Here is a 45290-nt window from a genome sequence, read left to right as displayed (position 1 = left end):
GCCGGCTGGCAGCCGAAAGCCTCGACGACGGACAACTTAAACACGACCGACATCTACAAATCGGCGGAGGCCCCCGATGAGCCGACCGACGACTTCGAAGGCGGCAAAGTCATCGTTGTTTCTGTCGGCCCCAAAGATACCTTGGCCAAAATTCTCACCAAGGCCGGCGCGCCAGAATGGGACGTTCACAGCATGATCGAGGCCGGACACAGCATTTTCTCCGAAAACGCTTTGGTTCCCGGCCAAGAAGTCCGCATCACGCTGGTTCCTTCGCTCTCCGATCCCAACAAGATGGAGCCGGCGCGGTATTCGATCTTTTCCGACGGCCACGATCATCTCGTGACCGTCAGCCGCAGCGCTGCCGGCGAATTCGTCGGCTCGTCGAAGCCGCCCTTCGACGAAGAGCTTCAGCACGCCGCCAACGGCGACGACGATCCTCAGAGCGCGACGCTCTACGCCGCCGTCTACAATGCGGCGCGCAAGCAGAATATTCCGCAGGCGACCATTCAGAAGATCTTGAGCATCAACGCCTTCGACACCGACTTCCGCCGCCGCGTCCGTCCGGGTGACACCCTCGAGATGTTTTTCGACATGAAAGACGATCAATCCCCCGATGGGCCGCCAGGCGAGTTGCTCTATACGGCGCTGTCGAGCGGCGGGACGGTCTATAAATTCTACCGCTTTCGTTCGTCAGACGGCGTGGTCGATTACTACGACGACACCGGCAACGACTCGAAAAAATTCCTCATCCGCAAGCCCGTCCGCGGTGAAGACGTGCGCCTCACGTCCGGTTTCGGCATCCGCTTCCACCCGCTGCTGAACACACGGAAGATGCACACGGGCGTCGACTGGGCCTGCGCCATCGGCACCCCCATCATCGCCGCCGGCAACGGCACGATCGAAGAGGAAGGACGCAAAGGCTACTACGGCAATTACATCCGCATCCGTCACGCCAACGGCTACCAGACGGCCTACGCACATATGAGCCGGTTCGGAAAATTCCATGTGGGCGACAAAGTCCGGCAAGGCCAAGTCATTGGCTTCGTCGGCTCGACGGGCCTGTCGACCGGCGCCCACGTGCACTTCGAGGTGCTCGTCAACAATCGCTTCGTCGATCCGATGTCGATCCAGGTGCCGCGCGAGCGCAAGCTCGAAGGCAAGGACCTCGCCGAATTCCAGAAAGAGCGCGCCCGCGTCGAAGAACTGATGCGCCTCGCCCCCGTTATGACGGCCAACAAATAGCGCCTTGCGAAACCACAGATCGCTCGCGCAGGCGAGCGAAGCTGGCTTGCCAGAGCCCGCCGCGCGTCCAATTAAACTCTATCAAAATTCTCGCCTATCGACGCGTCTAACGAACGCGAGCGCCCGCCGGGAAAATGAAAGCGGCATGCCATCGTGCGGCAGAGCGCTCGGCTAAAGACACGATGACATGGATCGCACGATAGAAATTCGCATTTCGGCATCGAATTCCCGGCGTATTTTCTCATTCGCACTTTCATGTCGCTTCCGCCGCTTGCCGGGATGCCGAAATTCCTCCAGGTCTCAGCCCGCCCTTCCCTTTTCCCAGTGAGAGGATCACGCCATGTTAGAGACAGTCACCACCAAGGACGGTGTAACCATTTACTTCAAAGATTGGGGCCCGAAAGACGCTCAGCCCATCGTGTTCCATCATGGCTGGCCGCTATCCGCCGATGACTGGGACGCGCAGATGCTGTTCTTCTTATCGAAAGGCTATCGCGTCATTGCTCACGACCGCCGCGGCCACGGCCGCTCGTCGCAGGTCAGCGAAGGCCATGACATGGACCACTACGCCGCAGACGCTGCAGCCGTCACTCAACACCTCGACCTCAGAAACGCCGTCCATATCGGCCATTCGACCGGCGGCGGCGAGGTTGCTCGCTACGTCGCGAAATACGGTGAGCCGCAAGGCCGTGTCGCCAAAGCTGTTCTCGTCAGCGCCGTTCCGCCACTGATGGTCAAAACGGACGCCAACCCCGGCGGAACGCCGATCGAAGTCTTTGACGGATTCCGCTCCGCGCTCGCTGCCAACCGCGCACAATTTTTTCTCGATGTGGCGTCAGGTCCCTTCTACGGCTTTAACCGCAGCGGCGCGAAAATCTCGCAAGCCGTGATCGAGAACTGGTGGCGCCAGGGCATGATGGGCAGCGCCAAGGCTCACTATGAAGGCATCAAGGCGTTTTCTGAAACCGATCAGACTGAAGATCTGAAGGCGATCACCGTCCCCACACTCATCCTTCAGGGCGACGATGATCAGGTTGTCCCATACGCCGATGCGAGCCTCCTGCAGGCGAAGCTGCTGAAGAACAACACGCTCAAGATCTATCCGGGCTTTCCGCACGGCATGCTGACCACACACGCCGACGTCATCAATCCGGACCTGCTCGCGTTCGTGAAGAGCTGAGCACAAGCATTGTCAGCGATCGGCAACAGGGCGTTGTCGATCGCTGCATTCATGCGGAACCATTTGTGCACGTTCTGGATTCTCATTACGTAGCGCGCGATCAAAGCCCGAATCGCAAATGATGCTATAGATTGGGAATCAATACCGTCCGCGGGGGACGACAACGAGGGAGCAGATCATGAAGACGTTTGCAGGATGTCTTGTCCTTGCCGCCGGCATCATCGTCGCGCCGGTTGCCGCCAGCGCCCATGAACGCGTAACGGACGCCGCGCTTGGGGGTCTTGCCGGTGCAGTTGTTTTCGGACCGGTCGGCCTCGTGGCAGGCGGCGTCATCGGCTACACTGCAGGCCCAAAGATCGCCTGCAAGATCGGCGCGAAACGCTGCTATCGCCATCGCGCGCGCTACCGCCGGGACCGCGCGCGCAACTAGCCGAATAATCTTCTCGAACAGATCCGGGAAAAAAGATGGGAGACTTAATTGCCGCCCGTCTTTTTCTTTGTGTCGCTCGCCAAAAACTTAATGATCAGCGCACGTTGTTTCTTGTCGGACAGGCCGCTGAAGATTGCGCCCATATTGTTGCCGGGAACGACCGCATTCGGATTGGTAATCCACTGGTCGAGATTTTGCACGTTCCAAGTGATGCCCGAGTCTTTGAGAGATTCCGAATAGTCAAAACCTGGAACGGTGCCGGCCTTGCGGCCTACGACACCATAGAGTGTGGGACCGATACGATTGTCGCCCTTATCGAAGGCGTGACATTCGCGGCAATGTCCATTGAAAGCAAGTTCGGGATCGTCATCGTCGGCATGAGCGACGACCGACGCTGTTGTGCCGACCAGACCGATACCCAAGGCTAAAGCCGAAAGAAGGATGGCGGAGTGAAGCGAGCGGGGGAGAAGCGGAATTTTTTTCATGTCCGTAAAAACTCGTCCTTGAAAGTTTCGGTTCCGGCTTGTCGCCTTACAAATTGGACAGCCCACAGCGTAATGCGAAGACTACCGGCGTTCGACAACGCCCAAGCGACAGACGACATTCAAAATAGATATGAATGAAAATTCCGGTTCCCAATTCGCACGAGTTCCACAAATCATGAAATATCGTTTAGATCATCGCCGCACGGCATCGCCCCTAGGGACACAGCGCAATTCAGTTCCGACTTCGACATTGAGGAAATCGTATCCGATGGACATCCGGCGAAACGGCTCGCGACCGAACAATCGCGGTTCCTCAGAGTACTTCACCGGCGACGTCCACATCGAACCTCTTGTGCAGGCCACGGCGCCCGCTCGTGTTGCATGCGCCATCGTCACATTCTCGCCAGGCGCCCGAACAGCATGGCACACCCATCCGCTTGGACAGACCCTTATCGTCACCGCAGGTCGCGGCTGGGTGCAGCGCGACGGCGAACCACCCGCAGACATTCATCCCGGCGATGTCGTCTGGTTTCCGCCCGGTGAGAAGCACTGGCACGGCGCCGCGGCCACCAGCAGCATGGTGCACATCGCCATTCAAGAGTCAGTGGACGGTAAAACCGTCGATTGGCTTGAACAGGTCGGCGACGATCAATATCCCCCCGGTTGAATTGCCCTTTTTAAATATTTCCGCAGAAACGGCATTTACTTTCGACAATTGAATTGACGAACAAGGAAAATTGGCACCCAAAATTAACGCTGGGATGAGACCACCCATGGGGAGATCATCGCCGCATCCTAAAGTGACAGGCGACGGGGGAAATCAGACGCGCAACCTTGGAGACACGCAGATGTCGTTTCGATTTTTTGCCTACCCATTTCTGGCGTTGATGCTCGCCGCAACCGGCGTTGCAGAGGGACAAACGAGCGACGCTGCGCAGGCCGCGTTCAAAAAGCTTGACGATTACCTGCAAAACAATCCTATGGATTTCGAGACGAAATTCAACGCCACCTCCGACGGCAACGAGCTTTATCACGGCACTGGCCATTTTATCCTTCGTCAGCCGACCGCATTGCGCGCCGACATCTCGCTCAACGCCAACACCTACGTCGTCATTTCAGACGGCACCGTGCTGACGATCTACGATCCCCAACAGAAGAAATATTCGCAGAACGCCGCTCCGGGCTCGCTTTCAGCGGCGTTCGGGTTCTTCGCCGGCGAGCTCGGCATCGACTCTCAAGTCCTCAATTTCATGGGCGTCGTGCATGACGCCGTCAGCGGCAACGACGGCACGACGATCAAGGCTGCCGGCAACGAGTCCGTCGACGGCAAGTCTTGCGACAAGTTTACGGTCACCGGAGCATCCGGAGACGACACTTGGCAGGTCTGGATGGAGCAAGGCGACAAGCCGCTTTTCTGCAAGCTCGTCTATCACAGTGTCGACGGCCCGGCGCAAACGAACATGTTCCACTGGAACGCCGCTCCGAAGATTTCACCTGACACCTTCACATTCACGGCTCCGGCCGGCAGCACGAAGGTCGATGTCGGCGATCTCAACATGGTCTCGCCGTAACGACGGCAAATCAGCGGCCGGCGCTGCGCGCCGCCGGCCGCCCTGCAAATTCAATTCCCATTCCAGTACTCACATGGCGTTGCGCAATTCGACCCGCCGGTCGAGCTGCATCAGGTCATCGCGCGAAAACTTTGAGCGGTCGATGCCCATGAATGGCTGCGTCGCGCCCTCTGGGATCAGTTTCAGCTCTCCGTCGTAGCCGCCGTTGCGCAAGTACGCCGCAACCGTATCGAGCCGCTTGCGTGACAGATCCATGTTGTATTCGGCCGTCCCGCGCTCATCCGCGTGCCCAGTGAGCGAAATGGATTTGAACTTCTTCAGCTGCACATAATCGAGCAGAAGTTTTGCTGTCTTCTCGCCGTCGGACGTCAGCGTCGCTTCGTCGAAAACGAACGTCATTGGAACAGGTATCGTCGCCGACTGCGGGTGCTCGGAACTTGCGACCTCGGGCGGCGTCGACGCCAATGCTTGAACCTCCGGCACCGCGCCGCTGTTCTGCGATGCCGGAGGAGGCGCGGTCGCCGTCGCCGTCACCGAGCTTCCAGTCTGCGCTTGCGCAGCAGCCTCCTCGCGCGCCGATGCGACGACGTTCTCGAAATTCTTAAGCAGAGCGAGCGATGGTGACGTCCCGCGCTGAGCGGCATCGCTCACGGCTGTCTGAGAGGGCAGCGCCGCCGCCGGTTTGGCGTGAGAGCCGTTATCCTCGGCCGACGTTTCGCTTGCGATCTTGAATGTGCCACTCCGCAAGCTGAACTTCGGATCGGGGCCAGCAAACTTGTGATCCGTTGCAAGCGACCAGTCGCCGTTGTCATTAGCCTTGGCTGTCGCCACCGCGACATCGCCTTCAAACACCGTGACTGAGCTACCCGGAGCGGCACGTCCCGCAAAAACCGAAGTCGCACCCGACGTCGAGACCTCGGCAAGATCAAGCTTCACGCCATCGCCGGCTGATCCTTCGATGCTCTTCTCTTTTCTGTCCGGTTCGTTGCCAGCCTGCCCCGAAGCTGACGAGCCGGCATCGGCATCGGCCTTTGATCCAGCTGCCGGAGCATTGGCGACCGAAACAGGTGCCGCCGCCTCGGAAGCCGATTTGTGAGCCTCGAAAACCTCGTCACCAGGTAACCGGAAATGGAAGACTTGCGCCAGGGCGAAAGCTCCCGCGGACAAACACAGAAAAACGATCAATAAAACCCATCGGCGCATTGCAGGCCTCTCACAACGCGAAAGCGCGCATTTTCATACTCTATTAGGGCCTTTGCAAGGATCTGACGACATTACGCGGCAATCCTTCCCTCGCCGCTTTGGCCGAGCCCTAGTAACAAACGTCGCGCATTCACCGAAGTTGGCAGGACTTCCGACAGTCACGGTGCGTTTGCTCATCCAAGACTAGGAACTATGGCTCCAACGAGGAGAGATTGATGAAACCCAAAATACGTTCCGTAGCCCTCTCATCGTTCATCACCGTCACGGCTCTTTTGTCCTCTCATATCGCCATCGCCGACAACAGCAAGAACTTCGTCTGGACGGACGGGCCGACCACACGCCTTGAGGCTCTGGCGTTGCTCGAAACACTCAATTCCGAACTTCTGAGCCACGATAGCGCCACGCTCACTCTGGATCGTTGGTGCGAAGATCACAGGCTTGCATCACCCCCGGCGCGTATCATCGCCGAGTTCGTCCACGGTGCCGAAAAGCCCCTCTCCGCCGAACAACGCCAAATACTTGGTGTCAGTCCTACGGAGCCAATCCGATATCGCCAAGTCCGTCTGAGTTGCGGAGGCCATGTGCTTTCCGAAGCGGACAACTGGTACGTGCCAAGCCGCCTCACTCCGGAGATCAATCATATGCTCGAGACGAGCGACATCGCATTCGGTCGCGCTGCGCAGTCGCTCAAGTTTCGACGGCACACACTTTCCGCAAAGCTTCTCTGGTCGCCCTTGCCCCACAATTGGGAGATGGCCGGCACCCTAACGAAACCGCACGACGGAGTTCCACTCGTTGTTCCACACCATGTGCTTCAGCACGTGGCCGTGCTGACGCTTCCCGATGGCCGACCGATCAGCCAGGTTGTCGAAACCTACACCGAGGAAGTGCTCGACTTCCCGCAACCAATCGCAAAACCCTGATCAACCTGGAACAGCTCGGAGAGAGCAATGCGAGCAAAGCATCACATTTCCTCTCTTCTGTTCGACGTGAGACTTTGCCGCGTTTTATCAAAACTTGTTTCACATCGAAACGAATGCAGCGATCACATGCACCCCCGCACGCACGGGAGATGAATCGCCGCATTCGCATCGCTGTCTAATGCCTGTCTAATCCGAGTGCGATGCGCACGCCGCGCGAAACGCCGGCTCTTGAACACGCGATGGCTCATTAGACATCGAGCTGCAAATTTCGTGCGGCTGCTCTGCGAGCAATTTAACAGCGGGGGTTGTTTCGGATTTGAAAAAAGCCCTTCCCAACGAGCAATCTGATGCGAGAGGGGACGCACCCTCGACATCGCGTCCCATTCGCCACGCAAACAACTTTCAAGCGTTGCGCTGGCTCGCCGCAACATCTGTCATCTTGGCTCACTCATATGGGCTGCGTGATCTTCAGGGCGTCTACACGCACCTCACAGGCCTGGACCTCGGATGGTCTGCAGTCGTGATGTTCTTCACAATAAGCGGCTATCTAATCAGCGCGTCTGCGCAACGGCGGTCCGCTCTAGAATTCTGGCAAGCACGTTTTTTGCGGATCTTTCCGGGTCTGATTGTCTGCACGCTGGTAACGGCGCTCGTCATATCGGCGTTTTCGACGCTGAGTTTCAGCCAATTCATCACCGACCGGCAGACGCTTCGCTACATCTTCGGTTCAGGCACATTGCTCTCGACTGAATATTCGCTTCCCGGAGCATTCCAGAATCACGCCGTCACATATGCAAACGGTTCGCTGTGGACGCTGCGATATGAGGTTGCGAGCTACTTCCTCGTTTTCGTGCTCTTCGTTTTATCATATCGGACCGGCATAATTTTCGCGGGAGCGATCATATCCACCGGCTTCGCGTGTGCTCTTGGCTATGGAGTGCCTACCGCGCTCGGTCACACGATCCCGGTGCAGGCCACCAATTTCCTCACCCTGTTCGTCCCGTTTGCCATCGGCGGGTGGTTTCAGGCGAGCAAACGAAGCGGCCCCAAACTGCTTTGGGTGGTGATCGCGATCGCGCTTGCGGCAGCGTTGATGCGCACGCCGACAAACACGATCTTTGCAGCAGCCGCGATTTCGCTGCTCACGTTGTGGCTCGCTTTCCGCCCTGCACGCGTGCTGACAAGACTGGATGCGCTTCCCGACTACTCGTACGGAATTTACATTTACGCCTATCCTATTCAGCAAATGACCATCCAGCTCCTTCCTGGTTGGCATCCCTTGGCGCAAGCGCTCGTCGCGTTTCTTGCCACCCTCGTGCCGGCTTCACTGTCATGGCACTTCATCGAGAAGCCTGCCATGGCGCTGAAGTCCATCCGGCTTTTTCCAGTCGCGAGAGATACCGTCTCATGATGTTTCCGATTCAGAAAATCTGGCGCGCTGCGCTCGTAGCCATCGCCTGCCTTTCGGCTTCGCCTGCAATTGCAGACAGCAAAGCGGCGTGGATGACCGGCGTCAACCTGTCGGGTGCGGAACTCAACGCGAAGAAGAGCCGGATAAATTTCGACTACGTTTTCCCGACGATCAAAGAGATCGAATATTTCCGCGACAAGGGTTTTCGCTATTTCCGGCTCCCGGTGCTGATGCAGAGACTGTTCCAATTCGAAGGCGGCGTTCCGGACCCGACGCCGACGGCCGACTGGAAGCAGTTTGTCGCCTTGATCGACAAGGCCGCCAACATCGACGCGATTATCATCGTCGACTTTCATCAGTTCGGCCGAACGCAATCCGGCCTCATCGGACGCGACGCGGCGGCGACGCAAGAGTTCGTCGCGGCATGGTCGGAAACCGCGAAGCGGCTCAAAGATAAGCCCAACGTTATCTTCAATCTCATGAACGAGCCGCACGAGCAGACGGCGGAGGAGTGGCTGCCGGCCGCGAACGCCGCGATTGCCGCCATCCGCCAGGCCGGCGCCAAGCAACTGCTGCTGGTGCCGGGCTCCTACTGGACCGGCGCGCATTCGTGGACCACAACCCCGAACGCGCGCGTCATGACCGGCGTCGTCGATCCGGAGAACAACTTCGCCTATGACGTTCATCAATATCTCGACTCCAACAGTTCCGGCACATCGCCGGACGCCGTCCCGGGATCGGGAAGCGAACGGCTCAAGGCCTTCACCGAATGGGCCCGTCAAAATCACGCGCGCGGCTTTCTTGGCGAGTTCGGTTTTTCGTCCGCCGAGCCAGCCCTTCGCGAAGGCGCCGCGCTGATAAAGTATATGTCCGACAACCGGGACGTCTGGATCGGATGGACGTATTGGGCGGCTGGGCCCTGGTGGGGCGATTATATGTATTCGGTCGAACCCAAGAACGGGACCGACCGCCCTCAGCTTGATGTTCTCGTGCAGGGGAACAAATAATCCGTTTCTCTGGCTGCATCGTTGGCGGACATTCACGTCTCAACTCGCGTCAATTCGACTGAACGGCATTAATCCCGAGTTCAGGATAACAGCGGGAAACTGGCGATGACGTGCGCAAAATAATCAATATCGCACGTCCCAACGGAGACTTTGCCATGATGAAGCTTTTCGCGCCTCTACTCGGTCTTGCTGCACTTATCGCCATCGATCTGTCATATGCCGCCACACCCGCTGCCGCCCTTGGTGGCTGCGGCCCGAACCGCCATCGCAGCAGCGTCACCGGCCGCTGCATCTGGGGCGGGCAAAATCAGGGATGGTGCAAACGGCATACCGGCTTTAGGGCCGTCCGCACGCCCAGCGGCAGAATGGTCTGCGTAAGACGTTAATCTGCGACCAGTTCGGATTAAGAACGTCACCATCCGGACGTGATGCCTCGCGCATCGCGTCCGAAATTTTTGACCAACGCGATCGGCGGCCGGCGAAACAGCAAACGTCCACGGCGGCCGGCTCCGCGCAGCGGAGTCGCCGTGGACGATCAAACAACGCGCAACCGGCCGGCTCCACGAAGTGGAGTCGGTTGCGCCAATCAACAAAGAGGCGGGACGGCAGGGCCTCGCGCTTTGGATATTTTGATTGGGGATGCGGACCATTGCCGCCCCACGCATACCAACTCTCTGCCTCGTCCCCGGCCCATATGTCCGGAGCCTCTCGTATGAGTGCGGATCGCTTCTGAACGATCCCTGAGTCGTCGGACCCGCCATCCGCCCCGCATCCCTTTATGCAAGAAGCGTTTCACCGCGCCGAGCACCCGATCGTGCTTGTCGCGCGGCAGACAGAGAACCCGCGGCTTGACCGTTCTCCGCGCGACCCCGCATGCTCTTCCCACTCACGTCTCGCGGCACGAGCTCATGCCCTTTGTCCTTCGTGAGAAGATGCGAGGAAGTATGCGGGAGGTTTTGAGAGCGGGGATAAGTTTTTTGCAGCGATTTCTATCGCCGTTAAAACCACACTCTCTCTGATCCGTCATCCCGGCGCAGGCCGGGATCCAGCCTAGCCAAAAACATGCGAGATGCTGAAGGAATTTACCCGACACGACCACTACAGCTGCGGCAGGCTCTTTCTGGCGCACTAGAGGATAGGTTTGAAAGTCGCCGAACGAAAACTACATATCATGACAGTTTCCTGCACCTTATTGCTGGGCAGTTCGCGGCGCGCGACGCCACCGAAAGCGATCTCACGTCGGCCGATATGAAAGTTCCCTCTCCCTGCATCGATGTCTGCAAATTCAAGCACGCCGGACATTGCATCGGCTGCGGCATGACCAAAAAGCAGAAAAAGAAATTCAATCGTCTCGACGGTCGAAAGGCAAAGCTCGCGTTCGTAGAAGCTTTGCGCCTGAGACAGATCGAGATCGGTCTCAAGACCAATTGGGAACGCGCCTATCGTCGCCGCTGCACAAAGAAGGGCATCGCGTGTCCGCTCGACCGGGTCCCATCGCTGCCCTCCAATGATCTGGACGACGGAATGTCATCCTCGGGCTTGTCCCGAGGATCCATCGATCAGCGGTCGGAGCAGCAAGATAGATCCTCGGCATAAAGCCGACGATGACACCAGGCAAAGACCTAAGTTCCTCACCGAGTGTGGCGAAGCAGCCGTCTTGAACACACGTCGACTGCTTCTTCTTATTTCAGATTAAACGCTGAATCAGCCGCGCGTTGCGAGATCGGTCAACGCCTGCTGCACAGAGCTAGACGCACGACTAGCAGTAGTGGACGGCTTATAATCTCCGTCAGCGTCTTTGACACTTGAACGGTCTGGCCCCTTCGTCAGGTAGTCGCCGTCTGCGGCGCGTGTATTTTTAGACTGCGCCGGAGATGTTTTTTGTAGAGAGTTTGCGGCCGTCGAGTTGACTGAAGTGATGTTCACGATTTTTGCTTCCTCGAAAATATGTTGTCGCGAGATTGATCACCGCCCGGCAAAGCACGCTTCAAACATTCGCTTGGCAGGAACCGACTCAACATATTTCGCCGCCGTTAGTTTTCTCTTATGCGCGAAGTGAAAAGCGCAGCTCGATTTCACTCGGCCTGTTACAGCTTTGTATGATTCACGTTGCTCGGCTCAGCGGCCGCTTTCAATCATACAAATCTGTGAGTAACGGACCACGTGACGCGTTCGAAATTCCTATGAGAGCGCCATACAATTTTGTGACTAAGGCGAGCACGTCATATAAATCGCGACACCGCGCTGCTCAGGTTGCGCTTCAGCTTTTGGCGACTGCAGCGAAGCGTCGACAATCTCCACAAGTCTCATCATGCAACGAAGAATGTGCGCATCAACGCTCTTCCCACTCACGTCTCGCGGCACGAGCTCATGCCCTTTGTCTTTCGTGAGAAGATGCGAGGAAGTATGCGGGAGGTTTCGAGAGCGGGGATAAGTTTTTTAGCAGGGATGTAGAGTGAGGTTAAAGGCCGAGACCACCGAACAAGCTGGAGAGCAAGATGGGCGATCAAGAAACGCGAGCCGCGCTCGACCGGCACTGGGCTGCGTCCGACGCCGGAGACGACGATGCTGAGGATGAGATCTATCACGACGACGTCGTGCTGGAGTATCCGCAGTCCGGCGAGCGTATCAGAGGACGGCTCGCCATCCGCACGACACGTGGACTGCTACCCAACAAGCACTTCACCATCCGGCGCGTGATCGGAAGCGGTGATCTTTGGACGACCGAGTACATCATCAGTTATGACGGCAAACCATCCTACGTCGTCAGCATCATGGAATTTCATGACGGCAAGGTCTTCCGCGAAACGCAGTACTTCGGTGATCCCTTCGCACCCTGGCCCGGCCGCGCGCAGTGGGTGGAGATGATGGGAGGCAGGGAATAGCGGAATACGGATCTGTCGCGGATGGCCGCCTGCGCGGCCATGACATCAGCAGAGTTGGTTCTCATCTCTCCAACACCGTCATCCCGGCGCAGGCCGGGATCCAACCAAGCCTACACACGCGAGATGATGACGCTTGCCTGGGTGCCGACCTCCGTCGGCATGACGAGAAGTGCTTATCGTTGTTGCGAAAATGCGAGGGATTATGTGGGAGGTTTGCGAACGGGGATAAGTTTTTTTTAGCTGCGTTTGAAAAACAGTTCGTCCAGCCAAGCCGCGGCTCTACGAATTTCTGTCAGCCCATTATCATCAGACGAAAGTTCTTTAGCTTTTTGGCGGAGACTTGCAAGGATCGAAAGCAATTTCTGTAAAGAGAAATTTTTATCCGATCATCCTTGGATTGCGTTCGCATGTTTACGCACGTCGCCCAGTGTTTTTGGCTGCTCTAAGGAACCATCGAGAATACTGGCTATGATCGATCTAGATCCCATCGAAGGCGTAGTTTTTGCTGTCATTCTGCCCTTAATTCGATCCATGAGTCTTCCGCGGGCAGAAGGGGATGCCCCTTCCTCAACCTTAACTGCACTCACAATCTCGGCCTCGGACAGCCCCGCGGATGACAGGTAATAAAATATCGGGAGCCAATGCTTATTTGAATGGCATGAATGCAAAACGTATTCAGCCGGAAACTTGACCTCAGCCTGCTCGATAAAATTCCGAAGCACATCACTATCTTTTATCGCAGTTCGGACAATCCGTTCTCGAATAAGATTCTCCGACGAGCCTTGCGCAACTTCGACATCCCCAACCAGACGCAGGGTCGCCGCACCCTCCTTCTGAACGAACTTACCCTCGCGAACTAGATGTAATTTACTCAGCAGGTCGGGGCTCATGTAAATTGGTCCAGCGCGATTATCGATGCGGCCATTTTTAAGATCCAAAACGGCCGCATCGCCGCCAAGTTCGATTACTTTTTTCGCGAGATTCGCCGCTTCATGTCGGGCACGTTGGTCGCGCGCAGCAAGCATTCGGCGAAAGTCCGCCGGATGAATTGCGCGACTTTCACCTGGATATCTGTAGTAGACTACCCCAGCTTTAAAGCTGTCTTCGTCTCTCGTTGCAATAACAGGTCCATCAAGCTCCGCGTGAACGTACACGGCTCCCATAGTAACGCCATTTAGCGCCACCTCCCCGAGTTCAAATCTCGGGCAAGGCTCCATCGCAGATTTGAATGCCTGAGCGAACTTGCTAGGATCGTTGTTCGAAAACCTATCGTCTTTCAAACCCTTTAAAAGACCCGTGTGATCCTCGACACCGAACAGCACGTAGCCTCCGCGATTATTGGCCAGCGCCGCAACAGCCCTCAACAATCTGTCATTACCGGGCCTCTGAAACGTAAGTTTGCATTCGACCTCATCCGTTTCTACGCCTCGGAGGACGTGAGAACCGTTCTCAATTTCGAAAAGCGCCTCAAGGCGTTTCGGATGAACGGCAGAAAGAGAGGCAAAATCCAACAGCGTTTCGGCTAAGTTCTGTGGGACGAAGTCTTCCCTTGTGCGCCACTCACTCAAAAACTTGTCTAGCTCTTCGTCTCCCGCAGAAATAATGTCGGGTCCATAGTCTCCCTGTTCGATGTTGGTTATTCGCCCATAATTTACAGGCCGATCAGGGTGCGTGAAATATGCTTGAATGGTTGTCTTTTCCATTCCTCGCTTCAACATTGCTTTGATCAACGAAATTTCTTGGTCAGAAATGCTTCTTCGCGCTTTCTTTGCGTCGTTTCCGACCATTGCCCAGCCTGTTCATAGATCAAAAATGAAATCTGTCGGCAGGAGCACACGTCGTCCTACCAAGTATCGCAAAGATAGAAAAAGAGGCGCTGTGCTCTAGCACAACGCCTCGAAGTTTCTCAACTATGAAAGATGATTTGATGCCGTCCCCGGCGGCCGGCTGCGCTGAGCGCAGTCGCCGGGGACAATCAATCAAGCCGCAGCTTTGATCGGCCAGCCATTGATCGTCAGCGCGCCGTCGCGCACCGAGACCGTCACCGTGTCGCCGTCCTTTACGCCGCCCGCGAGGATCTGCTCGGCGAGCGGGTCCTGCACGTTGCGCTGGATGACGCGCTTCAAAGGCCGCGCGCCATACGCCGGATCGTAGCCGCGGTTCGCAAGCCACGCCTTCGCCTGGTCATCAAGCTCGATCGTGATCTTGCGATCCGCCAACAGCTTCTGCAGACGGGAGATCTGGATATCGACGATCTTCGTCATGTCCGCGCGCTGCAAGCGGTGGAACAGGATGATGTCGTCGAGACGGTTGAGGAACTCCGGCCGGAAGCGCGAACGCACTTCGGCCATGACTTCCTCGCGCACGGCTTCCGTCTCCTCGCCTTCCTTCTGCTCGACGAGGTACTGCGCGCCGATGTTCGACGTCAGCACAATCAACGTGTTCTTGAAGTCGACCGTGCGGCCCTGACCGTCGGTCAGGCGACCATCGTCCAAGACTTGCAGCAGGACGTTGAACACATCCGGATGCGCCTTTTCGATCTCATCGAACAGGATGATCTGATACGGACGCCGCCGCACCGCTTCCGTCAGCACGCCGCCTTCCTCGTAGCCGACATAGCCCGGAGGCGCGCCGATGAGACGGGCGACCGAGTGCTTCTCCATGAACTCCGACATGTCGATGCGCACGAGCGCCGTGTCGTCGTCGAACAGATAGCCGGCGAGCGCCTTCGTCAGCTCGGTCTTGCCGACGCCGGTCGGGCCTAGGAACATGAACGAGCCGATCGGACGGTTCGGATCCTGAAGGCCTGCGCGCGCACGGCGAACGGCCGTCGAAACCGCGATGACGGCTTCCTTCTGACCGATGACGCGCTTGCCCAGCGCATCTTCCATCTTCAGAAGCTTGTCGCGTTCGCCCTCGAGCATCTTGTCGACCGGCACGCCCGTCCAGCGCGACACGACGGCCGCGATCTGATCCGGCGTGACGGCTTCTTCGACGAGCGCACCCTTGCCTTCTTGGCTTTCGACGTCCGCAAGCTTCTTCTCAAGCTCGGGGATCTTGCCGTAGCGAAGCTCACCCGCACGCGCGAGGTCGCCCTTGCGCTGCGCCTGCTCGAGTTCGTTACGCAGACCGTCGAGTGTTTCCTTCAGCTTCTGGGCCGAGCCGAGCTTTTGCTTCTCGGCCTGCCAGCGCGCCGTCATCGCCTCGGATTTCTCCTGCAGATCTGCGATGGACTTCTCGAGCCGCGCGAGACGATCCTTCGACGCGGCGTCGGTTTCCTTTTTCAAGGCTTCGCGCTCGATCATCATCTGCATGAGATCGCGGTCGATGGCGTCGAGTTCTTCCGGCTTGGAATCGACCTGCATGCGCAGCCGCGATGCCGCCTCGTCGACAAGGTCGATGGCCTTGTCAGGCAGGAATCGGTCGGTGATGTAGCGGTTCGAAAGCGTCGCCGCCGAGACGAGCGCGCTATCGGTGATGCGCACGCCATGATGCAGCTCGTACTTCTCTTTCAAGCCGCGCAGGATCGAGATCGTGTCTTCGACCGTCGGCTCGGAGACGAAGATCGGCTGGAAGCGACGAGCGAGCGCCGCGTCCTTCTCGATGTGCTTGCGATACTCATCGAGCGTGGTCGCGCCGACGCAGTGCAGCTCACCGCGCGCCAGCGCCGGCTTCAGCAGGTTGCCAGCATCCATCGAGCCTTCGGTCTTGCCGGCGCCGACGATGGTGTGCAGCTCGTCGATGAAAAGGATGATGTCGCCCTCGGCCTCGACCTCGGACAGCACGGCTTTCAAACGCTCCTCGAACTCGCCGCGATACTTCGCGCCCGCGATGAGCGCGCCCATATCGAGCGACAGAAGCTTCTTGTGCTTCAGGCTTTCGGGCACGTCGCCCTTGACGATGCGCAGTGCAAGGCCTTCCGCAATCGCCGTCTTGCCGACGCCGGGTTCACCGATCAGCACGGGATTGTTCTTCGTGCGCCGCGACAGCACCTGAATGGTGCGGCGGATTTCTTCATCGCGGCCGATGACCGGATCGAGCTTGCCGCTGCCGGCGGCTTCCGTCAGATCGCGGGCATAGCGCTTCAGCGCGTCATACGCCTGCTCGGCGTTGGCGCTGTCGGCCGTGCGGCCTTTGCGAATGTCGTTGATGGCAGCGTTGATCTTGTCGGGCGTGACGCCCGCGTCGCGCAGGATCTTGCCTGCGTCGGTCGCCGTATCGAGCGCCAAGGCGACGAGCAGCCGTTCCGCGGTGACGAACTTATCGCTCGCCTTGTCGGCCAGCTTTTCGACGGCGTCGAACACGCGCGCGAGTTCCGACGAGACGTAAACCTGTCCCGAGCCGCCCGTGACTTTGGGCTTCTTCGCGAGGTTCGCCTCGACCGCGCGCAATGCTGCGCGTGAATCTCCGCCCGCCTTCTGGATCAGCCCGCTCGCCAGACCCTCAGGGTCATCGAGCAGAATTTTCAGAAGGTGTTCGGGAGTGACTTGTTGATTGTTTTCTCTCAGTGCCAGCGATTGGGCCGATTGGATAAAGCCCTTGGCGCGGTCCGTGTAGCGTTCGAAGTTCATGTCGCGTCCTCCAGCACATTCCTCACGTCCTTAAGGCCCGGAAAGAATGCCATGCGAATTGATTTTTATCATCCAAGCGCGGCCAAAGACCCGATGGCCGGCATCCCCGCGCACCCGTACGATGCTTCGGATATAGGATCGGGCGCCGCCCGAAAAAGAGGCATCGACCACAAAATCTGAGGGATATTCGCGACATGGCCACTTCCGGGACCGCTAAGATCGAAGCCCTTTATCGCTATCCGGTTAAAGGTTTGACGCCGGAACCGCTCGAAAGCGTCGAATTGCGCCCGATGCAGACCCTGCCCTTCGACCGGGCGTACGCCATCGAGAACGGCCCCGGCCCCTTCGACCCGGCAAACCCTCAGCACCTCCAGAAGATCCACTTCGTCATGCTGATGCGGAACGAAGAATTGGCGACCGTCCGCTCGCTATTCGACGACAGCACCGAGACCCTCGTCATCTCGAAAGGCGGTGCCGAGATCGCCCGCGGCGACCTCCGCACGGAAGCGGGCCGCGCCGCCATCGAAGACGCCATCACCCGCATCGTGACCTCGGGCCTGCGCGGACGCCCCAAGGTCGTCGTCAGCCCCGGCCACAGCTTTTCCGACGTCGCACCCAAATGCGTCCACCTCGTCAACCGCCAGAGCTTAACCGCACTCGAAGGCCTGCTCGGCGCGCCCGTCGATGCCCGGCGCTTCCGCCCGAACCTCGTTCTCGACGGCTTGGAACCCTGGCAGGAACTGGACCTCGTCGGCAAAAAGTTGCGGACCGGCGGCATCACGCTCGAAGTCTTCAAGCGCACCGAGCGCTGCGCTGCGACCAACGTCGACCCCGAGACGGGCAGCCGCGATCTCAAAATCCCATCGTTTCTTTCGAAGACGCTCGGCCATACCGACTTTGGCGTCTACGCCCGAATTGTCGACGGCGGCCGCATTCGCGTCGGCGATACGCTTGAAGTAACGGATTGATGGGGCGCGGTCGCCGTAATGTTTGACGGAAGGCTGGGCGAGCTGGGGACCGAACTGCCCCAGGGCGACCTATTTTACCCCCTCATACCGAATCGGGAGCTAGCCTATGCTGGGCATTGGCTAACAGTTTACGCGGTGGAGGCAGCGGCCGTGAAGCTTGTCGATCAATTTCCGATTTTCGAACTCGGCGGCGCTTTGAAACATCTCTCTGATGTTTCGGAGCGCGATGCCAGCGACCCCTTCGTACAGCTTTTCGCTCTTTGGGCTGCAGATGCCGCGCTCTCCAAGGTTTTAAACGGTGACCAGACGCTATCGTTTTGCAGAGGCGCAGCACTCGACCTGCTACACGAGATGCAGCGACTTCAGGCCAATTTTGCCCCCTCCGCCGATGGCAAGCCTATGACCCCCTTGCCGGCATGGGAGATGACCCGAACGAAATCGAAGATTGAGATCTTCGAGCATCAACTCAGCGCAGAGTTGAAAAGAACCGCAAGTTACGCAGTCCCACTGCGAGGTATATTCAACATCGAATTGCTCGCCGAGCACGCGGATCGACACATCCACGAGACCATTCGGCACCATCTCTCGGAGTTCGCCGTATCGGAGTATCGCGAAGCCGGAAGGTGTCTTGCGTTCGGCCTTTACTCGGCCTCGGGATTTCATTCGGCACGCGCGGTCGAAGACGTCCTGAGGGTTTACTACGAGCGCTTTATTGGGCCGCCGCCAGACAAGTCGATGGGCCTTCTAGCGAGCAACTTAAATGATCTTCTCAGCAAGGCGGACGCAAAGATCCGGCCACGAGAAAACACGGTACGTCACATCAGAGACGTAACCAATTTCGATCGTAATCCGCTCATGCATCGTAATGTTAAATTGGAAGAGATCGACGCTACGACGCTTTTCAACAGCGCGTTGGGAGTGATCGTCGAGATGGTGAAGGAACTGATTTCCTTAGACGATGAAGACTTGCAAGCGCCGCTACCCCTTCACGGTGCTGCGGCGATCGATTTGGGCCTCGCGTCACCTCCGCCCCGTCGGAGATTAGCTGCTGCCTCACCAAAGCAGATCCCGGACATTTCGAAGTCGTCTACTTCGCCAAAGACGTGACGCCCGCTCAGCTTCTTAGCCAGTTTTGTCTACCCAATGCACCCTTAGATTTACTGAAACCCGTTTGAACCGCATTTGGGATGCGGCCGTCGCTCGCGTCAAACAAAAAAGAGCCCCGAAATCGAGGCTCCTTTCTAATTCGCTTTATTCGCTGTCTTCGTTCGCGGCTGGCGGCACGGCCGGAGCTTCGGCCGGCTCTTCGCGACGCGGCCGGCGAACCGGACGGCGCAGGAAGGCGGGCTGCTCCTGCTGCTCGATGGAAGCCGCAGCCTGCGGCGCTGAACGTTCTGCACGTTCCGAACGCTCAGGGCGTTCTGACCGCTCTGGCCGTTCTGACCGCTCTGACCGTTCCGCCCGCTCGGGACGTTCACGTTCAGCAGCCGGTGCCGGAGCTGATGCAGCCGACGGCTGGAAACTTCCGCCGTTTGCCGGCTCGCGCTCGGCGCCGTTCGGAGCCCCATTCGGGGCCTGATAGCGCTCGCGACGGCGGAAACCGCCTTCACCCTGATGCGATTCACCGTTGTGCTGTGGGCGCCGATCCTCACGGAAACGACCCTCGCCGCCTTGGCCGTTGCGCTGCTCGTACCGGTCACCGCGGTCGCCGCGGAACTCCTGCCGATCGTTGCGATCACCACGATCGTGGCGATTGTTGTTGAACCGCTCGTGGCGCGGCTGGCGATTGTCGTAACGGTTTTGATTATCGAAATTGCGCTGCTGCTGCGGGAAAGGCGGCTGCACATCCGGCTGGTTGCCCTGACCGGGGAGAGCCTGTTGGCCGCCGCCGAACTCGTCACCATCCTCATCGCCGAACTCGTCGCTGTCGGCGCCTTCAGGCCCGGCAAGCGAATGCGTCCGCGCGGCGCCGTTCCCCATCGGGTCCACGCCACCCTGCTGCGCCATCTGCTCGCGATAGCCCAGGATGATGCGGTTATAATGCTCGGCGTGCTGGAGATAGTTCTCAGCAAGCACCGGATCGCCCGACGACAGCGCATCGCGCGCCAGGCTGATGTACTTCTCGGCGATATGCGACGGCGTACCGCGAATCTTCACGTCGGGCCCCGAGCTCTCGAAGCTGCGCATCAGAGGATTTTGCGATTTGCGGTTATTATTATTGTTGTTGTTTCGTCCGCGACCGCGACGGTTCTGTTGACCTTGCCTCATGGGCTCCCGTTCATGCTTGTTGGTATTGCCATCTGCGCACGCCAATTTCGCGGGGCGACGCCCTGGATCCTTCGATCCAATTCAAAAAAGCTGTCTCTTAACGTCACCACAGTCCTATGGATCGTGCCCCATGGATCCGATCAAGACGGATCACACCAAGGATCGCAGCCCAAGCTCTCGCCCCCACGGCCTCGGGCAAAATCGCAGTCATCCCAATCATCACGCCAGCAAAGATACTAGAGCCGCCTCAAAGGAGCTTGCCCAGCACATATGCCGAGAAGGATAAGCCCGACACTCGCCAATCAACGGACAGAGGGGTCCGCGAAAGTTTGTGCTGATGATCTGAGATGGGAAGGCCGGCTCGGTAACCGCTCTAGCGGTATATTGGCCAGGCACATCCGATCAAACTCTTCGGCCCGGATATTACCCCGGAAACGTAATTCCGCAAATAGAAATGATCGCTTGGGTTAGAGATGTATCTCCAGCGCAACAGCGCGCGTATGGCCACCCAAATCCTGACGTCGCCCAATGGGTTGCGCCCCGGATTTTGAGAAAATGTCTTCAACCGCTTCGGCCTGTGTCGCGCCGATTTCCAGAACCATCAGGCAAGACGCCTGCAATTCCATGATATTCCGGGCGATATCACGGTAAACGCGAAGCCCGTCGTCGCCGCCATCGAGAGCCAGGACGGGATCGAAGTCCTTCACATCCGGCTCGAGACCAGCGATCTCTTCTGTGGATATATAGGGCGGATTCGAAATCACAAGGTCGAACGGCCCCGAACAACCGTCGAGACCAGTTGTCGCAACAAACTGAATTCGATCCGCAACGCCGAGGGCTTCCGCATTCCGGCGGGCGACCGCCAGAGCGGCGGGGCTGATATCCGTTGCCAGCCCGCGCGCATTCGCCAGCTCGGTCAGCAGCGTGACGATCAAAATGCCGGAGCCCGTCCCGATGTCTGCGATCGACAGCGGCGCTTCCGCCAACCCACGGCCCTTGATCAGATCGAGCGCCAGCTCGACGACGACTTCGGTATCGGGTCGCGGATCGAGAACGTCCGGCGTCACGATGAAATCCCGCCCGTAAAAAGCCCGGCGTCCGAGAATGCGCGAGACCGGTTCATGCGCTGCCCGCCGGGCTGCTGCATCGCTGAGGAGGCTAGCGGCGTCCCCAAGCGGGCGCCCCGATCCCGACAGCAATTGAGCGCCATCGAGCCCGAGCAGCCCTTGCATCAGAAAGCGCGCATCCCGCTGCGGCGTATCGAGCCCGGCCTCGATCAGCGTTCGCGTTAGGAAGCTCAACGCCTCGGCGAGGCTCATCTCGGGCCGGAAGCCGGACGCCGCCCCGTTATCGGTGCGCGCAGCCGGCATCGTCATGCTGCGCTCAATTCGGCGAGCATCGTCGCCTGATGATCGGTTATCAACGCATCGATCAGCTCGTCGAGCCCGTTGCCCGTCATCACTTCATCGAGATTGTAGAGCGTAAGGTTGATGCGATGGTCGGTAACCCGCCCCTGCGGAAAGTTGTAGGTCCGGATGCGCTGTGAGCGATCGCCCGATCCGACCTGCGATTTACGCGCATCCGAGCGTTCGGTCGCCGCGCGCTCGCGCTCCATCTCGTAGATGCGCGATTTCAGAACCGCCATCGCAAGACGCCGGTTTTGATGCTGCGATTTTTCTGCGGAAACAACGACGATTCCGGTCGGAATATGCGTCATGCGCACGGCGCTGTCCGTTTTGTTGACGTGCTGGCCACCGGCGCCGCCAGCACGCATCGTATCGATGCGGATGTCTTCGGGTCGGATGTCGACGTCGAGTTCCTCGGCCTCCGGAAGCACCGCCACCGTAGCAGCCGATGTGTGGATACGACCGCTGGCTTCCGTCGCCGGAACGCGCTGCACGCGATGCACGCCGGACTCGAACTTCAAGCGCGCGAAAACGCCCGAGCCCGTGATCGACGCGATGATTTCCTTGTAGCCGCCAAGATCGTTTTCGGACGCCGAGATGATCTCGGTCTTCCAGCCGTGCAGATCGGCATAGCGCGTGTACATGCGGAAAAGATCGGCCGCGAACAGCGCCGCTTCATCACCACCCGTTCCGGCGCGGACTTCCAGGATGGCGCTCTTTTCGTCGGCCGCGTCCTTCGGCAGCAACGCGATGCGCAGCTGTTGCTCGAGCTCCGTGATCCGCTCGGCAAGCGACGCCCGCTCCGCATAGGCGAGATCGACCATTTCCTTGTCGGCCGACGGATCGTTGATCATCTGTTCGAGATCGGCGCTCTCGGCCTCGGCTTTACGCAACGCATCGATCTGCGCGACGACCGGGCCGAGTTCGGAAAACTCTTTCGAGAGCTTCACGAATTCCGCCTGCGGGACGCCGTGGTTCATCAGATCCTGGATGGCCATATAGCGTTCGGATAGGCGGTCGAGTTTATCGCGCGGCAGAGCTGACATTGAGTCCGATGTTTTTATGAATAGCGAGCCGCGAATAAAGCGGCCGAAAGAGGTGGCGACGGCGATTGAGCCCATCGCCACGCCTCAGGCACGGGTATCTACTACGAACCGCTGCCGATCTGCAATTTATCCGCCCGGCGCGTTTCCGGATCGTCAACTTCAATATAGCGCATGCCGTCCCGGATCGGCCCGTAGTGCTGCTGCATGTAGCCGCTGACCCACTGCACGGCCACGGAAAACGGCGCCGAAATCGTCGCAAATATCGACGAATGCATCATGAGCAGCAGTAGGCCGAGTGGCAGCGAAAGGGCGTAAACGGCCCGCTGGGGACGCTCCCGGACCCGGTACAGCGCCTCCTGCGGCAGACGCCGTGCCCCGCTCGCAATGACAGATCCCGCCCGTAACAGGTTCCGGCTCGAAACCGCGAGCCCTGACCGGGCGATATCCGGCTCCCGATCGGAAATGTGCACCGGCTGCTGCGGCCTTGGCCGAGGTGGGAAGCCACCATGGTTCTGGGGCATCGAACCCTGCTGAGGGATCGAGCTTTGCTGCGGCATTGACCCCTGTAGCGGCGAATACCCATGTGGCGGTTCGTACGGCTCGTGCCGACTGTCATCGTACGGCTGCTGAGGAGCCGCATATGCCTGCGGCTGAGCCGCCGGCTGTTGGAAAAACGGCTGCTGCTGAAAATGAGACGTCGGCTCGCGGAAATGCCCGTCTGGCGTGGGCGCGGGAAGCTGATTTGCAGTCGGCGCCGCGCGGACGGAAAGCTGCGTGAACAGTGTCCCGATGGCATTCAGAACCGGCCGTCCGTTGACGCCCGCCATCGACGTATAAGTCATGATGATGGCCGACGTTTCCTGCCACTGCGGCAGATACTCAACCTGCCCCGTCTCCAGCGCTTCGACAACTTCCGGTCGAACCGCGAGATAATGAGCTGCCTGCGGCACCGTCAGCCGCAGCGCCTGCCGCAAATCGATAAAAAATCGCGCAATTAGCGCTCGGCTTTCCGCCTGAGCCTGCACCGACGCCGTTGGCACTGGTGCTTCGAAACGGCTATGCCCCTGCCGCTCGTACTCATGACTTCCAACCGAAACGTTCCGCCCAACGCTTCGACGCATACCCTCTACCCGGCAAAACGCGCCGGTCCCCGATGTTAAGGATATTGTCGGCTAAAAATCCTTATTTGTCAAAGCCTCCGTGCGTCGTTGGGGAGGAGCTGTTAACCGTCGAGCGCGACGTGTTCCGTTTCTGCGAACTGCTGCAAGGACATGCGCACGTCCTTCGCACCCTCTTTCAAAAGATCGTCGAGGAAAGCGGTCACCTTCGCTGCGTCGAGCGACAGTATCATCGACTTGATCGGGCCGATGGAGGCCGGCGCCATCGACAGCGACCGGAAACCGAGACCGATCAGCGTCAGGGCTTCGAGCGGGCTTCCTGCCATCTCGCCGCATAGCGTCACCGGCACGTTGTGTGTGCTGGCAGCCGTCATGAGCGACTTCAGCGCGCGGAGCGGTGCTGGCGCCAGCACATCGAAGCGGCTCGCCACCCGCGCATTGGTGCGGTCTGCGGCAAACAGGAACTGCATCAGATCGTTCGAGCCGACCGACACGAAATCGACCCGCGACAGAAACGCATCGAGTTCGAACAGAAGTGCAGGCACTTCGAACATCGCCCCGACGAGAATGATCTGCGGCAGGGGATGGCCGTGCTCCGTCAGAAATGCTTTCTCACGCTCGATCAGCGCACGGATAGCCCCCAGCTCATACGTCGCCGAAACCATCGGGATCATCACCCGCAGCTCACGTCCCGCCGCAGCCTTGAGCAAGGCCCGGACCTGCAGCCGGAACAATTCCGGCCGGTCGAGCGCCATGCGGATCGCCCGCCATCCCATCGACGGATTTTCTTCCTTCGGCTGACGAAGGTAGGGAAGCACCTTGTCCCCGCCGATATCGAGCGTGCGAAAGACCACGGGCTTGCCGCGGGCTTCGTCCATCACCGACTTGTAGAGCTGCGTCTGCCGGTCGAGGCGCGGAAACGACTCCGACAGCATGAACTGCAATTCGGTGCGATAGAGCCCGATGCCGTCCGCACCGGCTTCGTCCAGATGCGGCAGGTCGACGAGCAGACCCGCATTCATCATCAGCGCAATCGGCACGCCGTCTTTGGTAATCGCGGGGCGATCGCGCAGCGACTGATAGCGCTTCTGCCGGCGCGCCCGAAACCGAACTTTGTCGGAATAGGCCGAGATCACTTCGGCCGTCGGCCGCAGATGCACTTCACCCGCCACTGCATCGACGATCGCCGCATCGCCCGCCGACACGCGATCGACGATTCCCGCCGCCTGCCCGATTGCGGCAATGCCAAGCGCCTTCGCGACAACCGCCACATGGCTTTGGCTCGACCCGTCTTCGACGACGAGCCCTCTGAGCCTGCTGCGGTCGTAATCGAGCAGTTCTGCCGGTCCCATAGTTCGCGCAACAAGGATCGTATCGGGCGGCAGGCCGCCGTCATCTTCCGAACTCTTGAGCCGCCCCGCGAGCACGCGCAGCAGCCGGTCGGAAAGATCGTCGAGATCGCGCTGTCGTTCCCGCCAATAAGTATCGTGCTGGCGCAGCATGCGCGTGCGCATCGCATTCTGAACGCGTTCGACGGCCGCCTCAGCCGTCAGCCCGCCTTCGACGGCTTCGCGCAGTCGCCGGTGCCAGCCCTTGTCATGCGCGAACATGCGATAGGCTTCGAGCACATCGCGATGTTCGCCGATGTTCGACAAATGCTCGTGATCAAACATCTCGTCGATGTTCAACTGCAGCTTCTCGAGTGCGAGCGAGAGCCGCTCCAATTCGAGCGCCGGATTCTCCGCCATCAACTGCGTCACGACGATGCGGGGCTCGTGCAGCACAACATGACCGAGCGCGATACCGTCCGAGATGGGTTCGCCTTCGATGACGAGCGATTGCGAGCGCGAGGCTTCGATGGCTGCGACCGTCCCCGCCACGGCGCCCGAGACGAGATTTTCCGCGATCACCATCGCGGTCGCCTGCATCACCTCAACATCTTCGTCGGAATATTCACGCGGCGTCCGGTTCTGGATGACGAGCACGCCAAGCACCTGCCCCGACCGCGCGATCGGCACGGCGAGCAGGGAATGGTAGATCTCTTCGCCGGTTTCTGGCCGGTAAGAGAACGCCGGATGGCTCGACGCTTCCGGTTCGTTGACGGTCACGCCAAGCTCGGCCGCGCGTCCCACAAGCCCCTCGCCGCGCTTCAATCGCGTCGTATGCACCGCACTCGGATTGAGGCCTTCGGTCGCGAAAAGTTCGAGTGAGCCGTCTTGCCGCTTCAGATAGATCGAGCAAACCTCGGCAACCATGACGCCGGAAATCTGCCGCACGATACGATCGAGCTTTTCCTGGCCCTCGCCGCCATCGGCCATGATCTCGCGCAGATGGCGCATGATGACCCGAAGCGAGGTCTCGCTTGGTAAAGGTCTCGGATCGTCGCGCCGCACCATCTTGCCTTGCCCATTCGTCTCGCCGGCAAAACTCTCCGGCAAATGCACCTTAGTCACAAAGAGACGGGGCTGGTAAGAGCGCCCGGCCTCTAGTCGTTGTCGAGCCCGTAGGCCGAGTGCAACGCACGAACCGCGAGTTCGGCGTAGGCTGCATCGATCAGAACGCTGACCTTGATCTCGGACGTCGAGATCGCGTGAATGTTGATGCCCTTTTCCGAGAGTGTCTTGAACATCTGCGCTGCAACACCCGCGTGGCTGCGCATGCCGACGCCGATGACCGAAATCTTCACGACGTCTGCCGAGCTTTTGACGTCGACGTGGCCGATGTCGGTCTTCGCCTGTTTCAAGACTTCAAGCGTGCGCGGCAGCTCGGCCGCCTGCACGGTAAACGTCATATCCGTATGCTTGCCGTCCGGCGTGATGTTCTGCACGATCATATCGACGTTGATATTCGCATCTGCGAGCGGCCCAAAGATGCGCGCGGCGATGCCCGGTTTGTCGTCGACATTCAGAAGCGTAACTTTCGCTTCGTCTTTCGCATAGGCGATGCCGCTTACGACCTGCTGTTCCACGATCTCATCCTCGTCGCATACGATGGTGCCGATATTCTCGATATTATCGGCTCTGAAGGGTTGCATGGCGTCCGGCGCTACGAAGCTCGACAGTACCCGAGTCTTGACCTTGTAGACCATTGCCAGCTCGACAGACCGCGTCTGCAGGACCTTCGAGCCGAGGGACGCCATTTCGAGCATCTCTTCGTAGGAAATTTTCGCAAGCCGTTTCGCTTTGGAAACGATGCGCGGGTCCGTTGTGTAAACGCCGTCAACGTCGGTGTAGATATCGCAAACGTCGGCTTCGAGCGCGACGGCGATCGCAACCGCGCTCGTGTCAGAACCGCCCCGGCCGAGCGTTGCGATCCTGTTCTCGGTGGGCTCAATGCCCTGAAAGCCGGTGACGACGGCAATTTCGCCGCCTTCGATCCGCGATTTGATCTCGGCGCCTGGGATATCGAGAATTCGCGCCGCACCATGCGCCGTATCGGTCTTCACCGGAACCTGCCAGCCGGTCCACGACCGCGCGCGCAGGCCCATCGCCTGCAACGTGATGGCGAGAAGCCCCGCCGTCACCTGCTCGCCGGTGGCGACGACGGCATCGTATTCCCGCGCATCATAAAGCGGAGAGGCTTCCTTGACCCAGGCAACGAGCTGGTTCGTCACCCCAGCCATGGCTGAGACGACGACTGCGACCTTGTTGCCGGCGTCGACCTCGCGCTTCACGTGACGTGCGACGTTCTGGATGCGCTCGATGTTGGCGACCGACGTGCCGCCAAATTTCATGACTACGGTCGCCATTCTCGAAGCGCTTCCCTTGGCCTGTGCATGCCCGCACGGCCCCTGGCATGGGTCTGACGAGCATTAAGATTTGGATTGAGTCCGGCGCTTATTAGCGGCTCGCGAGCCCCCCGGCAACAACCGAAAATTGACCCATCCGGGACAATAGCTTGACAAGATGACCGCCGGGTTGACGTGTATGGCGGAAGACGGAGACGACAATGACCGCAACGCAGCAATCCGACGCCGGTAAACGCACCCTCGATACCGAAGAGGTCGAGCGCTTTTCCCGCATGGCCACCGAATGGTGGGACCCACGTGGCAAATTCCGCCCCTTACACCAGATCGGGCCGCCGCGGCTGTCGTTCATCCGCGATAGCGCCGTCGAACGCTTCGGCCGCGATCCCAAGGCGCTCCGGCCCCTCACCGGCTTGACGGCAGTCGATATCGGCTGCGGCGGTGGCCTCGTCGCGGAACCTTTGGCACGCATGGGCGCAACCGTCACTGCCATCGACCCATCGGAAAAGAACATCGCCATCGCGAAATCGCACGCCGAAGGTCAGGGCATCGCCATCGACTATCGTGCCGTGCGCGTCGAAGACCTCGTCGCCGAAGGCCGCACGTTCGACATCGTCGCCTGCCTCGAAGTTGTAGAGCACGTGCCAGACCCGGCGAAATTCATCGGCGAATGCGTGAGCCTCGTCGCACCCGGCGGCCTCGGCGTGTTCTCGACGCTGAACCGCACGTTCAAGGCCTGGGCGCTCGCCATCGTCGGCGCCGAGTATGTGCTCGGCTGGCTACCGCGCGGAACCCACCAGTGGGACCGCTTTATCACCCCGGATGAGCTGGCTTGTTACGTCAAAGCCGCGGGGCTCGACGACGTCCGGTTCGAAGGCATCACCTATAATCCTCTGCAGGATTCTTGGTCGCGCAATCCGGACACGGACGTGAACTATCTGATGTCGGCACGGAAACCGAAACCATCGTGACGGCGTTCGCCCGCTCGGCGGCGCATTGAGAGGGGGAAGGTGCGATGTTTCCAATCGGGGACGATGACTCGCAGGTCCGCATTTCGCCCATCGTTACGACGGCGCTTATCGTCGTCAACGTGCTTTTCTTCCTGATCGAGCTGAACGGCGGCAACGAGTTCATTCAGCGCTGGTCGTTCATCCCGAGCCGCTTCGCCGAAGATCCCGCGTCGAACTGGCCGACCATCTTCACCGCCATGTTCATGCACGGCGGCTGGATGCACCTGTTCGGCAACATGCTCTATCTCTACATCTTCGGCGACAACGTCGAAGAAAACTTCGGACATGTAAAGTATCTGGCGTTCTACCTGATCGCCGGTATCGCAGCGACATTCGCTCAATTCTATTTCAATCCGCACTCGAACATTCCCAACGTCGGCGCTTCAGGCGCAATAGCCGGTGTGCTTGGCGCTTACCTGCTTCTATTCCCGCAGGCTCGCGTCGATGTGCTTGTCGCGCGGGCCGTCATGTCGATGCCGGCGCTGATCGTGATCGGCTTCTGGTTCGTGCTTCAGCTCTTCAGCGGCGTCGGCTCCATTGCCCATACCGACGAAACCGCCGACGCTGGCGGCGTCGCTTACATGGCGCATGTCGGCGGCTTCGTTGCCGGTCTCGCGATTGCGCTGCTCTTCAGGGGCCGCGGCGGCCCGCCGAGAACCGCCTGAGCACCACCCCTAAAAAAGCAAAAAAGGGCCGGAACAGAGTTCCGACCCTCCTAAAAACTGTACCCAAAAGCGAGCTGTTAGATGCTCCGCGCCATCCGCTGACGCATCGGGCGTAGAACGGCGAGCGCGAGAATTGCCGCGAGAATGTTCATGCCAGCCGCCGTATAGAACACGGCATGCCAATTGCCCGTCGCCTGCGTCAGCAGACTGGAAAACGGCACGAGCAGCGACGCGGTGCCCTTCGCAGTGTAGAGCAGGCCCGCATTCGTCGTTGCGAACTTCGAGCCGAAGGTATCGCCACACGTTGCCGGGAAAAGGCTGTAGATCTCACCCCACGCAAAGAACACCAGCCCTGTCAGCACCACGAACAGGATCGGATCGTGTCCCATGCGCGCCAGCGCAAGCAGGCCGACGCCCTCAATGCCGAACGCGATGAACATTGTCGTTTCGCGGCCGATCTTGTCCGACACCCAGCCGAAGAACGGACGCGTGACGCCGTTGAGAACGCGGTCGAGCGACAGCGCGAACGTGAGCGCGGGAAGCGTAATGCCGACGAGGGACACCGGAACATCTGCAACCTTGAAGTCCTTCGCGATAGGCGCAAGCTGCGCCGTCGCCATCAGGCCGCCCGCCGCCATCATCACGAACATCAAATACATGATCCAGAAGACCGGCGTCTTCAGCATCTCAGTCGGCGCGAACGACCGCTTGGCCGAAAGCAGTTCGACGCGCGCACCGAACTGGTCTTTTGACGGCGACCGCAATAGGAACGACACGAGAATGATGACGATGCCCTGCAGCAGCCCGAAATAAAGAAACGCCGCTTCGTATCCCTGCGATGCGATCACGATCGAGATTGGAATAATCGTCAGAGCCGAGCCCATGCCGAAGCCGGCTGCCGTCACACCGGCCGCCAAGCCGCGACGATCCGGAAACCACTTGAGCGCATTGCCGACGCACGTACCGTAAACACAGCCTGCGCCGATACCCCCGATGGCCTGCGCGACATAGAGCATCGCCAGTGAGTCCGCCTGCGAGTTCAAAAGCCACGACAGACCGATCATGATGCCGCCAACCAGGACGAGCGGCCGCGGCCCGAGGCGATCTTCAAGATAGCCTTCGAAGGGAATGAGCCAAGTCTCGGTCAGAATGAAGATGGTGAACGCCCACTGGATCGCCGCCATCTCCCAACCGAACTTGGCGTGAAGCGGATTGACGAAGAGCGTCCAACCATATTGCAGGTTGGCGATCATCGTCATGCACAGCACCCCCAGCGCGAGCTGCATCCACCGTCCGGTGGTTGATGTCGCAATGCCAGAAGCCGGAGCGCGCGACTCCGTTTGAATAGTCATCCTTGGCAGTCCCCTCGGGCTTGTAATTCTTTTTCATTTCGCACTAAAAGCGCCGAAACATAAAACGTGAAAAATCTCGTTCGACAAGTGCAGCATTAAAGCTAAGCGCCAACAAAGTTTTTTGCTGCACCGCCACACAGAAATCGAGGGACGAAGTTAGATGAAAATTTGCGTCGTCGGCGCAGGCGGAATCGGTGGCTTGCTTGCCGCGCGACTTGCCCAATCGGGCGAAGACGTAACGGTGATCGCCCGCGGCCCGCACCTTGCGGCGATCCGCGCCAATGGCCTCAGACTGATCGAAGAGGACGGTAGCGAGAGCGTTTCTCGCGTTGCTGCGACCGATAAGATCGCGGACGTTTCCGAACAGGATCTTGTTATCCTCGGGATGAAGGCACATCAGGTCGCAGCCGTCGTGCGCGATCTTCCCGCGATGTATGGTCGCGACACGGCCGTGCTCACTGCCCAGAACGGCATTCCGTGGTGGTACTTCATGCGCGTCAGCGGGCCGCACGAAAACCATCGCTTGGAAAGCGTCGATCCCGGCGGCGTGGTCGCAGATAATCTGCCTGCTGATCGTGTTCTTGGCAGTGTGGTATATCCCGCAGCCGAAATCGCAGAGCCGGGGGTGATTAAGCATATCGAAGGCAACCGGTTCTCGATTGCCGAAATCGATAATTCCAAAACCGAGCGCGTCACGCGCGTTTCGGAGGCGTTGCAGAAAGCCGGTTTCAAAGCCCCGGTCGTCTCCGACATTCGCGCCGAGATCTGGACGAAACTCTGGGGCAACCTGAGCTTCAATCCAATCAGCGCACTGACGCATGCGACGCTGGAAGATATCTGCAAATATCAGCCGACCCGCGATGCCGCTGCCCGCATGATGAGGGAAGCCCAAGCCGTCGGCGAAGCACTCGGCATTCGTTTCCGCATCCCGCTCGAAAAACGCATTGCAGGCGCCGAAGCCGTCGGGCCACACAAGACGTCGATGCTGCAGGACATCGAAGCCGGTCGCGGCATCGAAGCCGACGCACTGATCGGCTCGGTGATCGAGCTCGGTCAGGTCGCAAACGTTCCGACGCCACAGATCGAAACGATCTATGCCTGCGTGAAATTGCTTTCCGCGACCTTATCGCGCGAAGGCGGACGATTGAGAGTTGAAAAGGCCTGACAACGCCGCCGACGGCACAGGCACCGGAGATATGAGAACGACGATGGCAATACCCACGACACTACATGAGCTTCTGAATGCCGGAGACGGCCGAGCGCCGGCCATCCGGGCGTCCGGCATCGAAGCGCTGACCTACGCCGGCTTTCGCGACCTTGTGACGCGAACCATCGACAGCCTGAATGCACTTGGCATCGGCCGCGGCGACCGCGTTGCGATCGTGCTGCCGAACGGCCCCGAGATGGCGACATCCTTCGTTGCAACGGCATCGGCCGCGACGGCCGCGCCGCTCAATCCCTCCTACCGTCACGACGAGTTCGACTTCTACATGTCGGACATCAACACCAAGGCGCTCATCGTCGAGGAAGGCAGCACTTCACCCGCAGTCGCCGTTGCGAAAGAGCGCGGCATCATGCTCATCACGCTGAAGCCCGATCCTGCGAGCGGCGCCGGCGCATTCACGCTGTCGGCTGAAACGCCTGCCGAGAAACCAGCTCAGAGTGGCCCGGCGCAGAGCGACGACACCGCATTGATCTTGCATACGTCGGGCACGACGTCGCGTCCGAAGATCGTGCCTCTCAGCCATAAGAACGTTGCGGCCTCCGCCGGCAATATCGCCACCGCATTGCAGCTTTCGGCCGGTGACCGCGCCTTGAACATCATGCCGCTGTTTCACATCCACGGTCTGATTGCGGGCGTGCTGGCCCCGCTGTCGCGCGGTGGCTCGATCTTCTGCACGCCGGGCTTCAATGCGCTGAAGTTCTTCCACGCCATGGAAGAGGCGGCGCCGACCTGGTATACCGGCGTCCCGACCATGCATCAGGCAATCCTCTCGCGCGCCAGCCACAACGCCGAGACGATCGCGCGCCACAAGCTGCGCTTCATCCGCTCCTCGTCATCGTCGCTCCCGCCGCAGGTCCTGAGCGAACTCGAAGCGACCTTCGGTGCCCCCGTCGTCGAAGCCTACGGCATGACGGAAGCCTCGCATCAGATGGCGTCGAACCCCATCGGCACCGCCCGCAAGCCCGGCACGGTCGGCCTGGCCGCCGGACCCGAGGTCGCCATCATGGATACCGAAGGCAATCTCTTGCAGCCCGGCGAAGTCGGCGAAATCGTCATTCGCGGCGACAACGTCACGAGCGGTTACGAAAACAACGCCAAGGCCAACGGCGAAGCCTTCACCAACGGCTGGTTCCGCACCGGCGACCAGGGCACCATCGACGCCGACGGCTACATCACGATCACCGGCCGTCTGAAGGAGATCATCAATCGCGGCGGCGAGAAGGTCTCCCCGCGCGAAGTCGATGAAGTCCTGATGGATCATCCCGCCGTTTTGCAGGTCGTGACGTTTGCCGTCCCGCACGACAAGCTCGGCGAAGATGTCGCCGCCGCCGTCGTGCTGCGCGAAGGCCAGGAAGCGACCGAGCGCGAGCTTCGCGACTTCGCGAACGAACACCTCGCCCACTACAAGGTGCCGCGCAAGATCCTGCTGCTGCCGGAGATCCCGAAGGGCGCGACAGGCAAGCTGCAGCGTATCGGCCTGGCCCAGAAGCTTGGCCTCGCCTGACGCGCTAGGGCGATGAAGACAAAGAAAAACGCCCGGCATCACCGGGCGTTTTTTATTGTCCGAAGCTGAAGCGGCAGGCGCTTAGCGATCGCCCGACTCGAGCTGGCGGCTCATCGCGAGCGCCATCAGCGTGCAGACCGCACCGGAGAGCAGATAGCCGCCCGCCGCCATCAGGCCGAAGTGGCTCGACAGCCAAAGCGCAACGAACGGCGCGAACCCAGCGCCGACCAGCCACGCCAAGTCGGTCGTCAACGCCGAGCCGGTATAGCGGTAGATCTTGGCGAAGTTCGAGGCGACGGCGCCCGACGCCTGTCCGAACGACAGACCGAGCAGCGTGAAGCCCAGCACCATGAACACGATCTCGCCGACGTCACCGCCGTTGAGGAGCTGCGGAGCGAAACCGCTGAACACCGCGATTACCGCCGCCGTGGCCGAGAGCAGGTTGCGACGGCCGACCCGGTCCGCAACGAACCCTGACGCCACGATCGCGAACAGACCGACGATGGCGCCGATGATCTCGATGATGAGGAAGCGCGACGGGCTCTGGGTCGTAAAGAGGAATACCCACGACAGCGGGAACACCGTCACCATGTGAAACAGCGCGAAGCTCGCCAGCGGCGCAAAGGCACCGATGATAACATGGCGGCCTTCCTTCTGCAGCGTCTCGCCGATCGGCATCGGCTCAAGCTCCTGCTGCTCGAAGTGCTCGATGTATTCCGGTGTATCGACCATGCGCAGACGCGCAAACAGCGCCACGACGTTGATCGCGAAGGCAACGAAGAACGGGTAGCGCCAGCCCCAATCCAGGAAATCTTCGCTCGACAGGTTGGCTGCGAAGTAAGCGAACAGCGCGGCCGCGACCATCAGGCCGAGCGGCGCGCCAAGCTGCGGGATCATGGCGTACCAGCCGCGACGATTCTCCGGCGCGTTCATCGCCAGCAGCGACGGCAGACCGTCCCATTCGCCGCCGAGCGCCAAGCCCTGGCCGATGCGGAAGATCGCCAGCAGAACGGCGGACGCCAGACCGATCTGTTCGTAACCTGGCAAAAAGGCAATCGCGACCGTACAGGTTCCGAGCAGGAACAGCGTGATCGTCAGCTTCACCGCGCGCCCGTAGTTGCGGTCGAGAGCCATGAACATGACCGTACCGACCGGACGGGCAATGAACGCCAGCGCGAAGATCGCGAACGAATAGAGCGTTCCGGTCAGGGCATCGAGATGCGGAAAGATAAGCTTCGGAAAAACGATGACCGATGCGATGGCATAAACGAAAAAGTCGAAAAATTCCGAAGTTCGGCCAATGATGACGCCAATGGCGATTTCGCCAGGGCTGACATCGCCGTGCCCGCCATCCGCAGATGCTGTGTTCCGCTCGAACGTGGCTGTGGCTCCACTCATCGGCCGCTCATGCTCCTTGAACCATGCTCTGGCTCTGCGCGCAAAAATATTCGCGAGCCACTCAACGTAGCTTCTGTCCCGGGTTCCCGCGCGAGGGCATTAGGCAAATTGTCCAATGTGCCAATGACGCAGAAAACGGCTTTTCAAAGCTTTTGCCTTGATCCTCGGGGTTTTGCCAAGCCACTTCGGGCGCCTGAGGACGCTATAACGTGTGTTTTAGAGGGGAGCGGAGGCCGGTCGAGCGCATCCCTACCCCCGAGAGGCCGTCAGGATTGAACGCTCAAGACTGCGAACCGGATGCGGGCTTGGTCGCGCCAGTGCTGCGACCCGCGAACCAGCGATGGCGCGGATGCCGCAGCTTGTGAATCCACAGACGCAAGCGAGCCCCTAACGAGGGTGTGATCTCGATCAGGATGCGACGGCGCTTGCTATAAGCATCTGCGAATGACATGACCCCTCCGAAAATTTCGGATTTGAGCATAGCCCTCGCGCCGTTAAACCAGGGTTCCCCAGATGGCCGGGATTTTATGCATTGGACACACCGCACCGCCCCGATGTTGCATCAGCAGCCGTGAAGCGAGGCCCGGCGTCCCCGCGCTCTACTTGTTCGTATTGTTGTGCTTAGGAGCCTGCGGTTCTGGCGGAGGAAGCGCCTCATATCCGCCCGCGCCACCATCGCCGCCTTCGCCGCCATCCTTCAAATCGCGGTGGTGCGCGTTGCCCCGTTCGATCGGAACGACGGGGGCGGACTCATAGGCCTTCTCGGCCTTTTCCTGAATGCGAATGCTTTCCGGAACGGAATCGGCAAACGCGAGGCTCCCGATCGCCGGGATTGCCGATGCGCCGACCGTCAGCAGCAGGCAACCGCGGCGAAGTTTGCGATAACGCTGCATCTTATGCTCCTTGGCCTTTTGCGGCCCCTTTCGCCCTGCGCCAAAAATAAACGTGTTACCCCAACTTTTCACCCAAATTCCCCAACGGATCGGTCACTTTCACACGTTATTTTGGATGACGAACGATCATGTACTCTTTGATTTTGCGCAATTTACCGTTCGTGAACCAGCGAATAAGGTTCTGCAATCGTATCGCTGAAAAATCGGCTAAAGTTTCTTTCATTCTCGCCTTAAATCTATTTCGAATTTGATCCGCCCAATGGCAACTCCCGATCCTTCCGACAACCGCGGCCGGCCTCCAGCCAACTCACCCGTCATGCTGACGGTCCTGTGCGCTATTCTGGTTGCAATAGCGACCTGGACGATCTTTTTGGTCCGCTAAGGGTTGTATCCAAGAAGGCCCAACGCACCCGTGTCGGCCGGACGGCTGCTTGCAGCCGGCCCCCGGCACCCTATGTCTCAGGCAGGCTATGTCTCAGGCGGGATAGACGCGGTCTCGTGGCTAAACGGTAGGAGCGTCACAATGAGAACGGGAATATTGGCGGCAGCCCTGGTTCTGGGAAGCGCCGTCCAGGCTCACGCGCAGCAAAGCGTCAGTCCGGCGCCGACGGGTGGAACTGAATCGATCATTCGAACCCCATCGAGCAGCAATAATGGCAGCAGCTACGGGACATCCGGAAATGTCGGCGCGCCGACATCGATGTATCCGCAGCGACTGCAGAATTATAACAACCCCGCTGCGAGCTATGGCCGATTCGGAAATCCCGTCACCGGCAATACCCGCATGCGGAGCAATCGCCGTTAGGCGGATTGCCAATTGGCACTCCTCGATTTCCGATTGGCACGATAAACGCGTCCGGCATACGCGGTTGGGCGTCTTGTCTACTTCGCAACACGCATCGGCTTTTCTAATTGACAGTCCACAGCGGACTGCTCGTCATCGCTTATGGCGCTTGTCCTCCAGACATATGCGCCCGTCAGACCGTTGCTGAAGAACCCGTATTAAGTCACCGTCGCATCCGTTCTTTCTATTCGGCGACGAATGGCTCAACATAGGCAAGGCGATCGGTTCGGCATCGCGTCGAATGCGGGGTCGTGTCACGACGAGATGCCGAGGCGCAAATGATAACGACCGTATCCGCTTTGAGTGCGTTTGAGCTCGCCCGCATCCAGTTTGGGTTCACCGTCTCCTTCCACATTATCTTTCCCGCCATCACCATTGGCCTCGGAACGTATCTCGTCGTCCTCGAAGGGATGTGGCTGCTAACGAAGGATGCGACCTACCGCGATCTCTATCATTTCTGGTCGAAGGTCTTCGCTATCAACTTCGGCATGGGCGTCGTCTCCGGCCTCGTCATGGCCTACCAGTTCGGCACAAACTGGAGCGGCTTCACGGCTTTCGCAGGCGGCGTCACCGGCCCGCTTCTGACGTACGAAGTTCTGACGGCCTTTTTCCTCGAAGCCGGCTTTCTTGGTGTCATGCTGTTCGGCTGGAATAAGGTCGGTCCCGGCCTCCACTTCTTCGCGACGATCATGGTGTCACTCGGAACGCTGCTGTCGGCCGCTTGGATTCTGGCGTCCAATAGCTGGATGCAGACGCCCGCAGGCTTCGAGGTCATCGACGGCCGCGTCGTTCCCGTCGATTGGCTGAAAGTCATTTTCAATCCGTCGTTCCCTTATCGCCTCGCGCACATGGTCGTTGCATCCGAGCTTGCCGTTGGCTTGTTCGTCGGCGCTTCCGCCGCGTGGCACCTGCTTAAGGGCCGTTCATCGCCCGCGATCCGCACCATGTTCTCGATGGCGATGTGGCTGATCCTGATCCTTGCGCCGATCCAGATTCTCGTCGGCGATCAGCACGGCCTGAACACACTGAAATACCAGCCCGCCAAGATCGCGGCCATCGAAGGCCACTGGCAAAACGAGCCGGGTCAAAGCGTCCCGCTCATTCTTTTCGGCTGGCCCGACATGAAGGCCGAGACGACGCGCTATGCGCTTGAAATCCCCGAACTCGGCTCGCTCGTGCTGACGCACAGTCTCACGGGCCACATTCCAGGCCTTAAGGAATTCCCGCCGCAAGATCGTCCGAACTCCACGATTATCTTCTGGACGTTCCGCATCATGGTCGGGCTCGGCTTGCTCATGGTGGCACTCGGCGTCTGGAGCCTGTGGCTGCGCTGGAAGGAACGGCTCTATTCGTCGGACTACTTCCTCCGCTTCGCATTGCTGATGGGTCCGGCGGGGCTGATTGCCATTCTCGCCGGTTGGCTGACGACGGAGATCGGCCGCCAGCCCTGGGTCGTCTATGGGCAATTGCGGACCGCCGACGCCGTCTCGAACCATTCGGTCCTTGCGCTGTCGATCACGCTCTGCGCTTTCGTCGTTGTCTATTTCGCAGTGTTCGGCACAGGTGTCGGCTACATGCTGAAGGTCGTCGATCAAGGCCCCGACGAAAGCGGCGGACCGCAACCCGATGCGGACAAAGATCCGCACCTGCGTCCTGCGCGCCCGCTCTCTGCGGTCGAAGACAAAATCGACAATCCGGCCATTTGAGGAGACGCGAACCATGGACATCGGTATCGACCTCCCGCTTCTCTGGGCCGTGATCATCGGCTTCGGCCTGATGATGTACGTCATCATGGATGGCTTCGACCTCGGGATCGGCATTCTCTTTCCCTTCGTCAAAGACCGCACCGACCGCGATACGATGGTGAATACCGTCGCTCCGGTCTGGGACGGCAATGAGACGTGGCTGGTGCTTGGCGGCGCCGGTCTTCTTGCGGCCTTCCCGATCGCCTATTCCATCGTTCTCTCGGCCATGTATTTGCCGATCATCGCCATGCTGCTCGGATTGATCTTGCGCGGCGTCGCATTCGAATTCCGCTTCAAAGCCGACGAGGCACACAAACCGGTCTGGGATAAGGCGTTCGCCGGCGGATCGTACATCGCCACATTCTCGCAAGGCATCGTGCTTGGCTCGTTCATCAACGGCTTCCAGGTCGAAAATCACGTCTATTCGGGCGGTGCCTTCGACTGGCTGACGCCCTTCGCAATTTTTTCCGGACTGGGCTTGATCGTCGCCTACGCGCTGCTTGGCGCGACGTGGCTGATCCTGAAGACCGAGGGGGCTTTGCTCGAACGCATGCGCGAACTGGCAAAGCCGATCGTCTTGGCCTTGCTCGCGACCATCGCCATCGTCAGCTTATGGACGCCGCTGAGCCACCCTGAGATTGCCACGCGTTGGTTCTCCTTCCCCAACATCGTGTTTTTCTCGCCGGTGCCGATCCTCGTTGTCATCGCGGCAGTGGCGTTGCTGTGGGCCATCGCACGCGACACGCACGCAATGCCGTTCCTGCTCGCGTTGGGTCTCGTTTTTCTGGGCTACAGCGGGCTCGTCATCAGCCTGTGGCCGAACATCGTGCCGCCGTCGATCTCGATCTGGGACGCAGCCTCGCCGCCGCAAAGCTTAGGCTTCACGCTCGTTGGCGCGTTGTTCACGATCCCGTTCATTCTCTTCTACACCGCGTGGGCCTACCACGTGTTCCGTGGCAAGGTGAAAGCGGGAGAGGGGTATCACTGATGCCGGGCAACGCCGAAACGAAGCCCCCATCCTTGGCGCGTCGCGTCGGCTGGCTCGTGCTGATTTGGACGTTGAGCGTGCTGGCGCTCGGCGCGTTCGCCGGCCTGATGCGCCTTCTCATGACGCAAGCTGGCCTGACCGTCTGAACTGTCCGTCTGGACCCACAAGCCCGCGAAACTTTAGTCTTCCGCAGACGGCTAAGTCGCAGGATGCGCCAGATAGGCGAAGTCGGTCGTAACCCGCTCGTAAATCCCGCGCTTGAACGGCACGATCAGTTCGGGAAGGGTTTCCATCGGCGCCCAGCGCCACATATCGAACTCGGCTTTGGTTTCCGCCTTCGCCGCAATGTCGATATCGCTGTCCTCACCGAGGAAGCGCATCGCAAACCATTTCTGCCGCTGGCCGCGATAACGGCCCTTCAGCGCCACGCCGAGAAGGTGAGGCGGCAGTTCATACGACAGCCATTCCGGATGCTCGGCCAGCATCTCGACATGCGTCACGCCAGTTTCTTCGCGAAGCTCCCTCAACGCGGCGATCCGCGGCGCTTCGAACTTCTCGATTCCGCCCTGCGGCATCTGCCAGATATGCGCTTGGCCGTCGCCGGCCCACTTCGGACGCCGCCGGCCAACCCAGACGAGACCGTCGCGATTGATGAGCATGATGCCGACGCCGGTCCGGAAAGGCAGAGCATTCGGAGACAAGCTGGCTGGTGTCGGCAACACTGTCATTCCTGGTTGCAACCCTCGCATTTGTGAGTTGATTGATGGCGCATCCTGATTCTGCAGAAAAACGTAGCAGCCGTATGACATTAGACTGTCATATAAACAGGAAGCGAGGACAAGTCGCTTTTTTAATCAGAATCTGAAGCAAAAATGCAGCGTTAGGGCGACGCTAGCCACGCGTCGGGCGCGCTAACGGCGCGAACTCCATCAGAACCTCGCGATAGACCGCGCGCTTGAATGGAACGATAAGGTCGAGAAGGTCATGCGCGCTAGTCCAACGCCATTCCACGAACTCAGGTTCCAGCCCTTCGCCGGGCGTGATGTTGATTTCGCTGTCCGTTCCCAGGAAGCGATAGGCAAACCACATCTGCTTCTGCCCGCGATAGCGACCGCCCCAGGCGACGCCGATCAATTCAGGCGGCAAGTCGTAAGTGACCCAGCGCGATAGCTCCCCGATTTGTTCGACGGAAACCATCGCCGTTTCCTCAAACAGTTCGCGCCTCGCTGCTTTGACGGGCTCTTCGCCAGCATCGATGCCGCCCTGCGGCATCTGCCACCAGGTCCCGCGCCCTTCCGCATCGCCCGGAATGTCGGCGCGACGGCCTACCCAAACCAGCCCTTCGGCGTTGATGACCATCTGCCCCACGCACGGCCGATAAGGCAGATCCTCGGGATTGATATGCGGTTTCCCTGACTTACTCATGTGCGATTGCCTCGTCCCTTGTTCCGGCCGCTCCATAACACAAAGGGCGCCGTTTCCAGCGCCCTTTGAATGCCTTGAGTTCAGACGGTGGCCTTAGTTCGGCGTCACCTTCTTGTCGTCGTCGGACGACGGTGCGGCCGGGGCCTTCTTGTCGTCAGCGTCGGTCGACGGCTTGGCGGCCGGCGTGTCCGAAGGAGACGGCGCCGCGCTGGACGTCTCTGGTCCCTTCGCCTTGCCGTCGAGGAACGAGATTGCGTACTGCAACTGCGTATCCTTCGCCGCGTCCTTGTTCACGTAGGACGGCGAGCCCGAGGGTTCCGCCAGATCGTCGTCTTTCGTCTGGTCCGGATTGCTCGGGTTCTTCAGATGGCCGCGAAGGCTCGCTTCACCGCGCGGCTTTTCAGCAGCGATCTTGTCCTTCAGGTCATCCGGCACAGCCTCGGCAACGTTGATATCCGGATCGATACCCTTAGCCTGGATCGACCGGTTCGACGGCGTGTAGTAGCGCGCCGTCGTCAGACGGATCGCACCGTTGGCGCCGAGCGGAATGATCGTCTGCACCGAACCCTTGCCGAATGAGCGGGTGCCGATGACCGTCGCACGCTTGTGATCCTGCAAAGCACCAGCAACGATTTCAGACGCCGAAGCCGAACCGCCGTTGATCAGCACGACGATCTTCTTGCCGTCGCTGATATCGCCGGGACGCGCGTTCGCACGCTGCGTCTCTTCGTTGTTGCGGCCCTTGGTCAGCACGATCGCGCCCTGCTCCAGGAAGTCGTCGGACACCGCGATCGCCTGATCGAGAAGACCGCCCGGATTGTTGCGCAGGTCGATGATGTAGCCCTTGATGTTCGGACCAATTTCCTTGTCGAGCGTCTCGACGGCCTTCACGAGATTGGCGTGCGTCTGCTCGTTGAAGGTCGAGATCTTGATGTAGCCGACATCGCCTTCGACATGCGACTTAACCGGGTTGATGCGGATCACGTCGCGCACGACCTTGACGTCGAACGGCTCATCTTTGCCCTTGCGGACGATCGTCAGCGTAATGGGCGTATTGACCGGACCGCGCATCTTCTCGACTGCCTGCTCGAGCGTCAGGCCCGAGATGGCTTCGTTGTCGAGATGCGTGATGAGGTCGTTGGCCATCAGGCCGGCCTTGGATGCAGGCGTATCGTCGATCGGCGAAACGACTTTGATAACGCCGTTCTCCATCGTCACTTCGATGCCGAGACCACCGAACTCGCCGCGCGTCTGGACTTGCATATCCCGGAAATTCTTCGGGCTCATATAAGACGAGTGCGGATCGAGCGACGACAGCATGCCGTTGATCGCCGATTCGATAAGCTGCGTATCGTCGGGCTTGTCGACGTAATCGGAGCGAACGCGCTCAAGAACGTCGCCGAAAAGATCGAGCTGCTTATAGAGTTCGGAATTCTGCGATGACGTCGCCGAGTACGTCTGGGTGACATTCAGGAGCGTTGTCGCTCCGGCCAAACCCGTCATCAGCAGGAATGTCCAGAATGCATAGTCTGTCTTGCGCATTAGCCTTGTACCTTCTGCTGACCTGATGCCCACCAGGGATCGGGATCGATAGGACGTCCATCTTTACGAAGTTCAACGTATAATACGGGTCCGCTTACTGGTGTCGCGGACGACGAATTCTTTTGACCACCACTCATTGTACCGACGGGCTCTGCGGTCAGTACGAACTGTCCCGGCTGAACATCGATCTGCGATAGGCCCGCGAGCAGAACATGATAGCCGTCGCCTGCATTAATGATCAAGAGTTGCCCATAGCTGCGAAATTCGCCAGCGTAGACAACCCAGCCATCGCATGGCGACGTAACTTGGGCGGAATACCGCGTCTCGATGACAATCCCCTTGGATTGTCCGCCAAATTGCGTTTTCTCGCCGAATCCAAGGGCCCGCCGCCCCTGGGCCGGTAACGGCAGTTTGCCGCGCGCATCCGAAAACGGGATGGCCGGTTTGATGCGGCCCGGGCTACCGGGAATGAGCGACGCTCCCCCCGGCTCAAGCTCAACCATCGCAACCTTCTGGCCGTTGGGGGCAGTGGCGGCAGACGCCGGCTGCGTGCCTTGAGCCACAACCTTCGACGCCGCGGCGGCCGTTGCCGCTTTCGCTGCTGTTGCAGGCGGAGGCGCAGGCTGCACTGACGGCGTCGCCTCGGCGACCTTGGCAGTTTTGACCGCAGCGTCGTCCGCCGGTGGCGGCTTGATGATCTGCGGTCCCGATGCCGGAGCAGCCAACGCCACCTGCTGGCCCTGCGACCGCTGACGCGCTTTCAGCTCTTCATCGTACGTGCCGAGTCCGGTCTTTTCAGAAACGGCCGTGTCGAGCTTGTTGATGAGATCGGAAAGGCTTGTGACACTCTTGGAAATGTCCGAGGTCGCGGTGCGCACCGACGCAAGCTGCGATTTCCGGTCCTGCAACGTCAGCTTCTTGGCTTCCATCAAACTCGCGAGCCGAGTGCGAGCTTCATTGAGCCGGTCCGTCTCGGCCTGAAGTCGCGCGCCTTCGGTGCGAATGTTGCCCATTACGCGCTGCAGATCGGCGAGCTGCGTCCCAAGCGCCACCGCCTGGTCTCTGAGCCCCGGAAACGCCGACGACAACAGCATGGCGCTGCGAACCATCTTGAGCGCATCCTCGCGTCGCGTCACGAGAACCGGCGGCGGGTTGCGCCCCATGCGTTGAAGCGCACTGAGCAGCGCCGCGATCTCGACATGCCGCTGCGCCAGCGAGCCGCGAACGATCCGCTCCTGCTCTTCGAGTTCCGACAACCGGCCTTCGATCGCGGTCATCTTGCCTTCGCTGCGCTGAATGAGAGCAGCCGTATCGATAAGCCGGCCATTCAACTGCTCGCGTTCCGCATCGAGCTGCGCGACGTCCGATTGGATCGTCAGCTCCTTGGCCGCGTTAACGTCGAGCTCGTGCTTCTTTTCCTGCAGGACGCGCTTAGCCGTCTCGGCATCGGTCGGCAGCGGATCCTCGGCGAACAGCGGCGACGGCAGCAGCGCGAACGACAGCGCCAGCACGCCGGCAAAACCCACGCGTCCGCTCACGTCGCCGATGCGAGGCCGAAACGTCCGCAACGCAGGTTGGTTCTTTGACACGAGGCCTCAGGTTGATGGGCGCATAGGACCGGTAAGGACGGATCTCGCCCGCCTTGAAACCGGTTGTGCGAATGATGCGGCTGAAAAATTAAGGGATTTGCAGCGGAGAGCAAATTTCAAATGCGTAATGCTATGCGGACGGACAGTCTTCGACGCCTTGGCCACTTGCAGATTGCCCTGCCCCTCCGGAAGGCTTAAGCACATCGTTCGATTTCGCTGCGGACAGGCTGAATGCAATATTTTCTCTATCATGCCACTACGGTTGCCGTTTTTGCCGTTCTGATCGTCCTGCTCTTGGGCTTGTGGAACATGATGCGCGGCAGCAGCCCCAACCTGAGCCAGAAGCTGATGCGATGGCGCGTCGGGCTCCAGTTCGTCGCGATTCTCATTATTCTTGCCTACGTCATTGTGACCCACTAATGGCCGAAGTGCCCTTCGGGGCGTCACCGCCGATTTTTGGCGAAACAAGATAAACCGGATTTGAGACGATGGTCGTACTCAATCGCATCTATACCAAGACCGGCGATGCCGGCACGACGGCACTAGGAACGGGCGAGCGCGTCCCGAAAACGTCCCCGAGAATAGCGGCTTACGGCACCGTGGACGAAACAAACGCGGCCGTCGGCGTCGCTCGTACCCACCTCGCCGGGAGCGAACCTGACGTCGACGCCATGCTCCTTCGCATCCAGAACGACCTGTTCGATCTCGGCGCCGATCTCTGCGTTCCTGACAAGGATGAAAAGCTGGCATACGAGCCACTTCGTGTTGCCGATGCCCAGGTGACGCGCCTCGAAGCCGAGATCGATCAGATGAATGCCGAGCTGACGCCTCTGCGCTCCTTCATTCTTCCCGGTGGCACGCCCGCCGGCGCCGCCTTGCACGTAGCGCGCACCGTCTCGCGCCGCGCCGAGCGGATGATGGTCGAACTGGCCGCCGTGCCCGGCGAAGCGGTCAGCGCGCCGGCCCTGAAATACATCAACCGTCTTTCCGACTTCCTCTTTGTCGCAAGCCGCTACGTCAACGACCGCGGCAAGGGCGATATCCTGTGGGTTCCGGGGAAAAATCGCTGACGCCAAAGCCCTGCACGCATGGGCAAATCGGCACAATCCCAAGCTTCGCAATATTCTAAGAGATGACGCGCGCCATTAGGCGAAAGACTTATCCAAGGCTGGCCTTGTTAACCTCCGCCGCGACGCAAGCGACGATTGACTTGAACCCAACCCAACCTTAGCTTTCGCTCTTCGCAGTTGCGAAAATCGCGCTTTTTTGCTGGAACTTGAACCCCGCGGGCGCGTCCCGCTCGACCCGCGAGCGGAAATGCACTGTGGAGAAACCCGCGTTCGTCCGAAGCGCGGGAAACAACAAACAGGGGAGCGCCAGAGGATCTGGCGGAAGGCATGAAGATCGTAGTGCCGGTCAAACGCGTCGTTGACTACAACGTTAAAATTCGCGTCAAGCCGGACGGCTCTGGAATCGACCTGGCGAACGTCAAGATGTCGATGAACCCGTTCGATGAAATCGCCGTCGAAGAGGCTGTGCGCCTTAAGGAAAAAAGCGGCGCCAAAGAGGTCGTTGCCGTCTCGATCGGATCGGCCAAATCTCAGGAAACGCTGCGCACCGCGCTTGCCATCGGCGCCGACCGCGCCATTCT

General features: G+C 59.6%; 42 protein-coding genes (2 of these 42 cut by a window edge). 24 read left to right on the top strand and 18 right to left on the bottom strand.

The window, feature by feature from the left end; genetic code table 11:
- The 3 genes from RLW41_RS11085 to RLW41_RS11075 form a co-directional block, all read left to right on the top strand.
- Positions 1-1242, top strand: the 3' portion of a protein-coding gene (locus RLW41_RS11085) for a M23 family metallopeptidase (protein WP_409561804.1). Its footprint begins 759 nt before the window's first position; only the last 1242 of its 2001 coding nucleotides appear in the window; its start codon lies off the left edge, out of view; it ends in the stop codon at positions 1240-1242.
- A gap of 340 nt (positions 1243-1582) precedes the next feature.
- Positions 1583-2422 (top strand): alpha/beta fold hydrolase, encoded by an 840-nt coding sequence (locus tag RLW41_RS11080; protein ID WP_414464557.1) that lies wholly within the window; start codon positions 1583-1585, stop codon positions 2420-2422.
- Positions 2423-2600: 178 nt separating this feature from the next.
- Complete coding sequence (locus RLW41_RS11075) at positions 2601-2852, top strand: hypothetical protein (protein ID WP_013950526.1); 252 nt, start codon at positions 2601-2603, stop codon at positions 2850-2852.
- A 44-nt stretch (positions 2853-2896) separates the two neighbouring features.
- Here the strand turns inward: RLW41_RS11075 and RLW41_RS11070 are convergent, their stop codons facing one another.
- Complete coding sequence (locus tag RLW41_RS11070; protein WP_414464556.1) at positions 2897-3337, bottom strand: c-type cytochrome; 441 nt, start codon at positions 3335-3337, stop codon at positions 2897-2899.
- 268 nt (positions 3338-3605) lie between these two features.
- Between RLW41_RS11070 and RLW41_RS11065 the strand changes: the two genes are divergently transcribed.
- Positions 3606-4004 carry a cupin domain-containing protein gene (locus tag RLW41_RS11065; protein WP_414464555.1) on the top strand — a complete coding sequence of 133 codons (399 nt, stop codon included), beginning with the start codon at positions 3606-3608 and terminating at the stop codon, positions 4002-4004.
- A 181-nt stretch (positions 4005-4185) separates the two neighbouring features.
- Entirely contained in the window at positions 4186-4908 is a 723-nt protein-coding gene (locus RLW41_RS11060) for a DUF2092 domain-containing protein (RefSeq protein ID WP_414464554.1), read from the top strand.
- Between the two features lie 69 nt (positions 4909-4977).
- Here RLW41_RS11060 and RLW41_RS11055 read toward each other — a convergent pair whose 3' ends face one another.
- Positions 4978-6111, bottom strand: a complete 1134-nt coding sequence (locus tag RLW41_RS11055) for an OmpA family protein (RefSeq protein WP_414464553.1) — start codon at positions 6109-6111, stop codon at positions 4978-4980.
- A gap of 215 nt (positions 6112-6326) precedes the next feature.
- On the opposite strand from RLW41_RS11055, the gene RLW41_RS11050 reads away from it, so the two are divergent.
- The 6 genes from RLW41_RS11050 (at position 6327) to RLW41_RS11025 (ending at position 12337) form a co-directional block, all read left to right on the top strand.
- Positions 6327-7034 carry a hypothetical protein gene (locus RLW41_RS11050; RefSeq protein ID WP_414464552.1) on the top strand — a complete coding sequence of 236 codons (708 nt, stop codon included), beginning with the start codon at positions 6327-6329 and terminating at the stop codon, positions 7032-7034.
- A 316-nt stretch (positions 7035-7350) separates the two neighbouring features.
- Positions 7351-8445, top strand: coding sequence for an acyltransferase family protein (locus tag RLW41_RS11045; protein WP_414464551.1), 1095 nt, complete (start codon positions 7351-7353; stop codon positions 8443-8445).
- Positions 8442-9452, top strand: a complete 1011-nt coding sequence (locus tag RLW41_RS11040) for a glycoside hydrolase family 5 protein (protein ID WP_414464550.1) — start codon at positions 8442-8444, stop codon at positions 9450-9452. Before RLW41_RS11045 ends, RLW41_RS11040 begins: the two co-directional genes overlap by 4 nt.
- A 155-nt stretch (positions 9453-9607) precedes the next feature.
- The gene (locus RLW41_RS11035) at positions 9608-9838 is read left to right on the top strand and encodes a hypothetical protein (protein ID WP_409561795.1); all 231 of its coding nucleotides are present in this window, start codon (positions 9608-9610) and stop codon (positions 9836-9838) included.
- A gap of 931 nt (positions 9839-10769) precedes the next feature.
- Positions 10770-11048, top strand: a complete 279-nt coding sequence (locus RLW41_RS11030; RefSeq protein ID WP_414464549.1) for a DUF1289 domain-containing protein — start codon at positions 10770-10772, stop codon at positions 11046-11048.
- A gap of 902 nt (positions 11049-11950) precedes the next feature.
- The gene (locus RLW41_RS11025; RefSeq protein WP_414464548.1) at positions 11951-12337 is read left to right on the top strand and encodes a nuclear transport factor 2 family protein; all 387 of its coding nucleotides are present in this window, start codon (positions 11951-11953) and stop codon (positions 12335-12337) included.
- Positions 12338-12723: 386 nt separating this feature from the next.
- Here RLW41_RS11025 and RLW41_RS11020 read toward each other — a convergent pair whose 3' ends face one another.
- Together RLW41_RS11020 and clpB are read right to left on the bottom strand one after the other, a co-directional pair.
- A complete protein-coding gene (locus RLW41_RS11020; RefSeq protein WP_414464547.1) occupies positions 12724-14124 on the bottom strand; it encodes an ATP-binding protein in 1401 nt (466 codons plus the stop codon).
- Positions 14125-14316: 192 nt separating this feature from the next.
- Entirely contained in the window at positions 14317-16908 is a 2592-nt protein-coding gene (gene clpB / locus RLW41_RS11015) for an ATP-dependent chaperone ClpB (RefSeq protein ID WP_414464546.1), read from the bottom strand.
- A gap of 194 nt (positions 16909-17102) precedes the next feature.
- On the opposite strand from clpB, the gene RLW41_RS11010 reads away from it, so the two are divergent.
- Both RLW41_RS11010 and RLW41_RS11005 read left to right on the top strand, forming a co-directional pair.
- Complete coding sequence (locus RLW41_RS11010; RefSeq protein WP_414464545.1) at positions 17103-17876, top strand: MOSC domain-containing protein; 774 nt, start codon at positions 17103-17105, stop codon at positions 17874-17876.
- 18 nt (positions 17877-17894) lie between these two features.
- Positions 17895-18983 (top strand): hypothetical protein, encoded by a 1089-nt coding sequence (locus tag RLW41_RS11005; protein ID WP_414464544.1) that lies wholly within the window; start codon positions 17895-17897, stop codon positions 18981-18983.
- 144 nt (positions 18984-19127) lie between these two features.
- Here RLW41_RS11005 and RLW41_RS11000 read toward each other — a convergent pair whose 3' ends face one another.
- The 6 genes from RLW41_RS11000 to RLW41_RS10975 form a co-directional block, all read right to left on the bottom strand.
- On the bottom strand, positions 19128-20144 hold the full coding sequence (locus RLW41_RS11000) for a DUF4167 domain-containing protein (protein WP_414464543.1): 1017 nt from the start codon (positions 20142-20144) through the stop codon (positions 19128-19130).
- Between the two features lie 467 nt (positions 20145-20611).
- A complete protein-coding gene (gene prmC / locus RLW41_RS10995) occupies positions 20612-21520 on the bottom strand; it encodes a peptide chain release factor N(5)-glutamine methyltransferase (RefSeq protein ID WP_414464542.1) in 909 nt (302 codons plus the stop codon).
- Positions 21517-22596, bottom strand: coding sequence for a peptide chain release factor 1 (gene prfA / locus RLW41_RS10990; protein WP_024275095.1), 1080 nt, complete (start codon positions 22594-22596; stop codon positions 21517-21519). Before prfA ends, prmC begins: the two co-directional genes overlap by 4 nt.
- A gap of 101 nt (positions 22597-22697) precedes the next feature.
- Positions 22698-23636: a hypothetical protein gene (locus tag RLW41_RS10985; RefSeq protein ID WP_414464541.1), complete on the bottom strand. Its 939-nt coding sequence runs from the start codon at positions 23634-23636 to the stop codon at positions 22698-22700.
- Between the two features lie 182 nt (positions 23637-23818).
- Positions 23819-26110 (bottom strand): phosphoenolpyruvate--protein phosphotransferase, encoded by a 2292-nt coding sequence (gene ptsP / locus RLW41_RS10980; RefSeq protein ID WP_409563326.1) that lies wholly within the window; start codon positions 26108-26110, stop codon positions 23819-23821.
- Positions 26111-26199: 89 nt separating this feature from the next.
- Positions 26200-27462 (bottom strand): aspartate kinase, encoded by a 1263-nt coding sequence (locus RLW41_RS10975; protein ID WP_414464540.1) that lies wholly within the window; start codon positions 27460-27462, stop codon positions 26200-26202.
- A 200-nt stretch (positions 27463-27662) separates the two neighbouring features.
- Here RLW41_RS10975 and ubiG point away from each other — a divergent pair, with 200 nt between their 5' ends.
- Together ubiG and RLW41_RS10965 are read left to right on the top strand one after the other, a co-directional pair.
- Positions 27663-28430 carry a bifunctional 2-polyprenyl-6-hydroxyphenol methylase/3-demethylubiquinol 3-O-methyltransferase UbiG gene (gene ubiG / locus RLW41_RS10970; protein ID WP_414464539.1) on the top strand — a complete coding sequence of 256 codons (768 nt, stop codon included), beginning with the start codon at positions 27663-27665 and terminating at the stop codon, positions 28428-28430.
- Between the two features lie 44 nt (positions 28431-28474).
- Positions 28475-29134, top strand: coding sequence for a rhomboid family intramembrane serine protease (locus RLW41_RS10965; RefSeq protein ID WP_013950499.1), 660 nt, complete (start codon positions 28475-28477; stop codon positions 29132-29134).
- A gap of 77 nt (positions 29135-29211) precedes the next feature.
- Here the strand turns inward: RLW41_RS10965 and oxlT are convergent, their stop codons facing one another.
- On the bottom strand, positions 29212-30486 hold the full coding sequence (gene oxlT / locus RLW41_RS10960; protein ID WP_414464538.1) for an oxalate/formate MFS antiporter: 1275 nt from the start codon (positions 30484-30486) through the stop codon (positions 29212-29214).
- Positions 30487-30646: 160 nt separating this feature from the next.
- Here oxlT and RLW41_RS10955 point away from each other — a divergent pair, with 160 nt between their 5' ends.
- Positions 30647-31651, top strand: a complete 1005-nt coding sequence (locus tag RLW41_RS10955) for a ketopantoate reductase family protein (protein ID WP_414464537.1) — start codon at positions 30647-30649, stop codon at positions 31649-31651.
- Positions 31652-31694: 43 nt separating this feature from the next.
- Positions 31695-33215, top strand: a complete 1521-nt coding sequence (locus RLW41_RS10950) for an acyl--CoA ligase (RefSeq protein WP_414464536.1) — start codon at positions 31695-31697, stop codon at positions 33213-33215.
- Positions 33216-33296: 81 nt separating this feature from the next.
- Here the strand turns inward: RLW41_RS10950 and RLW41_RS10945 are convergent, their stop codons facing one another.
- From RLW41_RS10945 to RLW41_RS10935, 3 genes are all read right to left on the bottom strand, one after another.
- On the bottom strand, positions 33297-34613 hold the full coding sequence (locus RLW41_RS10945) for an MFS transporter (RefSeq protein ID WP_409561779.1): 1317 nt from the start codon (positions 34611-34613) through the stop codon (positions 33297-33299).
- Positions 34614-34893: 280 nt separating this feature from the next.
- Positions 34894-35064: a hypothetical protein gene (locus tag RLW41_RS10940; protein ID WP_414464535.1), complete on the bottom strand. Its 171-nt coding sequence runs from the start codon at positions 35062-35064 to the stop codon at positions 34894-34896.
- Positions 35065-35212: 148 nt separating this feature from the next.
- A complete protein-coding gene (locus tag RLW41_RS10935; protein ID WP_414464534.1) occupies positions 35213-35506 on the bottom strand; it encodes a hypothetical protein in 294 nt (97 codons plus the stop codon).
- 523 nt (positions 35507-36029) lie between these two features.
- On the opposite strand from RLW41_RS10935, the gene RLW41_RS10930 reads away from it, so the two are divergent.
- The 4 genes from RLW41_RS10930 (at position 36030) to RLW41_RS10915 (ending at position 39229) form a co-directional block, all read left to right on the top strand.
- Positions 36030-36311 carry a hypothetical protein gene (locus RLW41_RS10930; protein WP_409561776.1) on the top strand — a complete coding sequence of 94 codons (282 nt, stop codon included), beginning with the start codon at positions 36030-36032 and terminating at the stop codon, positions 36309-36311.
- Positions 36312-36628: 317 nt separating this feature from the next.
- Complete coding sequence (locus RLW41_RS10925) at positions 36629-38056, top strand: cytochrome ubiquinol oxidase subunit I (protein ID WP_414464533.1); 1428 nt, start codon at positions 36629-36631, stop codon at positions 38054-38056.
- A gap of 19 nt (positions 38057-38075) precedes the next feature.
- Positions 38076-39083, top strand: coding sequence for a cytochrome d ubiquinol oxidase subunit II (gene cydB / locus RLW41_RS10920; RefSeq protein ID WP_414464586.1), 1008 nt, complete (start codon positions 38076-38078; stop codon positions 39081-39083).
- Positions 39083-39229, top strand: a complete 147-nt coding sequence (locus tag RLW41_RS10915) for a DUF2474 domain-containing protein (RefSeq protein WP_409561774.1) — start codon at positions 39083-39085, stop codon at positions 39227-39229. Before cydB ends, RLW41_RS10915 begins: the two co-directional genes overlap by 1 nt.
- Positions 39230-39280: 51 nt before the next feature.
- On the opposite strand, the gene RLW41_RS10910 is transcribed toward RLW41_RS10915, so the two are convergent.
- From RLW41_RS10910 to RLW41_RS10895, 4 genes are all read right to left on the bottom strand, one after another.
- The gene (locus RLW41_RS10910; RefSeq protein ID WP_409561773.1) at positions 39281-39811 is read right to left on the bottom strand and encodes an RNA pyrophosphohydrolase; all 531 of its coding nucleotides are present in this window, start codon (positions 39809-39811) and stop codon (positions 39281-39283) included.
- Positions 39812-39974: 163 nt separating this feature from the next.
- Entirely contained in the window at positions 39975-40508 is a 534-nt protein-coding gene (locus tag RLW41_RS10905) for an RNA pyrophosphohydrolase (protein WP_414464532.1), read from the bottom strand.
- Between the two features lie 93 nt (positions 40509-40601).
- Positions 40602-42050: a S41 family peptidase gene (locus RLW41_RS10900; RefSeq protein ID WP_409561771.1), complete on the bottom strand. Its 1449-nt coding sequence runs from the start codon at positions 42048-42050 to the stop codon at positions 40602-40604.
- On the bottom strand, positions 42050-43639 hold the full coding sequence (locus tag RLW41_RS10895; RefSeq protein WP_409561770.1) for a murein hydrolase activator EnvC family protein: 1590 nt from the start codon (positions 43637-43639) through the stop codon (positions 42050-42052). Before RLW41_RS10895 ends, RLW41_RS10900 begins: the two co-directional genes overlap by 1 nt.
- A gap of 231 nt (positions 43640-43870) precedes the next feature.
- On the opposite strand from RLW41_RS10895, the gene RLW41_RS10890 reads away from it, so the two are divergent.
- The 3 genes from RLW41_RS10890 to RLW41_RS10880 all read left to right on the top strand — a co-directional run.
- Positions 43871-44059: a twin transmembrane helix small protein gene (locus RLW41_RS10890; RefSeq protein ID WP_013950485.1), complete on the top strand. Its 189-nt coding sequence runs from the start codon at positions 43871-43873 to the stop codon at positions 44057-44059.
- A 68-nt stretch (positions 44060-44127) separates the two neighbouring features.
- Positions 44128-44709, top strand: a complete 582-nt coding sequence (locus tag RLW41_RS10885; RefSeq protein ID WP_414464531.1) for a cob(I)yrinic acid a,c-diamide adenosyltransferase — start codon at positions 44128-44130, stop codon at positions 44707-44709.
- Between the two features lie 327 nt (positions 44710-45036).
- Positions 45037-45290 carry the start of an electron transfer flavoprotein subunit beta/FixA family protein gene (locus tag RLW41_RS10880; protein ID WP_409561768.1) on the top strand. 502 nt of this gene lie beyond the right edge of the window, so 254 of the gene's 756 nt are visible here — the first part of the coding sequence; it begins with the start codon at positions 45037-45039; the stop codon falls past the right edge of the window.

Origin of the sequence: Hyphomicrobium sp. DY-1 (assembly GCF_047497105.1) — a bacterium.
Taxonomy (GTDB): domain Bacteria; phylum Pseudomonadota; class Alphaproteobacteria; order Rhizobiales; family Hyphomicrobiaceae; genus Hyphomicrobium_B.
This window is presented reverse-complemented; position numbering and strand designations above follow the sequence as displayed.

Coding starts and splice junctions, on each gene's coding strand:
- RLW41_RS10935 (WP_414464534.1), bottom strand. CDS start 35,506: ATGCAGCGTTATCGCAAACTTCGCCGCGGTTGCCTGCTGCTGACGGTC.
- ptsP (WP_409563326.1), bottom strand. CDS start 26,110: ATGGTGCGGCGCGACGATCCGAGACCTTTACCAAGCGAGACCTCGCTT.
- RLW41_RS11060 (WP_414464554.1), top strand. CDS start 4,186: ATGTCGTTTCGATTTTTTGCCTACCCATTTCTGGCGTTGATGCTCGCC.
- RLW41_RS11030 (WP_414464549.1), top strand. CDS start 10,770: ATGACCAAAAAGCAGAAAAAGAAATTCAATCGTCTCGACGGTCGAAAG.
- prfA (WP_024275095.1), bottom strand. CDS start 22,596: ATGTCAGCTCTGCCGCGCGATAAACTCGACCGCCTATCCGAACGCTAT.
- RLW41_RS11035 (WP_409561795.1), top strand. CDS start 9,608: ATGATGAAGCTTTTCGCGCCTCTACTCGGTCTTGCTGCACTTATCGCC.
- prmC (WP_414464542.1), bottom strand. CDS start 21,520: ATGACGATGCCGGCTGCGCGCACCGATAACGGGGCGGCGTCCGGCTTC.
- RLW41_RS11080 (WP_414464557.1), top strand. CDS start 1,583: ATGTTAGAGACAGTCACCACCAAGGACGGTGTAACCATTTACTTCAAA.
- RLW41_RS10940 (WP_414464535.1), bottom strand. CDS start 35,064: ATGTCATTCGCAGATGCTTATAGCAAGCGCCGTCGCATCCTGATCGAG.
- RLW41_RS10930 (WP_409561776.1), top strand. CDS start 36,030: ATGAGAACGGGAATATTGGCGGCAGCCCTGGTTCTGGGAAGCGCCGTC.
- RLW41_RS11040 (WP_414464550.1), top strand. CDS start 8,442: ATGATGTTTCCGATTCAGAAAATCTGGCGCGCTGCGCTCGTAGCCATC.
- RLW41_RS10890 (WP_013950485.1), top strand. CDS start 43,871: ATGCAATATTTTCTCTATCATGCCACTACGGTTGCCGTTTTTGCCGTT.
- RLW41_RS10925 (WP_414464533.1), top strand. CDS start 36,629: ATGATAACGACCGTATCCGCTTTGAGTGCGTTTGAGCTCGCCCGCATC.
- RLW41_RS11075 (WP_013950526.1), top strand. CDS start 2,601: ATGAAGACGTTTGCAGGATGTCTTGTCCTTGCCGCCGGCATCATCGTC.
- RLW41_RS10955 (WP_414464537.1), top strand. CDS start 30,647: ATGAAAATTTGCGTCGTCGGCGCAGGCGGAATCGGTGGCTTGCTTGCC.
- RLW41_RS10950 (WP_414464536.1), top strand. CDS start 31,695: ATGGCAATACCCACGACACTACATGAGCTTCTGAATGCCGGAGACGGC.
- RLW41_RS11000 (WP_414464543.1), bottom strand. CDS start 20,144: ATGAGGCAAGGTCAACAGAACCGTCGCGGTCGCGGACGAAACAACAAC.
- RLW41_RS10885 (WP_414464531.1), top strand. CDS start 44,128: ATGGTCGTACTCAATCGCATCTATACCAAGACCGGCGATGCCGGCACG.
- RLW41_RS11065 (WP_414464555.1), top strand. CDS start 3,606: ATGGACATCCGGCGAAACGGCTCGCGACCGAACAATCGCGGTTCCTCA.
- RLW41_RS10975 (WP_414464540.1), bottom strand. CDS start 27,462: ATGGCGACCGTAGTCATGAAATTTGGCGGCACGTCGGTCGCCAACATC.
- clpB (WP_414464546.1), bottom strand. CDS start 16,908: ATGAACTTCGAACGCTACACGGACCGCGCCAAGGGCTTTATCCAATCG.
- RLW41_RS10900 (WP_409561771.1), bottom strand. CDS start 42,050: ATGCGCAAGACAGACTATGCATTCTGGACATTCCTGCTGATGACGGGT.
- oxlT (WP_414464538.1), bottom strand. CDS start 30,486: ATGACTATTCAAACGGAGTCGCGCGCTCCGGCTTCTGGCATTGCGACA.
- RLW41_RS11025 (WP_414464548.1), top strand. CDS start 11,951: ATGGGCGATCAAGAAACGCGAGCCGCGCTCGACCGGCACTGGGCTGCG.
- RLW41_RS10910 (WP_409561773.1), bottom strand. CDS start 39,811: ATGACAGTGTTGCCGACACCAGCCAGCTTGTCTCCGAATGCTCTGCCT.
- RLW41_RS11010 (WP_414464545.1), top strand. CDS start 17,103: ATGGCCACTTCCGGGACCGCTAAGATCGAAGCCCTTTATCGCTATCCG.
- RLW41_RS11050 (WP_414464552.1), top strand. CDS start 6,327: ATGAAACCCAAAATACGTTCCGTAGCCCTCTCATCGTTCATCACCGTC.
- RLW41_RS11055 (WP_414464553.1), bottom strand. CDS start 6,111: ATGCGCCGATGGGTTTTATTGATCGTTTTTCTGTGTTTGTCCGCGGGA.
- RLW41_RS10905 (WP_414464532.1), bottom strand. CDS start 40,508: ATGAGTAAGTCAGGGAAACCGCATATCAATCCCGAGGATCTGCCTTAT.
- RLW41_RS10965 (WP_013950499.1), top strand. CDS start 28,475: ATGTTTCCAATCGGGGACGATGACTCGCAGGTCCGCATTTCGCCCATC.
- RLW41_RS11020 (WP_414464547.1), bottom strand. CDS start 14,124: ATGGTCGGAAACGACGCAAAGAAAGCGCGAAGAAGCATTTCTGACCAA.
- RLW41_RS10945 (WP_409561779.1), bottom strand. CDS start 34,613: ATGAGTGGAGCCACAGCCACGTTCGAGCGGAACACAGCATCTGCGGAT.
- ubiG (WP_414464539.1), top strand. CDS start 27,663: ATGACCGCAACGCAGCAATCCGACGCCGGTAAACGCACCCTCGATACC.
- RLW41_RS11070 (WP_414464556.1), bottom strand. CDS start 3,337: ATGAAAAAAATTCCGCTTCTCCCCCGCTCGCTTCACTCCGCCATCCTT.
- RLW41_RS10915 (WP_409561774.1), top strand. CDS start 39,083: ATGCCGGGCAACGCCGAAACGAAGCCCCCATCCTTGGCGCGTCGCGTC.
- RLW41_RS11005 (WP_414464544.1), top strand. CDS start 17,895: ATGTTTGACGGAAGGCTGGGCGAGCTGGGGACCGAACTGCCCCAGGGC.